This window comes from Alistipes indistinctus YIT 12060, assembly GCF_025144995.1.
GTDB classification, from domain to species: Bacteria; Bacteroidota; Bacteroidia; order Bacteroidales; family Rikenellaceae; genus Alistipes_A; species Alistipes_A indistinctus.
Genome location: NZ_CP102250.1, coordinates 918,711 through 976,381 on the forward strand (window position 1 = coordinate 918,711; position 57,671 = coordinate 976,381).

Sequence of the window (57,671 nt, forward strand, 5' to 3'; positions counted from 1 at the left end):
TATCGTTGATCTCGGGCGAGGAACCGAGCGGCAGCCTACGGCGGCCCTGCGCATCCTTCACCGACAGCTGCTCAAGGAAAGTCGCCGTCCCGGCGATCCACGGATAGGCGCGCTCCTCGAGGTAAGTACGGTCGCCGCTATAACGCCAGTGCAGGTAAAAATGGTGTCCGAGCCACGCCGAAACGGTCGGCGACATCGAATACTGGCACCATCCGCCCATCGGTTCGCCGTCGAGCGTCGTCACCCCCGGCACATTCAGTCCTCCACGCCCGAAAAATCCTTCCGTATAACGTCGGAAAGCGTCGCGGTGACTCCACAGCCAGTTCGTGAAACCGATCTCCTCGTCCAGGTGGTTAGCCCCGTATGCCGGCCAATAGCTCAATTGCGTATTCAGGTCGTGGTGAAAATCCCCTTTCCAGGGCGGCAACTTCCCGTTGTCGGCCGTCCAAACGGCCTGCAACGTAATCGGCGGCATATCGGCGCGTGCCGCCGAGCCGAATTTGTACTGCTCCAGATACCACTGCTTTTCCAGCACGCTGTCGGGCAACGAAACGACCGATTTGTCCCAGAACCGCTGCCACCAGGCGCGGTGCACCTTATAGGCGTCCGCATACCCTTCGCCGAGCGTTTCACGCACATCTGAGGCAATATTCTTCACACTGTTCCCGCCATAAGTGGACTGCACGCTCCAGACTCCTTCGATACCACCGCGCGTCTTTTTCCACGTCACGGCAATCGCATACTGGAACCCGTTCCATCCCGGTTGCACATAGGTGATCGTGCGGCCTTTCATGTGAACGACACCCTGCGGATAGCCGAGCGTATGGAGCTCCTGTCCCGAGTGGGCGTCGTCCTCGGCCGATGCTCCGGCCTGCGCATAGGCGGGCGCGACGATCTCCGGGCGCAGGCTGTCGATACCCGTAAAGCGGAACCAGCCGCACGGGCCGTCGGACTGAACAAAGGCCTCCAGCGTCCTGCCCGAAGGCCACCATACCTTGCAGACGGCATTTTGGACATAAAGCCGCACGGAGTCGGCCGCCCCCCAATCGGCCGTATGGAATTCGAGCGCCCCGGCGGGAATCTTGCTCGGCGCCGGAAGCCGGCCGTACGGTTCGTCCAACAACTCCTGCACGGTTCCGTAGGTATTGTTCTGCCACTGTTCGCAAATCCAATCGTAAACGGGCTTATCCCACGTCATCCCTTCGGTCGGGCGCAGGTCCCACAAATCGACCCGATCGAGCGAAAAGCGCAGCCGGTCGCCTTTCTGCCACACCAAAGCCCCGACCTGACCGTTGCCCAGCGGAACGGCTTCGTCCCATTTACCGGCCAACGAATCGAACACCAGATCATGCGGCGAAGGGGTATAACCCACCGGAGAACTTCCGCAACCCGAAAGTAACACCAGAAGGCTCAGCACCAACGTACTACCCGCCAATTGCCCCATCTTCCCGGAAGCGTTCTTGTACATATCCCCGTATTTGCTGCAAACGGCGATGAGGCCATGGATATAACCCGAAATTTTCATATTTGCTATCTTATAAATTTGTATATCTTTCATTTTCCGGAACGATAACCGACGCTATCATCAGACCGGTGCAATTGTTGGCACAGGCAATTGCGAAACTACGGACTTTCGCCGGAACAGACGCATCCTTCCCGTTTACCTATTTACCTATTCGGGCGGCGTTCAAACGCATGTATGCGTTGTAAAACGTTTTTCCTCAGGTTATCTCGATAAAGATCGAACTCCGCTACATGCAGATTTCCTTTAGGCAACAGCGCTTCGACACTGGGGATATAATATTTCTCCTCATCCACACCCTCCACAACGATCGCATGGACAACAGGATCGATAGCGGCGGTAAAACCCTGATAAGAGACGCCCGGAGTAGCATCCGTCTTCCAGTTCAAGGGATTTATGCACACGACATTCCCGTTGAACAATGGAGACACGGCTTCCCGTTTCGTTACGCTGTTAAATCCGATAACCACCCCTACATCCATCGAGTCTTTGGCGATCCGTAAATAAGGATAGTCATCGATCTCCTGCGGAGTGACCGTAAATCCGATGGCATAAACCGCAACCAGCCGCCGGTAGATCCCAGGCTCCATTTCACGTTTCAGCAATTCGATCACAGCCTTCGCCCCCTGACTATGTCCGGCCAGGATAAAAGGACGTCCTTCGTTACAATGCTTCAAATAATAACGGAAGGCATCCGCCACATCCCGGTAAGCCAACTGAAAACGCTTCCCGATAACCGCCGTATCCAAAGACAACCAGCTATCCATCGAGATCTGGCGATAATACGGGGAGAAAAAATTACAACTATCTGACAAGACACTCTCCGCCAACCGGACAGACGGATCTACCAACCCGCGTTGCCGGGGATCAAAAACATCCATATGGTGCTGTCTTCGCCCCGAACTATCCGTATAATCCCAAATACAGGTCGGCCCCACATAAAAAATGTCGACCTTCTTATCCCGTGGAGCCCGATTTCCCTCAAACCAACAGCTGCTATCGGAATAATCCAACCCTGCGCTCACAGGGTCCGAAGGACCCTTCCCGCAAGCGAAGACCAAAAAGAAGAAGCAAAGCGGATATATATACTTCGGGAGAACCTGAAACGGTTTCATACGTACACGCTGATTTAATGATTTTCCACATCCTGACTGTTCGCTGCGACAACCCGATACTCTTTCGGACGGCCCGGATACGACACATCCAACATAGCGGTTCCCCGGATAAAACAGGGAATCGTCCTTTTAAAATTAGCCGCCACGCTCCCGGTCACTTCAAAAATATCGTTTAAATATAGCGAAAATAGCGTAAATTTGTGAAAACCCTCAAAAGCGGAACGCTATGAAAATCGCATTGACCTGCATGTGTTCTTTATTGTTAACTTTTTGTGCCATGTCGCAAAATACCGAAATGAAACTGCCCGCTCCGCAGAAAACCGGCGGAATGCCGCTAATGGAAGCGCTTTCGAAACGGGCTACGAACCGTTCGCTCGATCCTGCCCGCTCGCTTTCCGACCAGCAACTGTCGAACCTGCTGTGGGCCGCATGGGGAATCAACCGCCCCGACGGACGGCGGACGGCCGCCTCGGCGATGAACCGCCAGGAGATCGACCTCTACCTCGTCGGCCGCAAAGCCGCCTACCTGTACGATGCCAAAGAACATTCGCTCAAATTGGTCGCCGAGGGTGACCACCGCAGCGAGGTAAGTTCGCAGGACTTCGCCAAGAACGGCGACTGGATCGTCATCTTCGCCGCCGATTACGACAAAATGGGCGGCGGGAACGAAGCCATTGCCGGCATCGACGCGGGCCTGATCGCACAGAACATATACCTCTATGGAGCATCGGAAGGATTGGGCGTCGTCGTACATGCCTCGGTCGACCGCGATACGATCTCAAAAGTGCTGAAACTGCGTCCCGCCCAGCACATCATGATCGCCCAAACCGTGGGTATTCCAACCAGATAGCATTCGCCCAAACAACCGGACTATGCCACATCCGCCGTTTACGGGCGACTACGCCGCAATCCTGAAAAAATACTGGGGACACGACACGTTCCGACCGTTGCAGCTCGAGACAATCGAATCGGTCGCCGCGGGGCGTGACACGCTCGTGCTGATGCCCACCGGCGGCGGCAAGTCGGTCATCTACCAGGTACCGGCGCTTGCGTCCGAAGGAGTATGCATCGTTATCACGCCGCTCATTTCGCTGATGAAAGACCAGGTCGACCGGTTGCGCAGCCGCAGGATCCTGGCCGAGGCGATCCATGGAGGACGCGGGAGGCAGGAGATCGACCGCGTCCTCGACAACTGCATTTACGGCGACGTGAAGTTTCTCTATATCTCCCCCGAACGGGTCGACAGCGAACTGTTTCGGATGCGCTTCGCGAAGATGAAAGTTTCGCTGATCGCCGTGGACGAGGCGCACTGCATTTCGCAGTGGGGGTACGACTTCCGGCCCGCCTACCTGCAAATCGCGCGGCTGCGCGACCTGCAGCCCGAAGCGGCGATCCTCGCGCTGACTGCTTCGGCGACGCCTAAAGTGGCGGCCGACATCATGCAACACCTGCGCTTTCGCGAGCCGAACCTCAAACAGATGAGCTTTGCGCGGGCGAACCTCTCCTACGTGGTACGCCGCACCGAAGACAAGCGCGAACACCTGCTGCGTATCGTGAACAACGTACCGGGTAGCGGAATCGTTTATGTCCGCACGCGGGAAAAGACCGAGACCGTCGCCAAATTCCTGCAGGAAAACGGGATCGAAGCCGACAGCTACCACGGTGGCATGGGTTACCTGACCCGCAGCCTCAAACAGGAGAACTGGACCGGCGGCAAGACGCGGGTGATCGTTGCGACCAATGCATTCGGCATGGGCATCGACAAAGCGGACGTACGCTTCGTGATTCATTACGACATCTGCGACTCGCTCGAAGCCTATTACCAGGAGGCCGGGCGCGCCGGACGCGATGGACGCCCGGCCTATGCCGTTATGCTGCTGTCGGGCGACGATCCGTCACGCGTGGCCAACCGGCTGAGGCTCGAATTCCCACCCGTCGACACGATCCGCACCATTTACGAAGGGCTGTTCAACTATCTGCAGGTGGCCATCGGCGAAGGCAAACACCGCGCTTTCGCATTCAACATCCACGAATTCGCGGCACGGATGAAACTCTTCCCCCCCACCGTAGTCAACGCACTGAAAATCCTGCAGCAAAACGGTTACCTGATCCTTACCGACGAGACCGACAACCCGCCGCGCATCCGGTTTATCGTGCAGCGCGACGACCTTTACCGCATGCGAGTCACGCGGCGCGAACTCGACCATATCCTCACCGTGCTGCTGCGCCAGTACACCGGTCTGTTCAGCGACTTCGTCCCGATCGACGAGCAGGAGCTGGCACAGCTCTCCGGCTACACGGTAAACCACATACACGAACTGCTCAGGCAATTGTGGCAACTGCACGTAATCCGCTACATCCCCGGCAACCGCAGCCCGATGCTGATCCTTTCCGAAGAGCGGCTGCCCGGAGCCGACGTGCGCATCTCGCCCGAAAGCTACAAACGCCGCCAGGAAGTGGCGCAGGAACGGATCGACGCCGTATTCCGCTATGCAGAAAATGAGACCGAGTGCCGCAGCCTGGTGATACAAAACTACTTCGGAGAACAGACCGACCTCCCCTGCGGACGCTGCGACATTTGCCGCGAACGTCGCAAACACACGGAACCGCAAAGCAGTGCGGCACGTCGCGACGAAATCCGCAGGCAAATCGCCGAACGGCTCGCGGCCGGCCCGCTCGACCTGAAAACGCTCGCCGGAGGCATCCGCTACGAAATAGACGCGTTGCTCGGCGAAGTGGCAGCCATGACCGCCGAAGGGAAAATAATCGAAGAGAAAAGCGGAAAACTGCGGATAAATCGGTAACTTTGGGGCGCAATGCCAAAATTCCAGGAGAGCATAACCAACGAGGAGGTCAACGGACTGCCGGTCGGCGCGTTCAGCGGCGAGATCGTCGTCGTCGACACCCCGGCGGCGTTCGAAGAGGCCTGCGCCTACCTGGCGACCCAGCCGCTGATCGGGTTCGACACCGAAACACGGCCCTCTTTTTCGAAAGGCGTTACCAACAAAGTCTCCCTGCTGCAGCTCTCCTCGGGCGAACGCGCATTCCTGTTCCGCCTCAACAAAATCGCCCTTGAAAAACCGCTGCTCCGGCTCATGGAATCACCGTCCGTGACCAAGATCGGCGCGGCGATCCGCGACGACCTGAAGGGTCTCCAAAAACTCCGCCATTTCACGCCGAAGGGCTTTATCGACCTGCAAAGCATCGTAGGACAATACGGCATCACCGACCTGAGCCTAAGAAAAATGGCAGCCATCACCCTGCAAATCAAAGTATCGAAAGCTCAGCGCCTGAGCAACTGGGAAGCGGCGAACCTCACTCCTGCCCAACAGCTTTACGCTGCCACGGACGCCTGGGTCAGCCGCGAGATCTATGTCCGGCTAATCCGGTAACCCGGTACACCCTTACCATCCATAATCCTTCACCCGTGACCGATTCCGTTTCAACACTCCCGACACCCCAGACACCCTCAACGCCCACAGCACGGCTGATCCTCAAACGCGGCAAAGAAGAGTCGCTGATGCGTTTCCACCCATGGGTTTTCTCCGGTGCCATCTACCGGATGGAAGGTTCGCCCGCCGAGGGCGACCTCGTAGACGTGTACACGTCCGAAAGACAATTCATCGCACGGGGCCATTACCAGATCGGCTCGATCACGGTACGGGTACTTTCGTTCGCCGAAGAGGCGATCGACCAACGGTGGTGGAATGCCCGGATCAGAGCGGCATACCGCATGCGTGAGGCGCTGGGCCTGGCCGAAAACCCGCAAACGACCTGTTACCGGCTCGTACACGGCGAAGGGGATTCGCTGCCGGGGCTGGTCGTGGACATTTACGGCCGTACGGCGGTCATCCAATGCCACAGCGTAGGGATGTACCGCAGCCGCAAGGCGATCGGCGAAGCGCTCCGGGAAGTGTTCAGCGACCGGCTGACCGCACTTTTCGACAAGAGCGGCGGCACACTACCCTACAACGCGGGGCTCGGTGCACAAGACGGCTACCTGTGGGGAGAACCGGCCAAGACAGAGAACCCGGTATTGGAGAATGGCTGCCTGTTCCGGGTAAACTGGGAGCAGGGACAAAAAACAGGTTTTTTCATCGACCAGCGCGAGAACCGCGAACTGGTCCGCCGCTATGCAAAAGGCAAGACAGTACTCAACACGTTCTGTTACACCGGGGGATTTTCGGTCTATGCCCTCTCCGGAGGAGCCGCGCAGGTCGATTCGGTAGACAGCTCGGAAAGGGCGGTACAACTGGCGGCAGAGAATATCGCACTCAACTTCGGAGAACAGGCGCCGCACCGCGCGATCGCGCAAGACGCGTTCGAGTACCTGCGCGGCATGGACGGCCGTTACGACCTGATCGTCCTCGACCCGCCCGCCTTCGCCAAACACCACAAGGTCCTCGGCAACGCCCTGCAAGGCTACAAGCGACTCAATACGCAAGCTTTCCGGCAGATTAAACCCGGCGGAATCCTCTTTACATTCAGCTGTTCGCAGGCCGTAAACCGCGAACAGTTCCGCATGGCGGTCTTCTCAGCCGCAGCCATCGCCGGTCGCCGTGTCCGGATCCTGCACCAGCTCACGCAGCCGGCTGACCACCCGGTCAACATCTACCATCCCGAGGGCGAATACCTCAAAGGGCTCGTGCTGTATGTGGAATAGCAGACGGGAAAGCTGATCCGGACAAGCTGTGTTTCGATACGAGAGAGAGTACGTCTGATCTCTTATACGACAAGTTGCTTTGCACCCATTCCGTTCGCGGCATCGAGGATTCCGCAATAAAAGGATAAGGACGAAAGGAAACCTGGGTTTCCTTTCGTCCTTATCCTTTTCTGCTTCTGAAATTATGTATCAAGTGGCCCGGTTATCCCGGTAACTAATACCGAAACGGTATCGATACAATATACCGCCAATAACCCCGGCACCAAGAAGATCCCGAAAGAATTACAACAACCCCTTCGCTTTTTTCTCCTTGATTTTTTCCAGCATATCGGCCGACATCGAAGTGAGATCCCATTTCGGAGCCCAGCCCCACTCCTCGCGCGCGCAGGTATCGTCCAGCGAGTTGGGCCAGCTGCGGGCAATGCTCTCTTTGACCGGATCCACGTTATAATCCATTGTAAAGCCCGGAACGAGCTTTTTGACCTCGGCGCAGATGATCTCCGGGGTAAAGCTCATCGAAGCGATATTGAAGCTGTTGCGGTGCACCAGTTTCGACGGGTCGGCTTCCATCAGTTCGACACAGGCGCGCAGCGCATCGGGCATATACATCATATCCATGTAGACATCCGACGGTACCGGACAGGTAAATTTACCGCTCTTGACCGCCTCGTAGAAAATCTCGACGGCATAATCCGTAGTGCCGCCACCGGGCAGCGTCAGGCTCGAAATCAGCCCCGGGAAACGCACGCTGCGCGTGTCCACCCCGAAACGGGTGTGGTAATAGTCACCCAGCAATTCGCCGGTTACCTTGCAGACGCCATAGATCGTCGTCGGGCGCATCAGCGTGTCCTGGGGAGTCTTGTCTTTCGGCGTCGACGGGCCGAACGCACCGATCGAACTGGGCGTAAACAGCGCGCAATTGTTCTCCCGGGCAATCTCGAGCGAGTTCATCAGCGCACCGATATTGATCTCCCACGCCTTCTGCGGGATCTTTTCGCCCGTGGCGCTGAGCAGTGCGACCAGGTTAAAAATCGAATCGATCTTGTACTTGCTGACAATCCCGGCATACGCTTTCGCATCGAGGGCGTCGAGCAATTCGAAAGGTCCCGCCTCGCCCAATGCTTTACTTTCACGCATATCGGACGCCACGACGTTGGCATCCCCGTAAATGCTCCTCAGATAAGTGGTCAGCTCCGATCCGATCTGGCCGCCGGCCCCAACGATCAATATCTTTTTCATAACTTTCGGTTATAATTTTGTTGTTTTTGCTCTTTCGGACTGCGATTTTTTCCTTCGCCGACGCAAAAATACCTTTTTTCGTCGAAAAACGGCTCTGTAAAGTGTTTTTTATTATCAAAAACACCATTGCCCGGAAAGCACATACATTGCCGGGCAGGGAACGACCAACACTGTCAGCATGAACAGTCTGAAACCGGACAACACAAAAATCAATAGAAGACTCTTTTTCACCAGTATTTTTCAACGATGTAAATAAAGATCGGAATAACAGGAAAGAGCAGGATTATCCACGATTAGAAATTGTTTCGAAACGAGCACGAAAAGGCCTTTGCCATGCAGAGCGTCCGCCCTGATCAAGATATACCATTCATATACAACTCAATATAACGAAATTCTATCTATCACATACCACCGCCTCCTTCGTTGCGGGCCGCTAAAACCACATGAAACTATGTAAGAAAACCGACATACATAGAAAATCAACACAATAATCTATCTATAAATATATTACACTATTAAAAACAGAACACAGCCTGCATATACGAATAAATAATTTCACTGAAATCGCCGTTAGTTTTGCAGAATTCAAAAATGATGTTTACTTTTGTCCCCGCTGAAAGGGTATTAGGCCTGCCGATGTAGCTCAGTTGGCCAGAGCAGCTGATTTGTAATCAGCTGGTCGGGGGTTCGAATCCCTCCATCGGCTCTGTTCTTTCTTTAATTATCCGGGCGGATACCAGAGTGGCCAAATGGGGCAGACTGTAAATCTGCTGTCTTCGACTTCGGTGGTTCGAATCCATCTCCGCCCACACTCAATTTTTGCGGAAGTAGCTCAGTTGGTAGAGCATTAGCCTTCCAAGCTAATGGTCGCGGGTTCGAATCTCGTCTTCCGCTCCAACCGCGCGGTAGGTTCGCGCAGATAATGCAACGTTGCTGTTGTAGCTCAGTGGTAGAGCACTTCCTTGGTAAGGAAGAGGTCACGAGTTCAATCCTCGTCAACAGCTCTTTGAATCAAGCGATTATGATTTGATCATAGTCGCTTTTTTCATACCCGTATCCTGGCTCCGTATCGTCGTTCCGGTCGTTTTTTCATGAACCGGGAAAACAAACCGACGGAAATTGCTATCTTCGCACTCCGGGCCGCCACGAGGTTTCCCGGCATTCGTTCATTCAAAACTACACACTGCTATGAAACGCATCTGCGTCCTGTTCACCGCACTCATCCTGTGCGGACATATCGAGGCGGCCGAACGGGTCGTCTGCGTCAATCCGCCCAAGGGCGGAGCTCCGCAAGGGGCCGTTCTCGCCTCCACACTGCAAAAGGGAATCGATCTGGCCGGAAAATACCGCCAGAAAGGTGACCAGGTCACACTGCTGATCGGCGAAGGCACCTACCGGCTCACGAAAACGTTGGAGATGACCGCTGCCCAATTGGGCGCTCAGGGAAACCAGTTGGTCGTGCGGCCGATGGACGGAGCATCGGTAACTTTCCTCGGCGGTATGGATGTTCCCCTGACCCTGCTGGAAAAAGCACCCGCTTCGGAAATCCGGGTCCGGGACGAAATACGCGACAAAATCTACAAGATCGACCTGCGCAAAGCAGGCGTAAAACAGATCGGCGACCTGCGCAACGTCGGTGCCGGGCGCCCCTCGCTGCCGGCATGGACGGAAGTATTCATCGACAATGAGCCCCGCCGCATCTGCCGCTGGCCGAACGATACGATGGAGCTGATGGGTAAAGTAATCGACAAGGGATCGATTCCACGCTACGGCGATTTTGCGAACAAAGGCGGCACGTTCGAATACTGCGGCAACCGGCCTTCAACGTGGAAAAGCAAACCCGAATGGCTCTCCGGCTACTTCGCATGGGGCTATGCCGACGATATGCTGAAGGTGGCTAAAATGGACACCGTAGCCAAGACGTTTACCTTTGCAGAAGCGGGCATGTACGGCCTGATTTCGGGCGAAGACTACAACCGCTGGTTCGTGATGAACATGCTCGAAGAGCTCGACACGCCGGGAGAATACTACCTCGATGTCCCGAACCAAACGGTTTGGGTCTACCTGGATAAAATTCCCGAGTCAATAAAGGTATCGTTGCTGGCGGAACCGATGCTTTCCATCGAAGGGGTCGAAAACGTAGAGGTGCGGGGAATCTCGTTCGAATGCACGCGCGGAGCGGGCATCTATATGGAGCGCACCGAACGAACCGTCGTGCGCGGCTGCCGTTTCCGCAATATCGGGACACAGGCCGTTCTCGTCGGCAAAGGGAATGCACCCTTCGACTATTACGGACAGCAGGTAGGCAAAGAGTGGCCGCAGGTATCCGGCATGCTGGGATCGATGCCGCTGGTGATGTGGCAGCATCCGTCGCTTGACCGGCAGGCGGGACACAACAACGGCGTGGTAGACTGCGTCATCTACAACGTGGGCGGCGGCGGCATCAACATGGGCGGCGGCAACCGGCTTACGCTCGAACTGGGCGGAAATTACGTTCAGAATTGCAGCATATCCCATTACAACCGCATTGAAAAATCATCGCGCCCGGCTATCTACATCTGCGGCGTAGGCAACCGTATCAGCAACTGCGAGATTTTCGATGCACCTTCGACGGCCATCCAGTTTAACGGCAACGACCACCTGATCGAATACTGCAACATCCACAACGTTTGCAGCGAAATCGACGACCTCGGCGCAATCTACAACGGACGGGACAAAACAGAACTGGGCAACAAACTCATGTACAATTATGTACACCACCTGAGCGCCAAACACCGTGTAGCCGGGTTCTACCACGACGACGGCGCCTGCAACATGACCGTAATCGGCAACATCCTCTACAAGGCGGGACTGCATCCCGTGTTGGTGGGAGGCGGTTCTGACCACTATTATGAAAACAATATCTTCATCGACTGTCCTTACGGACTCTATATCGACGACCGGATGACGCACTGGGGCGACAACGACGATACGAACAACACGTTCAAGAGCCGCTTCGCAGAGGTCAATGCCTCGCAACCTCCCTACTCCACGAAATATCCGTTCATCCTCGATTACATCAACAACGACTACCACAACCCCGTTCGGAACAATTTCACGCGCAACCTCTTCTACAACGTCACCACGCTGGTCCGTGCAGGGGAACGTCCCTACGAACGCGCCTATTACAACATGACCAACAGCTGGATTACCTGGAGCGGACACGGTTACCCGGCTCCCGGATTCGTAGATGAGGCGAACGAAAACTGGAACCTGAAACCCGATGCCGAAGTCTTCAAACAGATCCCGGGCTTCAAGGCCATTCCTTTCGACAAGATCGGGTTCACGATGCCGGCCAATACGTGGAAAGACTGACAAGCGGAAACTTTCCCCGAAAGAGGCGGCAAATTCATTACGGAAAACGCGGATACCATATGGTATCCGCGTTTTTAATTCAACCGGCATTTTCCGAAATCCGGCCTGCTCGGCACGTCCCGGCCGGACCTATTCGATCCCGAGGAAATGGAAAGGCGCCGTTGCGACGAACTCCGCGGCGGTATTGCCCGCATAAGTCTTACCGTGATTCAGGTCCAGCATTTTGACAGGCGCTCCAGGCGAAAAATCGACATCCTTGAAATCGACCCAAAAGATATTGGGATAAAACGTCGATTCATAAAAATAGATTTTGCTTTTCTGGTCGGAGAGCGTACGCCAACGGGTCGAGGAGATATTCGGTTCTCCGGGCGTGCTGATACCCAACGGCACCGAGCAATTGCGGATCACACTGAAAACAGCGGCCACCGCCTCGCGCGAATCTTTCACTTTGGGAATCGCGTCGATGTAAAACGATGCCCGGACAAAACGGTCGGCCGCACGGTTCGTCCCGGGAAGGAACGTTGTGCCTCCGATGGTGCGCCAATAGTCGTCGAGCGCCAGCTGCTGGTCGAACACCGGCGAGTTGGTCATCACTTGGTAGGCTTTGGAATGGTGGATATTCAGTTTCCCGCCGACGTATTCGAAAATGGCGTTGTCGCCCGTGGTATCCGAAATAGACAAATGCAACGTAGCCAGACGCGAACCGTCGGGCATCTGATCCGAAACCACCTCGAACCCACCCTTCGAAACTGCCGCTACCGCTTCGTCCACCGTCGCGAAATTATCGAGCATATACTGTACCCATGCGGCAATCGTGAGCCCCGGCTTTTGACCGTCCCATTTCGGGTATTCAGACTCGGCCAACCACAGCAGATTGGCCACCAGTCCTTTCTCATTCATGCCGTCGGTACTGCAAATCTCGTAAGCGGAAGCAACTACACTCCCGTATTTCGAGGTCCAATGTACCGAATTGTTCCCCGTTTCCCCGCTCCGGGACATGCCCCGCGGAAAAATCCACAAGTTCGTGTACGGGTCCTCCTTCCAGTCCATCGACCTGGCAGTCATCACCGTGCCATCCAAACCATTGTATACCACCCGCGTACAGGCGTCTGTCCGGGACAAAGCGGCAACCGACAAGATCAGCGACAAACCAAATGCAACTTTATTAGGTCTCATATTTCTTTTTTTTGCAATCTTGGGTTGTTATACCGCAAAGTCCGAACCAAAAAACGCCAGCAACTCCCCTATAAACGATTATATCGGACCGCATTCCCGGAAATCTGCATAAATATGCGTAAATTCGCAGTAGCAACCTGTTCCGCTTTCCGATGAATAGATATACGACCTTTCCGACCCGCACGCCGCTCCACGTCTGGACAATCGCGCTGCTTATCCTGCTCTGTACGGCCTGCAATGGACCGCAGCCCGAAGACCTTACCGCCCCGGGCGTAAGCCTCGAACTGGCCCGTTACCGCAAAACACGCTACCAGAATATCCGCTACGACCTGCACTTCAACCTTCCCGGCAACCGCGCCGACAAGGTGACCGGAAAAGCCCGTATCACGTTCACACTCGATAAACCCGACGCACTGATTGCAGATTTCCGCGGCGATACGTCCCAAATCCATAGCGTCGTACTAAACGGACAGCAAACGCCTTATTCGTTAACCGACGAACACATCGTCATCCCCCGGTCGGCCCTCCGCAAGGGAGAGAACACCCTCGACGTAAGTTTCACGGCCGACGACCAATCGCTCAACCGGCGTGACGATTTCCTCTACACCCTGCTGGTGCCGGACCGGGCCCGGACTCTTTTCCCCTGCTTCGACCAACCCGACCTGAAGGCCCGGTTCACACTAAGCCTCGAACTGCCGGCCGAGTGGAAAGCGATTGCCAACGGAGCCACAGCCCGGACCGACACGTTGAATACCGCATCCGGACCTACAGCCGGAACCGAGACCTCCGGTAGCGGTCCGGCTCGGACGGCTGCCCGAGCCGGCAGCCAAATGGCCGCCGGAGCCGAAACGACCGGAGCCCGCAAGCGAATCTCTTTCCACGAAACCGAACCGATCCCCACCTACCTGTTCTCATTCGTGGGCGGGCGGTTCGAACGGGTCACCGAAAACCGCAACGGCCGCAGTATATCGCTGTACCACCGCGAAACCGATCCGCAGAAAACGGCCCAATGCCCTGAAATCCTCGGACAGGTATTCCATGCGCTCGACTGGCTGGAAACATATACCGGAGTACCCTATCCGTTCGCCAAATACGACCTGATCGTCATCCCCGGTTTCCAGTACGGCGGTATGGAGCACATGGGGGCGACACTCTACGCCGACCGTTCGATGTTCCTCGAAAACAATGCGACGACCGAAAACCGCATGGCGCGAGGCAGCCTGATCGCGCACGAAACGGCGCACATGTGGTTCGGCGACTACGTGACGATGCAGTGGTTCGACGACGTCTGGACCAAAGAGGTTTTCGCGAATTTCTTCGCTGCGATGATCGTGCGCGAACAGTTCCCGCAGATCGACCACCGGCTCAACTTCATCCGCTCCAACGTACCGGGAGCCTACGGCGAAGACCGCACTGCGGGAAGCACGGCCATCCGGCAACAGTTACCGAACCTTTCCGATGCGGGATTGCTGTACAGCCAGATCATTTACAGCAAATCCCCGGTGGTCATGGAGATGCTTTTCACCAAACTGGGGCCTGAAAAATTCCGCGACGGCATCCGCGAGTATCTGGCCGACCACCGTTACGGCAATGCCACATGGGACGACCTGATCGCCGTTCTGGACTGCCGATGCGACGAAGACCTCGCCGCATGGAGCCGGGTATGGGTCGACGAAAAAGGAATGCCGACGATCGACATGACCCGGCATGAAAACAGGCTCCGCATCATGCAAAGCGATCCGTTCGGACGCCGTCTGGCGTGGAACCAACCGCTGCAGCTGCTCGCTTTCGGCGACGGGAACGCCACGGATACCCTGCAATGCCTGCTCGACGGACCGGAAACGGAACTCGTCCTCCCTGCCGGAACCCGCTGCGTGCTGCCCAATGCGGACGGACGCTCCTACGGCTACTTCCGGCTGGACAGCGTCACATCGGAATACCTGATGAAACGCCTGACCGGCTTGCCCGACGACGTGGCCCGGCTCTCTGCACTGATTACGCTGAACGAAAACCTGCTCGGGGGCACGATTGCCCCGCAACGGTTTCTCCGGGCGATGATCGCCTACCTTCCGCAGGAACGCAACCAACAACTGTTCACACAAGCGCTCACCTACATCCGGGGTTGTTTCGGCCTATACTACGACGAAACGGCCTCTCCCGAACTGGAAGGTGCTTTATGGGAGATCGCGCAAAACGATCCCGACCGCCAGCGGCGCATCATGGCAACCCAGGCTTGGTGCGGTATCGCCCGCAGCCCGCAGGCGATAAACACGCTTTACGAATTATGGGACGATGAACGGTTAGCGAACCGGATGCTGCTCGGCGAAAACGACCTGACAAACCTCTCATACACGCTCGCATTGCGTTTCCCGGACCGGGCTGCAGCGATCATCGCGCGTCAAGGGGCACGCATCACCAATCCCGACCGGCAAAAACAGTACGCTTACATCGCACCGGCCGTATCGCCTTCGGCTTCGGTCCGCGATTCGGTGTTCCGCAGCCTGCTCGACCCGGCGAACCGGAGCATCGAACCGTGGGCCTGCACGGCACTCTCCCTGCTGAACCATCCGGTACACGGCGCCCGTTCGGCCGCGTATATCCGTCCGGGACTCGAAGAGTTGCAGGAAATACAACGTACGGGGGATATTTTCTTTCCCCGTAAGTGGACGGCCGCCCTACTGGGCAGCCAACATTCGGAAGCAGCCGCTACGGCCGTAGATGCCTTCATCGCCGACCATCCCGGTTATCCGCCGCTGCTGGGCAGCAAAATCCTCCAACAGGCCGACCTGCTTTTCCGGTTATGGAACCGGAATGCACAGAACCGCCCAACTTCGGATCACACCTCCGAATAAGAGACTGAAACCCGAACTATACCATCCGAACTTATATCGGCAGGTTCAGCGTAAAAGCTGTTCACGGATCGATCCGGCCCCGGTACCGGGTCAGTTCCGGGTATCGCGTGTAAAAAGATAGCGTTCGGGCCCCGAGGCGGCCTCATTGAAACGAAATCCTTCCCATTCGAACCCCTTGAGGGCTTCAGGCGTCTCGATACGCTGCTGAAGAATATAGCGGGTCATTTCGCCCCGTGCCATTTTCGCATAAGTCCGCACCGTTTCGAACCGGCCGTCGCGCCGTTCCTGAAACTCCGGCGTCACTACGCGCACCTGCCCGCGGATACGGTCCATATCGAGCGCTCCCAACACATCGAGGCTCGCCAGATTGACCAGTACGCCGCCGGCACCGCGTACCGTACCGATCAACGGATCGGTAAGCAGCGGCCGCCAATAATCGTACAGGCTGCCCGGCATACCGGGCAGTTTCAGCCCGAAAGCGATACGATAGGCTTTGATCCGGTCGAACGGGCGGACCAACCCGTAAAGAGTCGAAATCATCCGTACGTGCGACTGGGCATATTCGAGATCCGGAACGGAGAGCGTCGCAGGATCTATATGTTGGAAAACGCTGCCGACATAAGCGAGAATCGCCTGCTTGGCCGGCGTGGAAGGGTCGTCGAAATTTTGATAACGCAGATAATTCTCCTGCGCAAGCTTAGGACTTACCTTCAATAACGTCGCGAGGTCTGCAGCCGAATAGCGGCGCATCTTGGCCGCGAGCAATTCGGCATCGTTACGGAATTCGGGGTCCGTAACAGGTAGTCCTGCCGGGGCCGGCGACATATCCATCATTTTGGCGGGAGAAAGAATAATTAACATAATCGGGTGTTTTATTGCATAAAAATATTCTATAACTTCGATACAAAGTCTGTTTTTCAAAAAGATACAAATATGATACCCGATTGGTATTTTCACTGCAAATCCACTGCCGAACCGATCGGGAGCATCTCGGTGACAGTCATTTCCCTTTTTCCGCCCCCGGCTTGGCAGGCTATTTGATACGATTGTACATACAAATCATCCGCAATCGTATGTAAAATTATATAAAAGAACCGAATCAATTATGAAAGCTATCGTTCACAAAGCAAACACCCGCGGCTATTTCGACCACGGCTGGCTCCAAACCGCACATACCTTCAGTTTTGCGGATTATTACGATCCCGAGCGGGTCCATTTCGGCGCGCTGAGGGTTCTCAATGACGACCGCATCGCACCGGGAACGGGTTTCGGCATGCACGCCCACCGCAACATGGAGATCGTCAGCATTCCGCTCCGGGGCGGGCTCGAACACCGCGACAGCATGGGCCATGTGTCGGTTCTGCACAAAGGCGAGGTCCAGGTCATGAGCGCCGGTACCGGCGTCCACCACAGCGAATCGAACCTATCGAAGGATGAAACCACCGAATTCCTGCAAATCTGGGTAGTCCCGGCCGTGGAAAACGTCGAACCGCGCTACGTCAACGCGCCGATAGAGAAATTGATCGTACCGAACCAGATCAGCACCATCGTTTATCCCTATTCGGCCCACCACCCCGAAGAGAATGAAAAACGCCTGTGGATCTACCAACGGGCATGGTTCTCGATCGCCAAACTCGACAAAGGTAAGAAGGTACATTACCGGCTTTACAATGCGGACAGCTTCGGCGTATATCTTTTTGTCATAAACGGCGCCATAGACGCTGAAAGTTATGCGCTCGAAAAACGCGACGGAATCGGAATCGGAGACGCCGAAGAGTTCGACATTACCGCCCGCGAGGATTCGACCGTACTGCTGATCGAAGTTCCGCCGGTCGAATAACATCGCCCCGCACAACCACACCTCAGCCCTTCCGCCATACGGAAGGGCTTTTTTACGGATTATCGGTTTTGTTTCTTACATTTGCTCCGGACCGTTACCCATCGCTCCGACCAGCGGCGAGCGGGCGATATTCAATCATTCAACTCATTCCGGATCCATGCCTCAGCTCACAGGAAATATCGTCGATCTGATCAGACGGGAGATCTACCCCGGCACCGTCACGATTGCCGACGGGCGAATCGCCCGCATCGACAGGTTCGGCAATACCCCGGCAGACGACTCTCGGCACAACGGAAGCCTGCCGTTCCTGCTTCCGGGTTTTATCGACTCACACGTCCACATCGAAAGTTCGATGCTCTCCCCGGCCTTATACGGACACACCGCGCTGGGACACGGCACTGTCGCCATTGTGGCCGATCCTCACGAAATCGCGAACGTCTGCGGGACCGATGGAATCCGGTACATGGTCGAACAAGCCCGGCGTACGCCGCTGAAGATCCACTACACCGTCCCGTCGTGCGTTCCGGCCACGCCGTTCGAGACGTCCGGCGCAACCCTCGACAGTCGTACGGTCGAAGAGCTGTTGGAGTCGGGCGTTTTTGTCGCACTGGGCGAAATGATGAACTATCCCGGCGTCCTCGGTGGCGATGACCAGTGCATACGCAAAATCGAAGCGGCCCGGCGCCGGGGAATACCCGTGGACGGCCATGCACCGTTACTGGAAGGAGCGGATTTACGCCGGTATATCGGCACGGGCATCTCGACCGACCACGAGTCCTGCTCGCTGCGGGAGGCCCGGGAGAAGATCGACGCCGGAATGATGATCCAGATCCGGGAGGGCAGCCAAAGCCGGGAATTCGACACGTTGATCCCCCTGCTGGGTTACCGTCCGGACCGGGTGATGCTGTGTACCGACGACCTGAAAGCCTCCGGACTGAGCCGCGGGCATATCAACCGGCTGGTGAGCCGGGCCGTCGCGCTGGGGTACGACCTGTTCGACGTACTGGCCGCTGCGACATTGAATCCCATTCGCCATTACAGGCTGAAAGTCGGATTGCTGCAACCGGGCGATCCGGCCGATCTGATCTGCTGCCCCGACCTGATTCATTTCACTCCTTCGCAGGTATGGATCGAGGGCAAACGGGTCGATACGCTCCCCGCTCCCGGAACCGACCGCACCGTCAATCACTTCCTGGCCGAACCGATCACGACCGGCATAATCGCGACATCCTCCGCCGGCAATGAATTGTTACGGGTCATTCGTCCCGAAGAGGGAACGCTGATTACCGGTGAAGAACTGATCCCGGCCGGGGAAAAAGGGCGCTACCAAAAGATGATCGTCCTGAACCGCTACGCCCCGCACGCTCCGGCGGCCATCGGCTACGTCTCCGGATTCAACCTGCAGGACGGAGCCTTCGGATCGACCATCGCGCACGACAGCCACAACCTGATCGTCACGGGCAGCAGCGACGAATTGATCGTGCAAGCCGCAAACCGGCTGATCGCCATGCAGGGCGGTATCGTCTGCTGCGACCGAGATACCATGACCGAAATGCCGCTGCCGGTCGGCGGCCTGATGTCGGATGCGGATCTCGGGACGGTCATCCGGCAATACGACCGGATCGAACGGCATATCCACGCACTGGGTTGTCCCTTCTCCACTCCGGTCATGCAGCTCGCCTTCCTGGCTCTTCCGGTGATCCCGTCGCTCAGGCTCACCGACCGGGGACTCTTCGACGCGACCCGGTTCGAATTTGTCTGAATAAAAGCCGTCTGATTCCGGGATTTTAACCGGTTTTCACTACTTTTGCGTATAGCTGTCGGCCCCCCGGCTGTGGAACCTTCAGTGAAATTTTCGCATAACCCCGATCACGTATGAATTTCGGATTCGTCAGAATAGCGGCCGCCACACCTGTCGTTCAAGTGGCCGATTGCCAGCACAACGTTTCACACATCGCCACGCTCGTCCGGCAAGCTGCCTCACAAGGAGCGGCCATCGTCGCCTTCCCCGAACTTTCGATCACAGGCTACACCTGTGGCGACCTGTTCACACAGCCCTTCCTGTTGCAGCAGGCCGAAGCCGCCCTGACCCAATTGCTGGAAGAAACGGCCCCACTGCCGCTGCTTTGCATAGCAGGACTGCCGGTAGCGCTCGACAACCGGCTTTACAATACCGCCGTCGTATTCAGCCGGGGACAAATCCTCGGCGCAGTACCGAAAAGCTACCTGCCCAACTACAACGAATTTTATGAAAACCGCTGGTTCGCTCCGGGAACCGAATCTCACGCAGAACGAATATCGCTCTGCGGGCAGGAAACTCCCTTTTCGACCCGCTTGCTGTTCGAATGCGGCGATGTATGCCTCGGCGTAGAGATATGCGAAGACCTTTGGGTACCCGTGCCTCCCTCATCGATGCAGGCCCTTGCCGGAGCAAACCTGTTAGTCAATATTTCGGCCAGCAACGAGATGGTCGGCAAACATGCCTACCTGCGTTCGCTTATCGAACAACAGTCGGCCCGCACGATGGCGGCCTACCTGTACAGCTCGGCCGGTTGCGGCGAATCGACCACCGACATCGTATTTGCCGGAAACGGCATAATCGCCGAAAACGGAGCGATCCTGCGTGAAAGCGAACGTTTCACATTCGGCGAACAGCTGACCCTGTGCGACGTGGACATCGAACGACTGATGGCACTGCGGCGCAAAACCAATACCTTCACATCGGAAAGTCCACAAAAGGAATACCGCCGCATCCGTGCCGGACTACCGGTTCAGGACTACACCCGGACTCCCCTGCTGCGGGAAATCAGCCCCTATCCTTTCATTCCAGGAAAAGACGCACACATCGACGAACGCTGTGAAGAGATTTTCAACATTCAGATCAGCGGTCTGGCCCAACGTATCCGCCATACGAACTGCCGCTCAGCCGTCATCGGCATTTCGGGAGGCCTCGACTCGACGCTGGCTCTGTTGGTTGCCGTCCGCACATTCGACAAACTCGGGCTGCCGCGCACATGTGTCACAGGGATAACCATGCCCGGTTTCGGGACAACGGGACGCACCTACAATAACGCACTCAGGCTGATGGAGACCCTCGGTATTACGATCCGCGAAGTAAATATCCGCGCAGCCTGCGAACAGCACTTTTCAGACATCGGACTGGACCCCGGCGACCGGAGTGTCACGTACGAAAATGCGCAGGCTCGCGAACGCACCCAAATCCTGATGGACATCGCCAACCAAACGGGCGGCCTGGTCATCGGCACGGGAGACCTTTCCGAACTGGCACTCGGCTGGGCAACCTACAACGGCGACCACATGTCCATGTACGGAGTCAACTGCGGAATTCCGAAAACGCTCGTCCGTCATCTGGTAGGATGGGTGGCCGCTAAAGGTCCTGATGAGGCAGCCCGACCGTGGCTGTTGGATATTCTCGACACCCCGATCAGCCCCGAACTGTTACCGGCCGACGGCAACGGGCAAATCGCCCAATGCACCGAAGAGTTGGTAGGTCCCTATGACCTTCACGATTTTTTCCTCTATTATTTCGTTCGGTTCGGCTTCCGCCCGGCCAAACTCTACCTGATGGCCCGGCAAGCATTCGCAGGCAAATATGAAGATCGAACGATCAAACGGTGGCTCATTACCTTTTTGCGCCGCTTTTTCTCCCAACAATTCAAACGCTCGGCACTACCCGACGGACCAAAAGTGGGTTCGGTAAGCCTCTCTCCGCGCGGCGATTGGCGTATGCCCAGCGATGCAAGCTGCACAATGTGGTTACACGAGGCCGAAAATCTGTAATTGCAAGCATATAACATCGCTATTGCAAACGTAAAGGAAGAGAAAACAGTACCATAACCTAACCGGAGCCGCTATTATGTCTACTCGCCCGAATACATACTCCGCCGGATTCTTGAATTAGGCCGTATCCGGCGCCGGCATTCAGAAAAATGCAAAAAAATCGCATGGAAATTTGGATTTTCAAATTTTCGTCGTACATTTGCATCACCGAAAACGATACAGGCTGCTAGCAGTCGGCATAGTTTGAGGAGTTCATAACATAATTGCGGAAATAGCTCAGTTGGTAGAGCACAACCTTGCCAAGGTTGGGGTCGCGAGTTCGAGTCTCGTTTTCCGCTCCAGAGGCTAAGACAGCGAAAGACGCTGTCGCGCCAAAATCAGACAAAAACCCTTTGAAACGATGTTTCAGAGGGTTTTTTTATGCCCTCTCCCAAGACATCGCAGGACATCGAAAAGCCATTTCCGGACAACTTGGTGTCCCCAAAGTGTCCCACTCGCGTGGTGCAACCTAAAAGTGGGACACTTTAGACGTAAGAGGTGGGACACTTTAGCGTGCTATAATCTGACGGACAAATCATTACCAAGACTAAACTGTTTGACTCCGGTTTATCTAATCTTAATTAAATGACAGGTAAACGGTATGAAAAGTACATTCAGAATCCTATTCCTTGCGAGGTGGGAATTGAAGAAAGAAAACGGTAAAGTGCCCCTATGCGCACGGATTACCATTGACGGCGAAAAGGTAAAGTTCAGCCTCAAAGCTGAGATATTCGGAAACCACTGGGATCCAAAATCAGGTAGAGCCAAGGGGCAAACAAAAGAAGCCCTGCAATTAAACCGCTACCTTGATAGCATCAAGGGGCAAATGATCATGCATTATCATAACCTCTCGGAGGCTAATGAGATCGTGACTGCCGCGATGGTGCGGGATGCTTTTCTCGGCACGAATATCAAAAGCAATACGCTGCTGACCGTGTTCGAAGAATTCAACGACCGGCAGGAAAAATTGATCGGTATTGACATCGCCCAATCCACCTTTAACAAATATGATCTGACCTATCGACGGCTGAAGGAATTCCTGAAAGTCAAGATGCGGAAAAACGATATCCTGCTTTGCCAGGTTGATCGCAATTTCGTAATGGACTTTGAAACGTGGTTGAAAACCGAATATAAACTCGACACCAACTCCTCGGAGAAACTGATGCGGATATTCAAACGCATTACTACCATGTGCTTCAAGAATGGCCAGATGCCGCGAGATCCATTTTGTGACCATAAACTCAAAAAAGTAAAGAAAGATCGCGGCTATCTGACCAGAACCGAACTGGAAAAGATTATCGATTTCAAACCCGATAGTAAGCGGCTCGAAAAGGTGCGCGACATCTTTCTGTTCTGCTGCTTTACCGGCTACGATTATTCGACAACTGCTGCCCTTACTGACAAGGAATTGGTCATGGACGATGATGGGCACGAATGGATCGACACCCATCGCATCAAAACAGGTACACCTTCAAAGGTCAAGCTTCTCGACATTCCTCTAACCATTTTGAAGAAGTACGAACTCAAGCGTGATGGCAATTACCTCCTCCCGGTAATGAGTAACGCCAAGTACAATCTATATCTGAAAGAAATTGCGGCAGCCTGCGGAATTGAAAAGCGTGTGACCTCGCATCTCGCTAGGCACACGTTCGCCACTACCGTTACTTACGCCAACGGGGTCTCTATCGAATCCATCAGCAAGATGCTCGGCCATACTAAAATCAGCACCACCCAGATCTACGCCCGGATCGTCGACAAGACCATCAACGACGAGATGGACAAGCTGGCGCAAAAACTCGGAAACACGAAGTTCAGTCTTCAGGGAAACCGGTAAAACGATGCTGTGGAAATGTGTCCGTATAAATCGACTGCAATCGACCGCCGATCAAAGAATATTAAAAAAATCGATTCTTTTCAACCTTTTTCTTTTAAGGTGACCTATTCGCTATTGTAACCTTTCCCGTGAAAGGCGAAAGGAGTATTTATCGAAAAAAGATCGATTATGAATGAAAATGTATCGCAAGCTTTCGAGCAGATGATCGAACGGCAGTCACAAAAGAAATGCATCCGCAACGGCATTGTCGTATACGGTGCGTCGAGCGCCCGTAAATTCCGCTACCTCAGGGATTCCCTGAAACGGTTCTCGGAAACGGTCCTCTGCCGGGACTTCGAAACCTTGACTTTCACCGATATCGACAGCGGATTCCTGCAACGGTATGTGAGCCATTTACAAGGCCGCAACGTCGCAGAAAAAATCCGAAAGCTGAAACAAATCTTCCGTTCTGCACATGCCGGTACCGAGGTTTTCGATCCGGTCGAGGCCATCCCTGCGGTTCGGAAAACAACAGACCCGTTCATTCCCTATTCAGAGATTGTCCGGATCAGGGAAATGGAGCGGAGCGGCCTTACGAACAAAGAGTCGTTCTGCCTGGATCTATTCCTGTTCGGATTCTATTCCGGCGGCTCGTCGGTCGCGGAGATGGCCGCACTCCGGGAAGAAAACGTACATGGTGATTATCTCTGTTGCGAACGGACAGGCTGCTCGGGGACAGCCCGGATTCCGCTGAACAAATATGCCAAAGCGATCCTTCGGAAATACCGGAAAGACGGCTTTGGGGATTACCTGCTGCCTGTATTTACTCATAAACACCTTTCTTCAGAACAGCAGCAGGGCCGGATCAAACGGATAACCGAGCAGACGAACGGGTTGATGAAAGAGATCGCCCGCAAACTACAGTTGGAATGCGAACTTACTTTGGGTATGACAAGGCGCATTTTTATCGAACACATGCTCGCCTGTCGGATGCCGCTCGAAACGATCGCAGAAGTTACCGGATGTACCCTCGATACCATCATCCGTTATCTTGAAAAACATAAGTAAGATAAAGCCCATGGATATACCGTATTTTCTGCCGGGGGTGCACTTACAGTAAAACGGGTCGAAAAGCAGGACGTTTACTGTATATCTGAAAATGAAGAAATTCAAAATAAAAAAGGTGAGCCACGGAAAGGGTCACCTTTTTCATTTGTATGTTCCTGACTCCCTAGATATATCGGGAATGTGTCATATTCCATTAAAAATCAATCCATTATATAATCTGGGGTTGTTTCAGTCTTGTATATTTACATCGTTCGTATCTTCAAAAAGACATTTAGTATTCACATTCAGCACACAACTAATAAATAATCAACACATTAAATCATAATATTACTAACGGCCGATCCAAAAGCAAAATTACCCGCAGGAACCGGTCTTCGAAACTGTAACGGATATATTTTTGCCTCGTCTTTCAGATAGCCGAGAGTAAACGACAAACGGTATTTTAAGCCGAAATTACTTAAAATACCAATTATGTTTACAGTCAACATCAAAGGGCGGAGGGATTCGAAGAACATCGAACTGGTCAAACTCGACCTGATTTTTTACAAGCGCGGATATGCCCGCGTTTCAAAAGTGCTCCGCATCACGGGACTCTACCGGGAATGGGATCGAAAGAGCCAGTCGTTCATCGGAACGGATGCGGCCGAAAAGAACAAACTGCTCCGGCAGGAAAAACTCAGATACCTGAAGATCGCGGAGAAATGGGAGTATCAGGGCAAAGATTGGATTCCTGTCGAGTTATCCCATTATTACGATGACGATCCCCGGGTCAGAAACCGGTATATTACCGTCTCAGAGACGATCGACACCATGGCGGAAAGAACGGCTGCCCGGAAACGATACAAGAACGGACTGATACTGACAAGCGAGCCGACAGCCCGAAAATATCGCTATCTGAAAACTTCGCTCGAACGGTTTACCCGTAGCAAATATCACAGGGACTTCTCGAAATACCGATTCCGGGACATCACGGAGCAGTTCTTGCTCGATTATACGCTTTGGACACAGGTTTACGGCGGAAAGAAAGGAAACAACGGCGGCATCCGGGAAAAGCTCCGGAAACTGCGGGCGGTCTGCCTGTATGCCAAAGAAACCGGTGTCTACAATGTCAATCCGAATGCGTTTCGTCCTCTGCAGGAGAAACTAAAACCACGCCTTGTCACTCCTAAAGGCGTTTCCCCTGAAATCATCCGCAGGATCGAAACGTTCGATCGGTCAGGTCTCGATAAAAAGGAACCGTTTTATCTCGATCTGTTCCTGTTCAGCTACTATGCCGGCGGAATGTCGGCCATCGATGTTTGCTTGCTGACAAGGGATCGGATAAAGGACGATATGATCGTCTACGACCGTACGAAATTCGATAAGCAGGCACGGGTAATCCTGACCGACAAAGCGATCGGGATCATCGACCGTTACCGTGATGCCGCGTATATGAATTATGTTTTTCCGACGATCAAACGGTGCAATCCGACACAAGCGAAACTTTATGGCCGGGTCAAGCGGATCAACGAGAAAGTTAACCGGACGCTGAAGAAAATCTGCGACCTTTCCGGCATCGGCCAACGGGTCACATGGAGCACTGCCCGCAGCAGTTACATCTCCCGCATGATCGACGAGGGATTCCATCCGCTTCAGGTCGCCGAGCTCGCAGGAAACTCTCCACAAACCATCTACAGGCATTATTACACCATCTCGGACAAAGAAAAAATGAAAGAAAAGATGAACCGAATATTTGAATAAAATTTCTATTTACATTATTTTTATTTTTGAAAATACTACATGAAATATATATATTCTTATCGCACTACTTATCTTATTGAAACCAATGTTTCTAAATATCTTATATTTTCCGCTCTTGTTTTAGATTTGTAATTGAGACGCAGGCAGACATCTTCTATTTTCTGGCAAAAGATATCTGCAGAAAGCATAGACATTCTGAGTTCGTTATCTTCTCGGAAAGTCGTATGCCATTGCGCATTATCATCTAACGGATGTTCTGGCCTGAAGGGATTTATATTAAATATCTTATGGTCGATTTGTGTAATCCAAGAGGCTCCTACTTCTGTAATTGCACCCCATGATGCTTTTGTATTTTCACTTGTAACAAAAAGAACAAATATTTTTTGGGCCGAATAACTTTCAACAAAAAAATCTTTTAAATAGTCATAAACCGAACTACCTTCAGGGACTCTGCAAACTTCATCATCACAGTTCGTGTACAAAATATCTTCTGCCGGTACATTATTGAACAATAGTAATTGGAAAATAATATCGGCGAGAGGTTTATCTTGATAGGTTTGGCTAATTAGAATCTTCTTTTTTTGTGAATTGACAATAGCTTTTAGACCTAAATCTGGAGCATTACTATTAATTGAGTCGGACACTGCTTTTTCAATCGTTTCGCGGGAAACATCGGCGCCTGCCTTTCGAATATTTTCCGCCGCACCTTTACTTGCATTATTACGAAAATCATCAATCTCTTTCTTCAGTTCTTCTTCTTTTTGCTTCAGATTCGCTTCTGCTGCTTTTTTCTTTTCTGCATTATTTAGATCTGTAAATATTTCCCTTTTCCTTAATATAGCCGGCAATAAATCTTTTCGAACATATTCCACTACCGCCTCATATCTCGGATCGTCCGATTTATACCCTTGACGATTACTCAAAGCCATATCGGGAAGTTCAGATAATTCGAATAAATCGACATGTAATTGTCCAACGACGTAAACTTCATTCAGTTTGTTTTGTCCAACTATTGGTAATATATTAAATTCCCCCATTTTCTTATTAGCATACAGGGAAATAAAATTGTCAGGAAAATCTGTCATCTCGGCTTTCCGACCTCGTGTCGATCTATATGTACCGATCCAACCGACAATCTCAAGCGGGTATTCCCGGATCGTTCCTTCATTGTTTTTTACAGATACCGATGTCCTAAACGGGGGACGAGACTCTATCAAATCATATCTTCTATCGGGAAATTCTGTCGGGACTAAATCGCATAAACTAGAATATTCATCACCCAAAGATATAAGAGTATTCAGTTCATTCATAATATTTTCATCGAAACGATCGACAACCTCGTATTCTTGCCCTCTAATTATATGTATCTTAAAATCGCTACCGACTAAAGGAAAAATTTTCAATAGATTTCTCTTAACAGCATATAGTCCCTTGTGCAATCTATATTGTGGATTTTTCATAACGATAGCCGTTCCATGATTTTCAATCCGGCTAAATATAACATCGTTATCGTCTATCGCTTGTAGTTTATTGCCATCTATAGGCCTTCGGGCAAGAACGAATCCAGATTTTTCTCCATTCTCAATAGTCAAAACATTGACACATTCAGAAACAGATAGTGCGGCAAGTTTACCGACTCCTTTTCGCCCCATTTTTTTGCGAGTTCCCGCCTTAGTGTATGAGTCGTCTTCTCCGATACGAGAAATCCCGGCAACATTCAAGAATTTATTTATGTCGCCTTTTTCATAAGACATTCCATGTCCGTCGTCTTCAACGCGAATATCGTCTTGATTGGAGATAATATATACATTTTCAGCATCTGCGTCGTATGCATTAGCGATAAGTTCGGCTAATACATAATATATATTCGAATATAAATTCGGACCCAATAATTCCAAGATACGAGGATCTACATTTAAGCTATATTCTTTCATAAGAAGTTGTAAACGAAAAGAAAACTCTATTTATTTTTTGTTTAAATTTAAATGTTATTAGCCGAATCCCCAATTATTTATTGCTTTATTTCTTCGACCAACCTCTCCAATCGCTGTTTTCGACTTTCAATATTTTTTATCTCACATTGCCAGACGATCAATACTTTCCATTCGAGAGCTTCAATTTGCTCGATCTTTTTTCTATCTCGTATGATATTTCCTTCTAATTTTTCATTCCAGTATGCTTCGTTCGATTGCGGTCTTCGTCCGGCACGACAATCGTGTCCATGCCAGAAGCAACCGTTTACGAATACTACTGTCTTATATTTAGGTAAAACAATATCTGGAGACCCGGGAAGCCTTCTGTCATTTTTACGATACCTGAACCCGGCTGCAAATAAATATTTCCGTACAACTAACTCTGGTTTCGTGTCTTTTTGATTTACCAGAGACATTATCTTAGAACGCGAGCTCTTATTCCAGATATCCATATTTTCAATACTTTAAATCGCATCTAAGTTAAGAATTTTACTCGTCACTGTCAATTTATACTCGAATCTTTTATTAACTTTGTGAAAAAGATTGGATAGAGTTTTATATAAAGTATTGTATGATACGGCGTAACGACATAGGTGTGGTCGATTTGTTTTGTGGGGTAGGTGGACTCAGCTTCGGAATGAAGAAACGAGGATTCAATATTATAGCAGGTTTCGATACGGATACGACATGTAAATATGCATACGAGACGAATAACGAATCGCAGTTTATTTCCCAGGATGTTCGTGAAGTAACAGGAGAGCAAATAAAAGCATTATTCGGCGATCATAAAATTAAGATATTAGCGGGGTGTGCACCCTGTCAACCTTTTTCTTCCTATGCATTTAAAGTCAAGAAAAAAGATCAGACGAAATATACACTATTATATCATTTCGGAAGGCTTATAAAAGAGGTCCAACCGGATATCGTTACGATGGAGAACGTTTCACAGATTTTATCTTTTAAACAAAAGCCGGTATTTAATGATTTTGTTGCAAAATTAGAAAGATTAGGATATAAAGTAAAGTACCAAGTCGTATACTGTCCTGATTATGGAATACCTCAAACTCGAAAAAGATTAGTCTTACTCGCTTCGAGATTTGGAGAAATCGAACTTATAAAACCGACGCATACTCCTGATCAATATGTAACAGTGGAACAAACTATAGGCAATCTTCCTCCATTAGTCGCCGGAGAAACCGATAAAAAGGATTCTTTGCACAGGGCTAGAGCTCTATCGCCATTAAATATGGAGCGTATGAGAGCCACACCTTATGGAGGAAGCTGGAAAGATTGGCCGATTCATTTACAGCTCGAATGTCATAAACGAGAATCGGGACAATCGTTCGGAAGCGTTTATGGAAGAATGAAATGGGACGCGCCGGCACCGACTATGACAACGTTATGCACAGGCATCGGAAACGGCAGATTCGGACATCCTACTCAGGATCGAGCGATATCTTTACGCGAAGCCGCACTCTTCCAAACATTTCCTAAAGGATATAGCTTTTTCGCCCCAGACGAGAATATCTCTATCTCGAAAGCATCTCGTTATATCGGAAATGCAGTACCGCCAACCTTGGGCAAGATTACAGCAGATAGTATTATTCGTCATTTAAAACGATTTAAACTTATCGATAAGTAAACGAGTCTACTAATTGCGATAAGAGTTTATCATTAAAGTTAATACATGATGCAAGATGCAGGAGCTGAATTAGTTGATATCATAAAATCGGAGAAGAACTTTATTGACAAAAAAATTGCGGTCAACAATACCCCATTTCTTTTTATAGATCTTATTAAAGCCATTGATTACTATTGGCTTTGTCCATATGAAAATAAGGATAATTTTGAAGGTTTTATTCAATATGGATTTCCTGTTTTTTTAAAACAGTTCTATTTGACTAGCAATTTTAAAGCGGATTCCCTCCCGATCCATCATTCTTCTTCCGATTCTTTGTCTTTTTGCCATTATTATTTATGGATGTATGGAAAATGCAAATTATTGGAGCGATATGTAAGACTAGCCTCTCAAAAGGAGGTTTCGATTGCGCGAAATACCCCTACCGAATTCACTATAGAGGCAGATTCATGTCATTTAGAATATGTAGAGAATAGATCTCTTGATGAGTACTTTAAAGTAATCAGAGAGTCTGTTTTAAAAAATAAGATTGCGGATTTAGATAAAATTAATAACCTAATCCTCAAGTCTTTAGATAGCAGAGTAGAGGCCTGGAAAAAGGATTATATCAGATATGATAGCAGTCCGGATATTGACGATTATTATTATCAGACCGGATATGTCGCACTGGCTACTTCTCAACTATATGACGACTTTAATGATGATTTCACATTCGGAAATATAACATACAAACACATATTAGATGTAATCCAATCCGTAATGGGAGTAGCTCTTAAACACATTGATGCATGTATGTTGTTATTAGATAAGTCTCCTCAAACGAAGATATACAATATTTTATCAATACCATTTTTGCCCGAGGAACTTTATTCCTCATATTCAAATTATTTGGGCATAGATAAGGATGAAGTAAAACAAATTTTTGATTTACTGATCGTTTCACCAGAAAATATCGACGACCATTTGAGTTCCGAGAAGGATTTCTCTCCTCCGTTCATTAAGATTGGTAATAAATTTATATACAGATCGATTAAGGGGTGTTTGAGATCGCCTGTATTATTTGTTCAAAATGAATTAAAACGAAAATATCCAAAGGACTATTTTCGATGGATTAATGAAAGAGAAAAGATTTTTAGAGACCAATTATACAACCTCTTTAGTTCGGATCGATTTATAAAAGTAAATAGAAATATCGAAATTAACTCGAATGGAATCAGAACCGATATAGATGCGGCGATATTCGACACACAAACAAAATCTTTGAGTATATTCCAATTAAAATGGCAAGATAAATTTGCATCGGACATGCAGGCTAGAAAAAGCCGAATTGCAAATTTTTACCCCAAAGCTAAAGAATGGATTGATAAAATCGATTCTTGGAAATCAGAAAATACTTCCAAGAACATACTCAGTGCCCTAAATATAAAAGGCAATGATATCTCTGTAATTTATTTATTTGTTATAGGGCGATATAACACTCATTTCAGCAATCAAGAAATTGACAAACGTGCTGCGTGGGGGTCATGGTATCATGTTGTAGAACTAATGCATAAGATCAGGACTAATTTCGACAATCCCGTTCAAGAGCTACATTTTAAATTGCAATTAGACTCTCCAATGAATAAAAAATTGGATGTTACTACGGAAAAGCTTGAATTCTCAAACTATTTGATAACATGGAACTATAAATGATTTTGAGTTAAAATAAAATCATTGTTCGAAAAACTTAATACCTTAACTCAAAGGGTTGTGAATGATGCAGAATTGCATCGGATTATGGATATGCTGCAGGCAAAATGATATCAAACTTCTTTTTGAAGAAAAGAAATAGTCAGCCCTCCCTTGTGTAGTAGCGCTTTAGTTAACCACAATAAAAAGGGAATAATAAATTTGTCCGAATTTTAAAATTCGGACAAATAATACGGTGTACTTTAGTATATGCGACAAACATTTTCACTTTATTCTCCTATTTCTTTATGTAACGATTGACTGAAGAATGGTTGTAAAGTGATTTGCATTAGATTTTCCGGTAAGCAATTTTGCAAAATGGAGGTAATAACTATTGAGTCGAAGGCTTTTAGGCAGCTGATGGAGAAACTGGATGCATTGTCCGATTATGTAAGTTCGTTGAAACCTCCGGTGGAGAATGAGGATGAAAGTTGGGTGGATAGTCACGATATCTGCGATTTCCTGAAGATAAGCGAACGGACACTGCAACGACTGAGGACGAATGGAAAGATTTCGTATACCAATCTCGGCGGGAAGTATTACTATCGGATCAGTCAGGTTAAAAAACTGCTGAAGGAGAACATAATTAAAAGTACCGAAGAACACTTCCATGAATTAGCTGAGCACCATAAGCGCCATAGTTTCGACCGGGATCCCGAGAAAAACACCGCACTTAAGTAATTTGTAAAACAATTATTGAAAAGCAATAATCAAAAGATTATAATCGTAAAACAATAATTAACGACATAGGCCATCCCTCATGACTCATTTCCCCTATTTGTGATATCGGGAATAACCGTTATCTTTGCATTGTAAACCGAAGAAAAACAGTCTTGGCGAGGTTAACCACCGTCAGAAATAGGTTTCGGTAAATGTCCCCACTGGTGTCTCATTATGCAAGTTGAACCCAGTGAAGTCAAAGGGAAGTCATTGATGAGCAATACATAAGGAAGGCGGAGGTCAGACTCCCGTTTTCCGCTCCAGAGGCTAAGACAGCGAAAGACGCTGTCGCGCCAAAATCAGACAAAAACCCTTTGAAACGATGTTTCAGAGGGTTTTTTCATGCCTTCTCCGAAGACTTCGCAAGACATCCGAAAGCCGTTTTCAGACACCTTGGCATCCCAAAAGTGTCCCCACCGGTTCGATATGAACCTAAAATGGGACACTTTGAGAAAAAAGGTGGGACACTTAGGCTTTTTTCAAACTGTTCTTCAACGATTTACCTAATCTGAATAACAGGTAAACAGTTATGAAAAGCACATTCAGAATCTTATTCCTCGCGAGGTGGGAATTGAAGAAAAAAATGGCAAGGTGCCCCTCTGCGCACGGATTACCATCGACGGCGAAAGAGTGAAGTTCAGCCTCAAAAGCGAGGTAACCGCAAAAATCTGGGACCCGAAGTCCGGCAGAGCAACAGTACAGACAAAAGAGGCACTTCAGCTCAACCGCTATCTCGACAGCATCAAGGGGCAAATGATATGCACTATCATAGCCTCTCGGAAGCTAACGAAGTCGTGACTGCCTCGATGATGCGGGGTGCTTTCCTCGGCACGAATATCAAAAGCAATACGCTGCTGACCGTGTTCGAGGAATTCAACGACCGACAGGAAAAACTAATCGGCATCGACCTCGCTCAGTCCACTTTCAATAAGTATGACCTGACCTACCGTCGGCTCAAGGAATTCTTGAAAGTCAAAATGCAGAAGAACGATATTTTGCTCTACCAATTAGATCGGAATTTCGTTATAGATTTTGAGACATACCTGAAAACCGAGTATAAGCTGGATACAAACTCTTCCGAAAAGCTGATGCGGATTTTCAAGCGCATCACGACTATGTGCTTCAAGAACGGCCAGATGTCTAAAGATCTCTTCTGTGACCACAAACTCAAAAAAGTCAAGAAAGATCGCGGGTATCTCACCAAAGCAGAACTTGAAAGTATCATCGACTATAAGCCGGATAACAAGCGTCTCGAAAAAGTTCGCGACATTTTCCTGTTTTGCTGCTTTACCGGCTACGATTATTCCACTACCGCCGCCCTGACCGACAAAGATTTGGTCGCCGACGATGACGGCGCCCTCTGGATCGATACCCACCGGATAAAGACCAAAACTGCGGCAAAGGTCAAACTCCTCGATATTCCGCTATCCATCATCAAAAAGTACGAGCGTAAACGGGACAGCATTTTTTTACTGCCGGTTATGAGTAACGCCAAGTATAATTTCTACCTGAAAGAGATTGCAAGTATCTGTGGAATAGAGAAAAACGTCACCTCGCATCTTGGCCGGCACACTAACTACTTAACAGAGTTAAGAGTTCTGTAGAATATTATCAACGGTATATCCAGTGACAATCGAATGTCCTCTCCATTTTATCCCTTCTTATTCCGCCTTGACGCACCGTAAACTCATAGCGGAAGCTTTCGAACTCTCAAGTTGCTGAGCATTAGCTGTACCTATCAGATACCACATATTCCCAGTGTCGGAAGCCGAGGCCGTCAACAGGGCCGCGCACTGTCCAGCTTCTATAAGTTCTCCGTCGAAAGAATATTTGTATCCGGCGCCCGGCACAAAAATGGACGCATTCCGGCGGGGACTGTTCGTTGACGGGTTGAAGAACAGCGTGCCTATGTAGGCTATGTCTTTGGTGCCCCATGCCACGGCCGTATTGCCTTCCCTGACATCATACCCATTTACGCCTGGCCCTACATAGGGGTTATTGTGAGCTCTCCGGTCAAAAAAACCGTCCGCATAAAAGCCCCATCTCATATTGCCGTTTGATTGATTCCCCCCAATGGGAGGGTTGGCGTACAAAGACTGCCTGATCTCCGAATTGGATATATTTGATGCCGAGTTATTCAACGCGACTGCAGAAGTCGAACCGTCGTTCGGCCGGCGGTACCCCGGGGGGCAAGTTTCGTATGTATTTTTTATACTCTCCCAAAAGTTTGGGTTTGTTTGAGACAACCACCCTGTCGGTACCGTCGTAATGTCGACATTATAAGCACGTCGCGGGTAGATAAGAGGTGCCCATTGATAGAGCGCTCCGGCCTGTGAAGGATAATCCGTGAACGCGGCATTCGACAGATTTCCCAGGATATCGGTATAAATACTGGAATTGGCCATATCTGATGCCGTGGCATTGTAGGCGGAAAAACGCACAGCCGATAGACCGCGACTGTTATCGTTAGGATGCATCAGGTAGTCGGCCTCTTCCCCCTGCCGTATAAATATTACATGATATTTTTGGGGAGACCCGTAACGCAGCAACACCAAAGCATAGCGGACAGGGACGGCAGTGGTAGGCGTATAGGTGGAGGTCAGGCCTATGCGGAAAGAAATATAGTTGCCGGTTCCGCTGACAACGCTTCCTGAGGCCGAAGACAAATGCCCGGAAACGATGAAAGTGGCGTCATTGGCCGGCAAAAGCATATCGGCCGGAGTTTCAGTGCTGCGGTTATAGGTTATGCCCGCATCGTCGGAATCCTCCGTACTGAATACGATATCACCCGCGCTCCATCCGTCGCCCAGCCAGAATACCGATGCATCCCAGCTTCCCGCGAGCAATGATGAACTGACAGGTATGCGTATGATACGCTCCCCTTTCTGATTGTTTTTCCAGTATGCTCCGACGTATTGATCGTGGATATAGCTGGCGTGTATCACTGATGACGCATAGTCGGGCAGTTGCACAAGGTTGATTTTTATGTCCGTATCGTCCGTATTGACAATGGTCCCGGTTATTTCGTTCGTCGTACTGTTGTTAGAGGTGGGTTTCCATGCATAGAGCGTCGTCGTTCCCGATCCGCTGTAAGAGCCAATGACCGGAATGGTTCCGTCCAGGTTTTTCACATTGGCGGCAGTAAGCGTTCCGGCCGCCCAGCCCTGCAGGTCGGCGAGGTTGTCGCAAATATAGAAATTGGTGCCCGCTATGGTCCAGGCCTTGGGAGACTCGTTTTGCACGATCACGTTGAACTGCGAGAACCCTCCCATAGGCGGAAGAACAATTTTTTCCGGGGTAAGCATAATGATGGCATCGGGGGATACGGATAAACTGTAATTGATACGCTGCCCGGGCGACCATGTAATTCCGCTCAGGTCGAACTCAACATCCGGACGCCCGTCATCGACACCCACGATCAGCCTGGCGCCGGTCGGGAGAGTCTGCGGAATCATCATCAAGTAACCGCCGCCGGTATTGACCAGCTGCGACGAAGGATCCAGGTATACATCCGTATCCACCGTGGCTTCAAAATTTCCTGTGGAGGAGGAAGCGATATTCCATGAGAATGTTCCGTCAGCATTGGTTGTCAAGATGCCGTCGATCTTAACTCCCTGTATTTCAAGCTTAATTATTTGCTGTCCGTTGCCAGAAGCCTTGAATCCGATGCATGTCAGGGCGTGCCTCATCTGAAAATTGACAGGTGCAGAGCCGTTATTGGTTTTGTTGCGGTCTGCCACAAGAGCCGAAACCATTAGATCAGGCTGGTCGGAGCAGTTCGTGGGAACGGTATAGCTGATAGTCGGAATGCCTGTAGTAACATTTGGAGTTATCCCGTTAGCAGCGGCAGCGTGGGGCGAATAGGCGAAAAAGCTAATATTCGCATCCGCGGCCTGAGGCCAGTAGGCCGGATTGTCGTAGGTCCAGGAGCCGCTGTTGTGGGAAACCTTCACGTTATTCATAAAATCAGGGGTCGCTGTCGCTCCGTTCGCCCCCCAGTTATTGGAGGTTCCGTTGCCGGTATAATATGCAAATACTCCCATATCCGGGATGTCCGCTACCGATTCCACCGGCATTCCGCGGGTGAAGGCATCACCCGGGTTACCAATGAAACCGATCCTGCCGTCACCGTACCCGTAGCCTTCCATTTCGTTTTTAGTACAGGACACAGCTGCAACAGCTGCGGTCAAGCTTATTATTATAAATCGGATAGTATTCATAACCGTGTCTATTTTTAAATCTTTAGTGACCGGAAGAGGTATCACCCTCTTCCGGCCTGTGTTACCAAAACGTCTCCTTTATTTATGGCTGGGGAAGTTCGGGATCGGGCGTCACAGCAGTCCAATCTTCAGCAATGGAAGACTCGAATTCGATTATATTGAAGATCGGATCCGTTCCGCCGCCGTGCGAATCGGCGTCAATAATCATCTTCAACAAATAATGCTTGCCTTTTTCGAACTCATCGGCGGGGATATTGCCAGTCGCAATCGTATACTGCTGCAGATCGCCACTGTAGATTGTGGTTCCGTTTTTCGTTATCGTTATGCCGGCTGTAATCTTCACTTTACATCCTACCGAACTTTGCGGCATAATCATGTAAGAAGCTGCTCCTGCATAGGTTGCAGACGTTGAATTAGGAGAGGCCCATGCGGGAGTAGTGGCCGTCGGATCGATTGTTCCTCCTGTCGATTGAACATCCAGACTGGCAGTAAGCCCTGTTGTGCTGAGTTGGTAGCCAGCATCTGACAAGTCATCATGCAATTGGGCTGTAACGGTGATCTTGGCCAACATATGGGAAAAAGCCAAACCTACAGTGCCGGAAGTCAGGCCCAGTTGAGGAGCGGCAATGGTAAAATCCTTGTTGGCATTTGCTGGAACTTCATAGGCGATTGAGAGAGCCGGATACGCTCCGGTCGCCGCAACGTCTGCCGGAGCCCATGCGTAAAAATCCACACTGCCGGAAGCGGGCCAGTAGTAAGGGCCACCGCTGGGGACATCGCTTGCGCTTACCTGATCGTTGATAAACCAGCCTGTCCCACCACTCCAGGCTGCATAAACCCGGTAAGGATCGTTCCCATCGTTTGCGGCACGGGTCAATTTGTCGTTAAGGTTGGTAAATTTGATCTGCTTCGGAGTGAATCCGTCAACGTTTTCCTGTTCGTTTTTCGAACAGCCTGCTAATATGGCTGCCGCGGCCAAAGCCATTAAGATTTTTTTCATTTTGATTCGAATTATGTGTTGTTCGCTAATCTTTTAAAATTTCGTTTTCTTTATTTTCACTTTCGCCTTGCAAAGGTGAAAATTAGGAGTATTCCCCTGTCCGGTCGGTAATCGCTTTTTTCTACTTTATCACGTTTAAACAATATTATTTATTGATAACCACTATCTTATTTCGATGTTAAGGGTACATCTATCACATCCCAATCGATAAGCTCCGAGTCAAAACCGGAACCTCCTCCCTCGGGCTCCACATCGGGCAGCCGCTCGGGCAAGTCCACCTCCACTTCGAGAGCCGTCGCCCCATGCTGCCCCGGCAGATACCGGATCAGCCCGGTAACATTCGCCTGCTGGTGCACAACGGTCCGGTCCCTGTCCTTCAAGATGAAGAAAAAGTCCATTGCGATCTGACGGTCGGGCTGGGGAGTAAGCGACGAGGGCTGTTGGCCCGGGATCCCGAACGTGCGGACAGTGGTTGAAATCGTACCTGCCGTGGTCGAGCCGGGGTTATAGGTTCTGTTGTTTATGGTGAACTGCTGGCTAACGGCCTGCAGTGTACTCCTGTCCCCGCTGAAATTATAGGCCCCCGCCATCCCGTTCAAATCGATCAGTGCCGGCATACGAGCATTATTCAAACCCTCCACATGGACAGTGACATTCAATTCGTGCACCTTACGTTCGGGTATCAATCCTACCAGGGCTTCGATGGATTCCTGCATCCCCGGAGAAGGCGTCTGCCCTTCTGGATTCTGGGTATACCTGACCATTGCACAACTCACTTCGAAATCACGTACCGTAACCGAAGCCAGGATATCCGGTTCGTAAACGTACGGAACATCGCCCGACCTTAACGGTACGGTGGGGTTGGAATTGATCGTGGCGTACGCTTCGAGTGTCGACAGATTCTCATATCCGCGTATACCGACCCCATATAGCTGTCCCCGGATCTCATTGAAAACGACAACCGTGTAGGCCCCTTCGGGCACATAGGCATAGGTCTGTATCCGGTTGGCGCTGTTTTCAAACCGGTGTTCCAGAACCAATTTGCCGTCATTTTTGCTGTAAAACAATGCGGTTACGTTTTGCGGGGCTATACCGGCTTTCTCCCACAGCGTTCCCATGGGGATAACGGCACGCAGACCCACCACTTCTTCAATAGGGCGGCGGCAACTGCAGAAGAGCAGTGCGACGGCCAGCATCAATACTGTATATTCATTGTATATGCGTTTCATTATTCGCTTTCTTACTTGCGGTAACCGCGGTTAATCATCCATACCAGGGATACCTTCAATTGGGTCGGACCAACCCAGTGGAAGTTCCCCCGGTTCTTGAGAATAAGGTGCCACTGATCGTCCTCTCCGCATTTTTTGGCAGTGTATTCCCTGTACTTGCTTCCCATATATCCTAAACCGAGCGAATACTCCATCCGCCAGTTTTTGCTGATGCTGTGGGCAAAACCTCCGGTAATACCCGCTGAAACAAACTCGCCCTGATATCCTTTTGTCTTCCATTCCACATCATAATAACCACCGCCCGCATATAGACCCGTAAACCATCCCGTCATTTGACTGCGTCCTGTACGCTCACCCCACCAGTAACGCAATTCCAGGTTCCCGTTCAGCACTTCCAGGGCGTGTTGTTTTTTTTCCCAAAGCCACCACGGGAACACCCATTCCGTAGCCAATGACCAGCGCTGCCCCATAGGTATTTCGATACCGGCATTGACCGCAGCTCCTAAATCGTACAGAAGGTTGGTTTTTATCGCAAAAAGCGGCTTGCGTGCCATTGTCGTCAACGATGGGATTGACAAGGTGTCGCTCGGATCGTTTACCGGATCAGTGCCAGCTTCCGGCACCACCACCTGCCCGGGAAAATCAATAGTCGTTTCTATCGCGGTACTGTCTGGCGGGACGGGTACTGTGACAAACTCTTCCTGTTGCTGTGCTTTTTCGGGATTTTCTTCCTTTAAGTAGAATACAACGCTTGTTCCCGACCGCATAAGCCTTGCAAAGTTGCGTGTCAGGTAATTCTCTGTTGCGCCGCCGCCCAGACGCTTTATCTGAATGAACTTCGATTCTTCATCAAGCGGCATCGAAAGTATGCGCAGAAGATCATCCCTGTATGGAACCATCCTGTCAAGTCGGACCTGTTCGAAAAGGTAGCCCCAATTGATAACCGACGGTTTTATAAATATTTTCTGTTCATTCAACTCCACATCGGGGAATTTCCATCGGATATGACTTCTTACCGCCATGGCACGTTCGTACGATAAGCGTGAATTGGTCCGGAACGATCCGATAAGGGACGAGCTTCCTTCGATGACAATGGAATCCAGTGCGGAGCTAACCGTTATATCCCGGAGTATTTCTTCCAGTTTATTCAATTCGGCCTGGTTGGTGCGGTACTCCCGCATCAGAAGCGAACTGTTGTTGGCAAAATAAAATACCGCAGTCAATGTATCCTGCCGGTGCCCAGGAGACGCGGCATAGCTGTAGTTTGTCGCCCCAAAAAACAGCGTCATCGAGGCAAACATGAGCGTGCGCCATAATATATATCTGTTCAATCTGTTCATTTTTTTATTAATGTGGTGCTGATAATTATAAAGAGTACAATATATTCGTGTTCAATCGGTTTCAGGAGTACAGAGAATACCATAACTGGTTGCGGATAAACTCTTTAAATTTGATTATCTGTGATTAGCTGAAGTTTAGTGAAAAACGCTGCAAAATTAGACTTTGTTATGCTTGATTTTGTGGTAATTAGCTGTAATATTAGTGTTTTGGTTAAGTGCCGCGAATCAGAAAAACGATTAATTATCAGCAACATACACATGATTGACAATTATATAATGTTAGGTATATGTTATGTAGTATAGTAGGTCTCTAATTCGATTGATTGGAGGTAGATGCAGATTGAGAAAGGATATGGGGCTTAGTTGCACGGAAAATGCATACTTTTGGTATACAATTCGAATCCATATAGCCGCGTGTAACTTTCACGAATGAACGGCAATTGTCAACATGTTTAAGGGATTGTTGTTTTTGTGACGGAAATTATGAAACAGACTATAATTTTGACATTATGTCTCTTGGGGTGCTGTGTGGCGTCCGGAGAATCATTGGCGCCAGACTCGCTTTTCATCAGGTTGGATGCGTCTATCGCTAACCGTTCGTTTTACATAGAGCAAAAGAACGATACATTGATCGAGCTCAAGAACCGGTTGCTCAATGCTGCTTCGCTGGAACAGAAATATGAGCTTTCCAAAGAATTGGTCTCTCAATACAGCAATTATGAAAACGCCCCCACGTTATATTATGCCGACCAATGTCTGGAAATAGCCAGGCAATTGGGCGACCGGAACCTCATTACGGAATCTCTCCTGCGCCGGGCAAACTACCTGCGCTTTTCAGGGCTTACACACGAGTCCCTCTCCATTCTGGAATCAATTGATCCCGATAAGCTGCCCGTTGAATTACGGAAAACGTATTATAAAGTGTATATGCACGTATGCCACAGTTACACCAAGCTTCAGAATGATTCTCACTACAGGGATAAATACATAGAGCTGGCACTTCGGAATGCGGATTCATACCTGGCCTTGGAAAGAGGCGATGAATCGGAATATTTAAGTGTCCAGGCTTACAAATTTTATTTGGAAAAAAATTACCAACAAGCCATCAATACCATTAAAACCCTGCAGAAAAGGGATGACGTCAAGCCTTATCTGAGTGCCGAATATCTGTATTATCTGGGGTTGGTTTATCTCGAACTGGGAGATAACTATAAGCGTGTGTCTCTCGAAGCATTCACAAGAAGCGCGATAATTTCCAATGAGTTGGCTATGACAAATTTGCTGTCACTTTTATATGTAGGCAGATTGCTGATCAATTCTGACAATCCTTACGCACACATGGCCGATGAATACATAAATGTTGCCGTCGAAGATGCGGTTATCTTCGGAGACAGTTATAGAGCGGACCTTATCAAATCCACCTATTATTACACATTGCAGATCAATCTGGAGAGAGCTGAAGCGCGCAAAAAAACGTTAGAAATAGTCGCTGTTGTCGTTTCCATCTTTTTAGTGACGCTGGGGTTTTGTCTGTTTTTGTTGCTGCGCAGCAACAAGGAGAACAAAAACAACCGTAAAAAATTGTCGGTAACGAATGCCCGCCTGCAGGATTCCGCACTGAGGATGGAGGCATATCTTAAATTATTCATCAACCGAAATTTAGTACAGATAGAAAAGGCAGAAAAATACAAAAAGCAGCTATTGAAAATGCTAAACGGCAGTACGTCCTGCGAAAAAATAAAGCAGGATATATCCTCTATGTTCGATATGAACGAGGATTATAATAGCCTATTGGCCGATTTCGACAAATCGATCACCGACCTTTTCCCCCATTTTGCCGACGAGGTCAATAAACTGCTCAAGCCGGATCAGTTATATACGTACGATCAGAATTCGGCCAATAAATTGAATACCGAGTTACGTATATTGGCGCTGGTAAGACTGGGAGTTGCCGATAACAAGCAGATCGCCTCCTTTTTCCGTATTACGCTCCAATCGGTGTATAACTACAGGAGCAAGGCCCGGGGCCGGGCCGTAAACGAAGATACCTTCGATGACGATATAATGAAGATTTTATAGACTGAATTTTGGTAATGGGGGATTACGGGTAGACGAAACTGCTTAGCCGGCTTAAACCTCGCCTAAATTCGCATTCGAAGGGTATTTGCTGTTAATTCCGGAGGTATTAAAGATCCCCAGGCGGATCACATAAGGCTCCTGCCGGATTACATTTTAAAATATTAAAAATAAGCCTCTTGCACACGACATTATCAGTTTTCATAACAGATACGATACGGGATCTATACAGAGTCTCGTAATGACTATATTAATGATGTCCTGTGATCTCTGGCAGAATCACATTAGTCGTTCCTTCGTAAACTTCATGCTGCTTATAGTAACCGCCGCGCACTGGGCATTGCTTTTCGCCATTTCATGTATTTCCCGCAAGGATGATCTTTCCTCTGTTCTGTCGAAAAATTTCTTTGGCTTATATTTGATCTTGAAATAATCGAGCTGCGCTTTGTAGTTGTCCTGTGACGTGAGACAAGTATCGAGCAGATATTCTTTGATTTGCGGCCACTACTGAAGTCCCCCGACAGTAAAACATCTTCAGTTCATCGGTGATGATGAACGGAACGAAACCGTTTGCCAGACACTCTTTGAACATAAGCAGGCGTCCTACGCGCCCGTTGCCGTCCTGGAACGGGTGTATCACCTCAAAACGCTGATGCAGGTCGATCACATCCTCAAATGTTTTTATCTTCTTTGCATTGTATTCTTTCAATAAGATTTTCATTTTTTATGTACCTCCGCAGGTGTGGTTTGAAAAGCCCTCACATACAATGACGGACGATATATGATTGCAACCGTACAGCAGAAAACATCCACCCCACCTACACCACATTTTCGCAAAATGCTGTCAAGCGGTTACCGGAGCGAAAATCCGAGATAGAAGTGAGGGTAAATACTTCCATTGCTCTCATCCACGGAAAACAGGATGAAAAGACTAACGAAACTCATTATCTAACCCGCCTATTTTCATTCACCATTTTCATCCGATCCAAACCGCCAAAACAAAGCCGCCCTTTTTCGTATCCGGAAAGAGCCGGATACGAAAAAGGATGGCTCCGACAGCGTCGAAGGTCGGTTAGTCTCTTATCATTGTCAGCAACATCTTGAAGCGGGTGACCGCACGCAGGGAGTGTTTCACTCCGGCCGGCATAATAACCGACTCCCCTCTCTTCAAACGCAACGGCTGCCCAGCGAGCACAATTTCCACCTCGCCTTCCAGATTCTGCACCAATGCATCGAAGGGGGCAGTGTGTTCGCTCAAGCCCTGCCCTTCATCGAACGAGAAAAGCGTAATATTACCCGCGTCGTTTTTCAACACCTGTTTGCTGACGACACCTCCGTCCGCATAACCGACCATATCAGCCATAATCATAACGGAGGATTTCGGGAAAGTCTCTTTCATAACGTCTTATTTTATTGAATCCAGTTTTTCATATCGTTTTCCACATCGGAGATTCCGCCGATTCCGAATTTTTCGACCAACACCTTGGTTACGTTCGGAGAGAGGAAAGCAGGGAGCGTCGGGCCGAGGTGAATGTTCGTGATGCCCAGGCTGAGCAGGGCAAGCAGTACGATCACCGCCTTCTGCTCGTACCAGGCAATGTTGTAAACGATCGGCAGGTCATTGACACTCTTCAGCCCAAAGGCCTTTTGCAGGGCCAGTGCGATCATCACCAGCGAGTAACTGTCGTTGCACTGTCCGGCATCGAGTACGCGCGGAATGCCCCCGATATCCCCAAGCGGCAGCTTGTTGTAACGGTACTTGGCGCAGCCGGCCGTTAGGATTACCGTATCTTTTGGCAGCGCTTCAGCGAAATCGGTATAATACTGGCGGGATTTGAAGCGTCCATCACATCCGGCCATCACGACGAATTTACGGATCGCTCCCGATTTCACGGCCTCCACCACTTTGTCGGCCAATGCGATCACCTGGTTGTGGGCGAATCCTCCGACGATCTCACCCTGTTCGATCTCGGTCGGCGGAGCGCACCGTTTGGCATGTGCGATCAGCGCGGAGAAATCTTTCGGCTTGCCCTCCTGCCGGTCGGGAATGTGGGTTGCGCCGGAAAGCCCCGACGAGCCGGTCGTATAAATCCGGCCGGCATAGGTCGCATTTTTGAGCGGAGGCACGATGCAGTTGGTCGTGAAAAGGATCGGGCCGTTGAATGTCGCGAACTCCTCGCGTTGGCGCCACCAGGCGTTGCCGTAGTTGCCGACGAAATGCGGGTATTTCTTAAATGCCGGATAGTAATGGGCCGGCAGCATTTCGCTGTGGGTATAGACGTCCACGCCGGTTCCGGCCGTCTGTTCGAGCAATTCTTCAAAATCCTTCAAATCATGTCCGCTGACGAGAATACCCGGATTTTTGCCCACCCCGATATTGACTTTAGTGATTTCGGGATTGCCGTAGGTAGTCGTATTGGCTTTGTCGAGCAGTGCCATGGCTTTGACTCCGCATTCGCCAACGTTCAGAACCAGCGCCGTAAGCGCGTCTGCATCGATATCCGGGCGGCAGACTTCGGCAAGCGCATTTTCGATCATCGCAAAAATATCGGGATCGGCAAATCCGAGGTTCAGGGCGTGCTCGGTATAGGCTGCCGCACCTTTTACCCCGTAAATAACCATCTGTTTGAGCGAACGGATATCTTCGTTTTCCATGCTCAATACGCCGACCCTCTCTGCTGCCGATTCATACCGGTCCGGGGCAGGATGGAACGCTACCTCCGGCAGCGAAGGCAACCCGATGCTGCGTTTTTTCGCCGTCCCGATCAATTCGTTTTTCATCGAAAGAGCTTTGTCGATACGCATTTTAAGCGCCTCATCGTCGAAATTAGCGTTGGTAATCGTACTGAACAGCGCGTCGATTATCTGGCGGCTGGCCTTCTCTTCGGCTGCGCCTTTATCGCGCAGGGCTCGGTTGACAATCGCCTCCCCGCGAACGGCATACAGCAGTACATCCATCAATTCGGCCGTCCGGGGCAGCTTGCCGCAAACTCCCTGTATCGTGCAACCTTTTCCTCCGGCCGCTTCCTGACACTGAAAACAGAACATTTCCATAATTGTTTTGTATTTAGTGAGTAATTAGATCCATTGGTCGTCGATTACCTCGCCGCCGGCCGAGAGGACGACCGTTTTGACTGGAATGTGCCTGCGGGCCTTTTCCCGCGCCTGTCGGGCGATCTGCACCAATCCCCGGCAGCAGGGGACTTCCATGACGAGCACGGTCAGCGTATTGATTTTCGCTCCATCGATCATTTCCGTCAGTTTGCCGACGTAGGTCTGCGTGTTGCTGTCGAGCTTCGGACATGCGATTGCCAGCGATTTCCCGCGCAGGAAACGATTGTGGAAATCCCCGCAGGCAAAAGCGGTGCAATCGGCCGCCAACAGCAGGTCGGCATCCCGGAGGAACCCGGCCTGCGGATTGAGCAGATGAAGCTGAACCGGGAATTGCCGCAGTTCAGAACATCGTAACTCCCCGTACGGAGCGGCGTTTGGTGCCGGGGCCGCTGCGAATCCGGCTTGCGGCCACCTGATCTCCCGCGCCATCGTTCCCGGACAGCCGCAGGCGAGCGGTTCGTTCCGTCCGGCGGTATCCGGCCGGAATGAACCGGACACGCAATTTCCACTCGACTCCGAAGTAATCCCGATTTTTTTCGGATCAACATGTATGCCGCGTTTTTTCAGGCAATCCAATCCCTGCGCAACCCACTTGTGTTCATTGTGTTCGTGCAGGTGCCTGAGGTGCGCGATGAGAACGGCTTCACCTTTCGGGGCGAGGCGCTCCATGACGGCCTCCTCATCGTAGGGGGCCGCCTCACGCTCTTCGAACGCGATCGCCCCCACCGGGCACTCCCCGATACAGGTGCCGAGGCCATCACAGTAAAGGTCGCTGATCATGACCGCTTTACCGTCAATCAGTTGCAGGGCTCCTTCGTGGCAACCGTCGATGCAGTTTCCACAGCCGTTGCAAAAGGCTTCGTCTATTCTGATAACCGTGCGTTTCATTTTTTCGTGCTTTTTGTTTCAGGCAAAATTATGGCAACAGACAGCCAACAAGTGTCACTATTGTTACACTCGAAAAAATTATTCTACCTTCGCATACGCACCGACAAGAGACTGCTATGGACTATTCGGCATTGACCCACATCCCCCTGTTTGGGCAGATAACGCCCGATGAGCTCGAAGGAATCTTCAATGAATTGAACATTCATGAAAACAGCTTCAAGAAAGGCGAGATTCTCGCTTTGCAGGACGAACCGGCAAACCGGCTTATCATCCTGCTCAAAGGGAGTGTCAAGGCCGAAATGACCGATCCGTCGGGGAAAGTGGTCAAGGTGGAGGATATCGAAGCCCCCAACCCGTTGGCGGTCCTGTTCCTGTTCGGGCGGGACAACCGTTTCCCGGTACAGGCCACCGCGCGGGAGCACGTCGAAGCGGTCGTAATCCCTAAGCAGTCAATCCTGAAAATGCTCTCCATGAACGAAACGATCCTGAAAAACTACCTCGATATTTCGGCCGATTTTGCCTCCCGGCTGAGCCGGAAACTGCACTTCATGTCATTCCGCACGATCCGGCAGAAGACCGCCATGTACCTGCTGCACCTCGCTAAAGTATCCGGCACGGAGACGGTCGAACTGGACAAAACGAAAGCCGCTTTGGCCGAATATTTCGGGGTGTCGCGCCCTTCGCTCGAACGGGAGATGACCCGTATGCAGCAGGAGGGGCTCATCGTCGCCGAACGCCGCAGGATAACGATCTCCGACAAACGAAAATTAGCTCAACTTCTTCATTGTATATTCACTTTAGTCATTATACATTTAAATACCTAAGAGATCAGAGTATGGAATAAGTCCGATTTTTCATTAGTCTGCGAGACCGGAAAAATATTCCGACCCCATACTCTTTACACCAGAATCCGGATAGTTCGTTGCATGGACAGCCGAAAACATCTTGCATCCGAAGGTTTTATTCCGTATTTTTGTCATAAGGAACACCCTTTGAAGGTATTGTCTGCAAGAGCCATCATCCCAAACTGCTCGCAATATATTAAGCTAAAATTTTCGATCCCATGAGAATCTCCCGCCTCTTTCCTCTTTTGAGCGCCATGTTATTGCTCACCGCTCCGGCCTCAAAAGCCGGGAAAACCGCACAAACCGGACGGTCGGCACTGGCTTGTCCAACGTGCTGCAAGACATGTTGCACGCCTGAGTTGTCGAAATTGCCCCGGGAGGTTTTCTCAGGCGTCCGGGGACCGTTCCATGTGCAGGGTATCACAGTAGACCTCAAAAACGGCTACATGTATTTTTCGTTCACCACCGAACTGCTCAAAACGGACCTGCAAGGCAAGCTGATCGGCAGCGTGAAGGGCATGACAGGCCATCTGGGCTGCCTGACGGTCAATCCTGAAGACGGCCGGGTGTACGGTTCACTGGAGTACAAGAACGATGAAATCGGTCGCGGCATCCTGCGCCAACTCAACAAAGAAGGCAATGGGGAAAATCCATCGGACGCCTTTTACGTGGCGATCTTCGATGTCGATAAGATTACGCGGCCCGATATGGATGCGGAAACAGACGGCGTGATGACGGCCGTTTACCTTAAAGAGGTCGTGGACGATTATTATGGAACGGCCGTCAACGGCGGCCGCGAGGTGAAACACCGTCTGGGCTGCTCGGGCATCGACGGCATCTCGTTCGGACCCGCATTCGGCGCACCGAAAGGGAGCAAACCCTACCTCAATGTCGCCTACGGCATTTACGGCGACACGACCCGTAGCGACAACGACTACCAGGTGATCCTGAATTACGATCCCGAGACCTGGAAACAATACGAACAGACGCTCACGCAACAGGCTCCGCACCGGAGCGGCCCGGCGGCTCCCGACCATAAATATTTCGTTCGCACGGGCAATACCTCTTACGGCATCCAAAACCTCGCTTACGACTGTGCGTCCGGAAACTGGTACGCCGCCGTATACCGGGGCAAAAAAAGCCAATATCCGAACTATTCGCTCTTCGTGATCGACGGTTCGAAAGCCCCCCGGAAAGAGACGCTCGCCGGATTCGACACCCCGGTCGAGGGCGAAGTGCTTTCATTGGTGCAGGAAGGTGAAAACGACCCCGCCAGCGGCATCCGGGGCTGGCAGTTCGAATGGGGGACCACGGGCCTGTGTCCGATCGGAGGCGGCTATTTCTACATTTCACACCAGGACGGCGGCCCCGGCGGCAAACTGCAGAGCAGCACGGTGCACCTCTACCAATGGACGGGCGACTCCAAAGAACCGTTCCGGCTGGTGGAATAATCCAGCGCCCCCCTATATACGAGCTACCATCCATCACACCGGACTGTAAAGAGACAACCGAAAGCATGACAATCGAGGAAAAAGGGAAGCCGGTCAGCGATGCAGACCGGCAAATGTTAAACGCCCGGGTCGAACAGGCAGGCGAACTGTTCGGCAGCGGCTACAACTGTTCGCAATCGGTAGTCGCCGCTTTTGCCGACCTGTACGGCGTGGAACGCGAGTTGGCGCTGAGAATGTCCGCCCCGTTCGGCGGAGGTATCGGTCGTATGCGCGAAACCTGCGGTGCTGCATGCGGACTTTTCATGCTGGCCGGACTCGAAAACGGATCGACCGAGGCGGGCGACAGAAAAGGTAAGGGCAACAATTACAAACTGGTACAGGAACTGGCCGCCGAATTCCGGCGGCGCAACGGTTCCTGCGTCTGCCGCGAACTGCTGGGCATCACGACAGGCGCTCCGCTCTCCCCTACTCCCGAAGCACGAACGGAAAACTACTATAAAAAACGTCCCTGTCCGGAAATCGTCCGCGAAGCGGCGGCCATCTACTGCGACCACCTTTGCGGGGTATCGTTCCGAGGTGACGACGGAGACGAAAACGCAAGCGGGAGCGGAAAAGGGAATCGGGACGAGAACGGATAACAGGACCTGAATACCGGCAACCGGTTATACGGCAAGGGGCATTCCCGTCAAAGGAATTCGAGCGCCGCACCCTCGGGCGTGACGACGACCGACACCCGGCGCCCCATATAGAGGCTCATATTCGGACTGGCGTGCCCGGCGGGAAAGCCGAAAATTACAGGTACCCCCAAAGATGCCGTATAGGCGTTGATCAATGCCTCGGCATCCGCACCCCACTCCTTCTCGAACTTCATTTTGTTGAAATATCCCACCACGACGGCTTTGGCTCGCGCAAGCTGGCCGCTGCGCTTCAGGTTCTGCATCATCCGGTCTATATGGTAGATATTTTCCCCTACATCCTCGATAAAAAGCACCGAGGGTTCGTCCATATCGTTATCCAGGTCGGTACCGTTCAGCGCATAAATCAGCGACAGATTGCCGCCGACCAGCCGTCCTTCGGCCCGGCCCGGCCGGTTATAAGCATGCGGCGGCGTACGGTAACCGCCGATCTCCCCGAACAGGGCGTCCCGCAACGAAAGTGCGGAGGTATCGGTCTTCAGGGTATCGGTTCGGAACAGGACGGGCATTGTGCCGTGGATCGATTCCACACCGATCTTCCGCAGCGCCTGATGCAAGACCGTCACATCGCTGAACCCGGCCAGCCATTTCGGATGTTTCCGGAGCACTTTCAGGTCGAGATGGTCCAGCGTGCGTATCGCACCGTAGCCCCCTTTGTAGAAAATCACTGCCCGGACGGAGGGATCATCGAGTGCCCGCTGCAAATCACCGGCACGCTCCCGGTCGGTTCCGGCAAACCAACCGCTGTCCCGGCTGAAAAGGTGTTCGCCCAATTTGACCGTCAATCCCCACGAAGCGATCGTACGGATAAACGACGTATCGACCTTTTTCGGCAATTTGGACGACACGGCTACGACGGACACCGTATCACCGGGCCGCAGGAACGGCGGGCGCAGGTAGGAGTGATGCTCCGGTTGTCGGGACACATCGGCGCCGGCACGCGGCGTTCCCTGGAAAAAAAGCAGAAAAAGGCCGGAAAGCAGCAACCCTCCGGCATATCGGCGGCAATTCATATCGTTTGGCTGTAATTTAGTATAATCGGGTTGCAAAGGTACGAATAATCCGGCACAAGGATATACGGTATCACAGAGACGGGCAGAATTTGGAAAAGTGTCGAAAAAATGTCAATTTTATCTTCCGATTCGGGAAAACCCGGTATCTCCCGCAAAATTCACCTGACATGAAAAAGATTCCAGCCCTTTCCATATCGCTGGCCGCAGTATTATTAACACTCTCCGCACTCCCGGGGTTCCGCACGCCGGTCGGTGCTGCACCACCCGCAACACCGGGCGCCCCATCGCAACCTGCCGCAGGCAAGACGGTCGTGCTGACTTTCGACGATGCCGCCGCCAGCCACCGGACCGTAGTCGCACCGCTCCTGAAAAAGTACGGTCTCGGGGGTACATTCTTCGTCTGCGAATTCCGCGGATTCGAAAACAAGGAACACTACATGAGCTGGGAACAAATCCGGGAATTGTCGGAAATGGGTTTCGAAATCGGCAACCATACCCGCTCCCATCCGGCCATGAGCAAGCTCGACCGTGAACAAATAGAGGAACAAATCCGCTACATCGAGGATAAATGCGCGCAATACGGCATTCCCCATCCGACGACGTTCGCCTATCCGGGCTACGACACCAGCGCGGAAGGCATTGCCCTACTCCGGGAACGGGGTTACCGCTATGCGCGTCACGGCGGCGACCGGCCTTACCTGCGGGACATATCCGACCCGATGATGGTCCCGAGCTACTCGATCAACCACAAAACCGGGCACACGCTGGCCTATGTCCGCCAAGCAGTCGAAGCTTGTCCGGAGGGGGGCGCAGTAGTTCTCTGCCTGCACGGGGTACCCGATCTCGCACACGATTTCGTCAGCACGTCGCCCAAAGAGTTCCGGAAGATCCTGAAATACCTGAAAAAGCAACATTGCCGGGTTATTCCGCTCCGGGACCTGCAATGAACGGCAAAAATCACAAAACGGAGGAACAGATACGCAAAAAATGGGCGACACAATCCTGACAACCTGACAATTATCCTCTGTCGCACGGATTTATTCCGTGAAGTTCTTGAAAATTCCGATTTTATTTCCCAAATTTGCACCCGGAATTCAAACAGGAATCTCCGCCTCAATAGCTCAGTTGGTAGAGCATTTCATTCGTAATGAAAAGGTCGCCGGTCCGAGTCCGGCTTGAGGCTCAGGGAAAAGCACCTGCAAAAGCAGGTGCTTTTTTCATATCCGCGCCTTTCCCACCGCCGGTCAACGAACGGTACTTCCCGGAATATTTTAACGGCTTAACGGCTCTTTACTACCTGCCCTTTTCCGCCCCCCGACGGAGAGCCGCGGAAACAGTTTCCTGAACCGGATCAGGTACAGGGTAATATTGCTGCCTGCGATCACAAAAGTGACAGCCGTCACGATCATGACCAACCCTATGCTCTCACGGAGGGTCAGCATCTCCCCGAATACGGTCACCCCAAAGAATATGGCCGTCACAGGTTCCAGTGCTCCCAGAATGGCCGTGGGTGTGGAACCGATATACTGGATGGCACTGGTCGTACACAGGAACGACACGGCAGTCGGGAAAACGGCCAGGGCCAGTAAATTTCCCCACAAATACCATTGGTCCGGCACGCATAAATTACCAGACATACCCAGACGGACGACAAACAGCGACAATCCGAACAACAGCACGTAGAAAGTTACCTGAAGAGTCGCCATATCTTTCAGTGCCGACTGGTTAATGCCGACGAGGTAGATGGCATACGAAAGCGCCGAAACCATGACCAGCATCGTCCCGACAAGGCTGAGCGCAGCCCCGTCCCCGCCTTTATACAGCAAACCGATCCCGCCCAACGCCAGCACAATGCACAAGAGGGTCTGCGGGGTCAATTTTTCCTTGAAAACAACCGCCATAATCAGTGCGACCATAATCGGATAAACGAACAGCAACGTCGATGCGATACCGGCCTCCATATAATTGTAACTCTGGAACAAGGTCAGGGAAGAGAGGGCCACCAACAGGCCCATCACAACCAGCGGCAGCACTTCCCTTCGCCGGAGGGTAAAGTGCCGTCCCCTCGCCCTGATCATAACGCCGAGAATGGGAATGGCGAACAAATACCTGAAAAAGAGCACGGAATCGGGATTCATCCCCGCTTTGTAAAGCGGCAGGGCAAACAAGGGATTCATCCCGTAGGTCGCAGCTGCGACAGCTCCCAGAATATAGCCTTTGGCTTTCATGTTCATGACCCGGAATTTTCCCGCAAAGATAGCATCTTAAGGCCCGAATCGCTCCGGCATTCACACGAAAAGGGGGGGCGCCCGATATGCGTACGACGAGGATGCATACAGCAAAACCAATCCGCCCCTGTCCGGCCGGACGACATCCGGAATGCCGGGAACGAAACGCCCGTGCCTTTATCCCCGCGATTATTTGGCCGCCACCTGCAATCGGGTACATTTCTTGCATTATCCTTACATAAAACAACCCGTTAAATCCCAACACCATGAGCAAATCTGTTTCCCGACTCACTAACCTGCTCCTGTCGAGCAACGGTTCGGACATCGCATTGTTGTTGCTGCGTATCTTCGTGGGCATTATGATGCTGACGCACGGCGTAGCCAAAATAGAAAATTTCAGCGCGCTGAAAGCGAATTTTCCCGATCCGGTCGGGTTGGGCGCGGGCTTTTCACTATTGCTGATCACCTGCGCCGAAGTGGGCTGTTCCCTGCTGGTGATCGTAGGCCTGGTTACCCGGCTGGCGGTTATCCCGCTGATTGTCGGGATGTGCGTGGCCGCCTTCCTCACCTTTCCCGGCTTCACGATGGCTGCCTCGGAACTCGCGCTGCTGTACCTGAGTATCTACATCACGCTGCTGATCGCCGGACCGGGCGAATATTCGCTCGACGAATTGCTTCGCATGACGTTACGCCGCAAAAACAGTAATTAAAATCTTTTATTATATTTGCGGGGTAACCTTATCGTGTAAAAGCAAACATCTATGTGTGGAATCGTCGGGATGTTTGACATCTCTTCCGACGCGGAGAGTTTCAGACCCCAGGTACTGAAAATGGCCCGGAAAATCCGCCACCGGGGCCCCGACTGGTCGGGCATTTATTGCGGAACAAACACAATCCTCGCCCACGAACGACTCTCGATCGTAGATCCCGAATCGGGAGGACAACCCCTCAAAAGCAAAGACGGAAAACTGATTCTGGCCGTCAACGGAGAGATTTACAACCACCGGCAATTGCGCGAGCAGCTTGCAGGCGAGTATGAATTCCTGACCGGCTCGGACTGCGAGGTAATCCTTGCATTGTACCGCAAAAAGGGGATCAATTTTCTGGAAGAGCTGAACGGTATCTTCGCATTCGCACTGTATGACAGCGAAAAGGATCTTTATCTGGTGGCCCGTGACCACATGGGGATCATCCCGCTCTACATGGGCTGGGACGAACGGAACCATTTTTACGTCGCTTCGGAACTCAAAGCGCTCGAAGGGATATGCAAAGTGATCGATCCGTTCCTGCCGGGGCACTATCTCTGCAGTACGGACAAGAAAATGACCCGGTGGTATACGCGCGACTGGATGCAGTACGATGCAGTGAAAAACAACGGCGCCGACATCGAACAGCTACGCGAGGGGCTGGAAGAGGCCGTACGCCGCCAATTGATGTCGGACGTTCCGTACGGAGTGCTCCTTTCGGGCGGACTCGATTCGTCGGTCATTTCGGCCATAGCGAAGAAATTCGCCGCCAAGCGTATCGAAACGGACGGACGCAGCGATGCGTGGTGGCCGCAGCTACACTCGTTCGCCGTAGGGCTCAAAGATGCACCCGACCTGGCCGCAGCTCGTAAAGTAGCCGACCACATCGGCACCGTGCACCACGAAATCCACTACACGATCCAGGAGGGCCTGGATGCGCTGCGGGATGTCATCTATTACCTCGAGACCTACGATGTGACCACCGTGCGGGCTTCTACGCCGATGTACCTGCTCTCCCGCGTAATCAAGTCGATGGGTATCAAAATGGTCCTTTCCGGCGAAGGAGCCGACGAGCTTTTCGGCGGTTACCTCTATTTCCACAAAGCGCCCGATGCACGCGCCTTCCACGAAGAGACCGTGCGCAAATTGGGCAAACTGCACCTGTACGACTGCCTGCGGGCGAACAAGGCACTGGCGGCCTGGGGCGTGGAAGGGCGCGTACCGTTCCTCGACAAAGAGTTCATGGATATCGCCATGCGTATCAATCCCGAAGCGAAAATGGCCAAGGACGGCCGCATGGAAAAATGGATCGTCCGCAAAGCGTTCGAGGACCTGCTGCCCGAAAGCGTGGTATGGCGCCAGAAGGAGCAGTTCTCCGACGGAGTGGGCTACGGTTGGATCGACTCGCTGAAAAAAGTCACCTCGGAGGCTGTCTCGGACGAACAGATGAGCCATGCCGCCGAGCGCTTCCCGATCAACCCGCCGATGAACAAGGAAGAGTATTATTACCGTTCGATCTACGAGGAGCACTTCCCCTCGCAATCGGCCGCCCGCTGCGTGCCGTCGGTGCCTTCCGTCGCCTGCAGCACCGCCGAGGCACTGGCCTGGGACGCTTCGTTCCGGAACCTGAACGATCCCTCGGGCCGGGCGGTTAAACATGTACATAACCAAAGTTTGTAAAACAACCGGCAATGAGAACAACAGGATTTCTGCTCGGCATGCTCTTATGCGGCACCACTTTGTTCGGGCAGCAGAAAGATTGGGCGGGTTTCGATCGTTACCGCGAAGCGAACCGCACCGCGAAGCAAGGCGCTGAAGCCGTCTTCATGGGCAATTCGATCACCGAAGGATGGGCGAGGATGCGCCCCGGTTTTTTCGCGGACAACGGCTACATCGGCCGGGGCATCAGCGGCCAAACCTCGGCGGAAATGCTCGCGCGCTTTCGTCCGGACGTCATCGAACTGGCCCCGAAGGCGGTCGTGATTCTGGCCGGAACGAACGATATCGCACAGAACAACGGCCCGATCGAACTCGAAAACGTGATGGACAATATCGCCTCGATGTGTGAACTGGCCCGGTTGCACAACATCCGGGTACTCCTCTGTTCGGTACTCCCCGCCGCCGCATTCCCGTGGCGCGAAGGAATCGAACCTGCCGATTCGATCATCCGGCTCAATGCGATGATCGAAGCTTATGCCCGCGAAAACGGCATCGAATACGTCGATTACCACTCCCGGATGAAGGACGGCCGAAACGGATTGCCGCCCGAATACTCGAAAGACGGCGTCCACCCCAATCCGGAAGGATACCGGGTCATGGAAGGAATTATCGCTTCGTACCTCAAATGATTATCCCTAAAAAGCCGCTGCAAAACAGCGGCTTTTTTAATATTTTTAGGTATCTTTGGTTAAACCCGGCAAGGAGCGGCAACGACGGATCCGCCCGGCCGGGGAAATCGGCTTTATTCTTAATTCCTACTGTCATGAAACCCGCACGCTTGTTCGGAATGCTCCTGGCAGGAGTATTCGCCGCATTCACCTTTTCCCCTGCTTCAGCCCTGGAACTGACCGGCACACGCCGCATCTGGGACCAAGCTCCGCACTCGGCGTTCACCGGACTGATCGACTACGAGGGCAAACTCTACTGCTGTTTCCGCGAAGCGAAAAGCCATGTCCCGCAACTCACGGGCGAAGATGGCAAGATCCGCATCCTGGTCTCCGACACCGGAGAAGCATGGGAACCGTTCGCACTGGTCGAATCGCAGGGCACCGACCTGCGCGACCCGCAACTGAGCAGGACGCCCGACGGGCGGCTGATGCTGCTGATGGGCGGCAGCCGTTACGAGAACGGACAATTCCTCGGGGGAATTTCGCATGTATCGTTCCTCAATTCGAGGAGCAGAACTTTTTCCGCCCCGATACCGATCGAGGTGGACAAAACGCTCTTCCCGAATAAAATCTGGCTTTGGAAAATCACCTGGCACGGCCCGGAAGGTTACGCGACGATCTACGAAAACGACCGTCTGTCATTGGTAAAAACGTCGGACGGATTGCATTACGATCTCGTTACCAGGCTGCGCTGCGACAGCATGCCGAACGAAACGGCGCTGCTGTTCGGCCCCAACGACGAACTCTACCTGCTCGTCCGGCGAGAAATAGGCGGTGCCACGGGCGTGTGGGGAGAAAGCCGTCCTCCATATACGGAATGGGAATGGAACGACCTGGGCATCCGCCTCGGCGGCCCTAACCTGTGCGCACTGCCCGACGGAAGCATCCTGATCGGCTCACGGGAGGTGCAAAAGGAACCCCATTGCGGCCTGTACGGGCTGGATGGATCGAAACGCGCCGAACTGCTCCTGCGGCTGCCCAGCGGCGGCGACTGCAGTTATCCGGGTTTTGTTGTCCGCGGTAACACGCTTTGGATCTCTTACTACTCGTCGCACGAAGGACACGCTGCGATCTACCTCGCTACAGTGCGGCTGGACCGGTAACTGCCGGTATACTTTTCCAAAACAAAATAAGGCAAAACCGAACTTCCCGGCCCCGCACCCGAGAGAGACGCCAAAAAGACACCTGGGAAATACCCGAAACAACATACCCGAGACACAACATCAAACTGTACACACAGCACCATAGAATATCAGGAAACACCCGGAAGGGACTTCCGGAAGAATCTATACGTCTGCGGGACGGATTATCGCCCGGTTTTTGCGGCCGTCTACAAAGATGTAAAGCGGCTCCGGAAAACGCACATGGCGGACATACGCACTTTCGTACAGGGCGGGCTGCGTATCGAGCTGTGCGATATCGAAGCGGCCGTCCCCCTGGAACGGATTGATCGTCAGGTAGCCGACCCCGAACGAGGTGAGATTCTGAAAAAAGTGCGTGCCTTGGCTCGGTTCGACACGGAAATTATCCAGCCCGCACTCGACGATCACTTTCGCCTCTGAAATATGCGGCCACTTGACCGGTACGCCGAGCCACGGATCGCTCGATCCCCAACGGCCCGGACCGACCAGCACATAGGAGCGTTTCTGGTCGCGCAACTCCGTATTGAGCCGGTTCACCTCGTCGGCCATTTGTTGCGTATGGGCGGTATCGAACCTGTCGGGGCGGATGTAGACCACGTCGGTAACCCCTTCGATCGCACCTAACCCCAGCGCGCTCTCGGCATAGATGAGCGCACCGGAGGTATCCACCTGATCCCAGTCGAGCGAACGGTTCGACGGACTGTCCACGATCGGACGGATCTGGAGCATATCGAACACCTTGTCCTCCCCGTACGGCACATCCATATTGACGGCAAATTCGATCTCGACCGGACAGCGCAACTCCCGTTCGCCGAGGGCGAGCATATCGCTCAGAATCCCGGCCAGCGGCATCGTATCGTATTTCAGGATTTGCGAAAAAGTGACGATCTTGCGCCCCTCTTCGAAATTGCTGTCCGAAATACGCTGGTTTTGCATGTCCCAGGTCGAAGCCACATAGCGCATGTTGCGGAAATGTTTGGCTTTGTTGATTTCGAAACGCTGCAGGTTCACCGCA

43 protein-coding genes, 6 tRNA genes and 1 pseudogene (2 of these 50 cut by a window edge) are annotated in these 57,671 nt (G+C 51.6%); 32 read left to right on the forward strand and 18 right to left on the reverse strand.

Annotation, left to right across the window (positions count from 1 at the left end; genetic code table 11):
- Both NQ495_RS04070 and NQ495_RS04075 read right to left on the reverse strand, forming a co-directional pair.
- Positions 1-1,525: the 5' portion of a glycosyl hydrolase family 95 catalytic domain-containing protein gene (locus NQ495_RS04070; RefSeq protein WP_009134226.1), read on the reverse strand. 833 nt of this gene lie to the left of the window's left edge; the window shows 1,525 of its 2,358 coding nt (coding positions 1-1,525); its start codon is at positions 1,523-1,525; its stop codon lies off the left edge, out of view.
- 143 nt (positions 1,526-1,668) lie between these two features.
- Positions 1,669-2,637 (reverse strand): DUF3089 domain-containing protein, encoded by a 969-nt coding sequence (locus NQ495_RS04075; protein ID WP_009134225.1) that lies wholly within the window; start codon positions 2,635-2,637, stop codon positions 1,669-1,671.
- 277 nt (positions 2,638-2,914) lie between these two features.
- Between NQ495_RS04075 and NQ495_RS04080 the strand changes: the two genes are divergently transcribed.
- The 4 genes from NQ495_RS04080 to NQ495_RS04095 all read left to right on the forward strand — a co-directional run bounded on the left by NQ495_RS04080 (position 2,915) and on the right by NQ495_RS04095 (position 7,300).
- A complete protein-coding gene (locus NQ495_RS04080; RefSeq protein ID WP_118060780.1) occupies positions 2,915-3,487 on the forward strand; it encodes a SagB/ThcOx family dehydrogenase in 573 nt (190 codons plus the stop codon).
- 22 nt (positions 3,488-3,509) lie between these two features.
- Entirely contained in the window at positions 3,510-5,441 is a 1,932-nt protein-coding gene (locus NQ495_RS04085) for a RecQ family ATP-dependent DNA helicase (protein WP_009134223.1), read from the forward strand.
- A 12-nt stretch (positions 5,442-5,453) separates the two neighbouring features.
- Positions 5,454-6,029: a 3'-5' exonuclease gene (locus NQ495_RS04090; protein ID WP_009134222.1), complete on the forward strand. Its 576-nt coding sequence runs from the start codon at positions 5,454-5,456 to the stop codon at positions 6,027-6,029.
- 128 nt (positions 6,030-6,157) lie between these two features.
- Positions 6,158-7,300 (forward strand): class I SAM-dependent rRNA methyltransferase, encoded by a 1,143-nt coding sequence (locus tag NQ495_RS04095; RefSeq protein WP_009134221.1) that lies wholly within the window; start codon positions 6,158-6,160, stop codon positions 7,298-7,300.
- Between the two features lie 282 nt (positions 7,301-7,582).
- Here the strand turns inward: NQ495_RS04095 and NQ495_RS04100 are convergent, their stop codons facing one another.
- A complete protein-coding gene (locus NQ495_RS04100; protein ID WP_009134220.1) occupies positions 7,583-8,539 on the reverse strand; it encodes an NAD-dependent epimerase/dehydratase family protein in 957 nt (318 codons plus the stop codon).
- A 632-nt stretch (positions 8,540-9,171) separates the two neighbouring features.
- On the opposite strand from NQ495_RS04100, the gene NQ495_RS04105 reads away from it, so the two are divergent.
- From NQ495_RS04105 to NQ495_RS04125, 5 genes are all read left to right on the forward strand, one after another.
- A tRNA-Thr gene (locus tag NQ495_RS04105) sits at positions 9,172-9,245 on the forward strand.
- A 21-nt stretch (positions 9,246-9,266) separates the two neighbouring features.
- Positions 9,267-9,348 (forward strand) — tRNA-Tyr (locus NQ495_RS04110).
- A 12-nt stretch (positions 9,349-9,360) separates the two neighbouring features.
- Positions 9,361-9,436 (forward strand) — tRNA-Gly (locus tag NQ495_RS04115).
- A 35-nt stretch (positions 9,437-9,471) separates the two neighbouring features.
- Positions 9,472-9,543: transfer RNA gene (locus NQ495_RS04120), tRNA-Thr, on the forward strand.
- Between the two features lie 184 nt (positions 9,544-9,727).
- Positions 9,728-11,893 carry a right-handed parallel beta-helix repeat-containing protein gene (locus NQ495_RS04125; RefSeq protein ID WP_009134219.1) on the forward strand — a complete coding sequence of 722 codons (2,166 nt, stop codon included), beginning with the start codon at positions 9,728-9,730 and terminating at the stop codon, positions 11,891-11,893.
- Between the two features lie 129 nt (positions 11,894-12,022).
- On the opposite strand, the gene NQ495_RS04130 is transcribed toward NQ495_RS04125, so the two are convergent.
- Complete coding sequence (locus tag NQ495_RS04130; RefSeq protein ID WP_040294524.1) at positions 12,023-13,069, reverse strand: linear amide C-N hydrolase; 1,047 nt, start codon at positions 13,067-13,069, stop codon at positions 12,023-12,025.
- Between the two features lie 152 nt (positions 13,070-13,221).
- Here NQ495_RS04130 and NQ495_RS04135 point away from each other — a divergent pair, with 152 nt between their 5' ends.
- A complete protein-coding gene (locus tag NQ495_RS04135) occupies positions 13,222-15,921 on the forward strand; it encodes a M1 family metallopeptidase (RefSeq protein WP_009134217.1) in 2,700 nt (899 codons plus the stop codon).
- Positions 15,922-16,011: 90 nt separating this feature from the next.
- Here NQ495_RS04135 and NQ495_RS04140 read toward each other — a convergent pair whose 3' ends face one another.
- Positions 16,012-16,782, reverse strand: a complete 771-nt coding sequence (locus NQ495_RS04140; RefSeq protein WP_009134216.1) for a YaaA family protein — start codon at positions 16,780-16,782, stop codon at positions 16,012-16,014.
- Between the two features lie 244 nt (positions 16,783-17,026).
- Here NQ495_RS04140 and NQ495_RS04145 point away from each other — a divergent pair, with 244 nt between their 5' ends.
- The 7 genes from NQ495_RS04145 (at position 17,027) to NQ495_RS04175 (ending at position 26,222) form a co-directional block, all read left to right on the forward strand.
- On the forward strand, positions 17,027-17,761 hold the full coding sequence (locus tag NQ495_RS04145) for a pirin family protein (protein ID WP_009134215.1): 735 nt from the start codon (positions 17,027-17,029) through the stop codon (positions 17,759-17,761).
- Positions 17,762-17,918: 157 nt separating this feature from the next.
- Positions 17,919-19,523: an adenine deaminase gene (ade, locus tag NQ495_RS04150; RefSeq protein WP_009134214.1), complete on the forward strand. Its 1,605-nt coding sequence runs from the start codon at positions 17,919-17,921 to the stop codon at positions 19,521-19,523.
- A 113-nt stretch (positions 19,524-19,636) separates the two neighbouring features.
- A complete protein-coding gene (locus NQ495_RS04155) occupies positions 19,637-21,562 on the forward strand; it encodes an NAD(+) synthase (RefSeq protein WP_009134213.1) in 1,926 nt (641 codons plus the stop codon).
- A gap of 265 nt (positions 21,563-21,827) precedes the next feature.
- A tRNA-Gly gene (locus tag NQ495_RS04160) sits at positions 21,828-21,903 on the forward strand.
- Between the two features lie 299 nt (positions 21,904-22,202).
- The gene (locus NQ495_RS04165) at positions 22,203-23,435 is read left to right on the forward strand and encodes a site-specific integrase (RefSeq protein ID WP_009134212.1); all 1,233 of its coding nucleotides are present in this window, start codon (positions 22,203-22,205) and stop codon (positions 23,433-23,435) included.
- A gap of 168 nt (positions 23,436-23,603) precedes the next feature.
- A complete protein-coding gene (locus NQ495_RS04170; protein WP_009134211.1) occupies positions 23,604-24,482 on the forward strand; it encodes a site-specific integrase in 879 nt (292 codons plus the stop codon).
- Between the two features lie 471 nt (positions 24,483-24,953).
- A complete protein-coding gene (locus tag NQ495_RS04175) occupies positions 24,954-26,222 on the forward strand; it encodes a tyrosine-type recombinase/integrase (RefSeq protein WP_009134210.1) in 1,269 nt (422 codons plus the stop codon).
- Between the two features lie 68 nt (positions 26,223-26,290).
- Here NQ495_RS04175 and NQ495_RS04180 read toward each other — a convergent pair whose 3' ends face one another.
- Both NQ495_RS04180 and NQ495_RS04185 read right to left on the reverse strand, forming a co-directional pair.
- Positions 26,291-28,156 carry an ATP-binding protein gene (locus tag NQ495_RS04180; RefSeq protein ID WP_009134209.1) on the reverse strand — a complete coding sequence of 622 codons (1,866 nt, stop codon included), beginning with the start codon at positions 28,154-28,156 and terminating at the stop codon, positions 26,291-26,293.
- A gap of 77 nt (positions 28,157-28,233) precedes the next feature.
- The gene (locus tag NQ495_RS04185) at positions 28,234-28,647 is read right to left on the reverse strand and encodes a very short patch repair endonuclease (protein ID WP_040294523.1); all 414 of its coding nucleotides are present in this window, start codon (positions 28,645-28,647) and stop codon (positions 28,234-28,236) included.
- 119 nt (positions 28,648-28,766) lie between these two features.
- Between NQ495_RS04185 and NQ495_RS04190 the strand changes: the two genes are divergently transcribed.
- From NQ495_RS04190 to NQ495_RS04205, 5 genes are all read left to right on the forward strand, one after another.
- Positions 28,767-29,837, forward strand: coding sequence for a DNA cytosine methyltransferase (locus tag NQ495_RS04190; RefSeq protein WP_009134208.1), 1,071 nt, complete (start codon positions 28,767-28,769; stop codon positions 29,835-29,837).
- 45 nt (positions 29,838-29,882) lie between these two features.
- Complete coding sequence (locus tag NQ495_RS04195; protein WP_050808000.1) at positions 29,883-31,526, forward strand: hypothetical protein; 1,644 nt, start codon at positions 29,883-29,885, stop codon at positions 31,524-31,526.
- 396 nt (positions 31,527-31,922) lie between these two features.
- On the forward strand, positions 31,923-32,243 hold the full coding sequence (locus tag NQ495_RS04200; RefSeq protein ID WP_198004412.1) for a helix-turn-helix domain-containing protein: 321 nt from the start codon (positions 31,923-31,925) through the stop codon (positions 32,241-32,243).
- A 669-nt stretch (positions 32,244-32,912) separates the two neighbouring features.
- Complete coding sequence (locus NQ495_RS11805; RefSeq protein ID WP_407650871.1) at positions 32,913-33,080, forward strand: hypothetical protein; 168 nt, start codon at positions 32,913-32,915, stop codon at positions 33,078-33,080.
- Positions 33,041-33,886 (forward strand): site-specific integrase, encoded by an 846-nt coding sequence (locus NQ495_RS04205; RefSeq protein WP_009134205.1) that lies wholly within the window; start codon positions 33,041-33,043, stop codon positions 33,884-33,886. The genes NQ495_RS11805 and NQ495_RS04205 overlap by 40 nt, the downstream gene beginning before the upstream one ends.
- A 57-nt stretch (positions 33,887-33,943) precedes the next feature.
- On the opposite strand, the gene NQ495_RS04210 is transcribed toward NQ495_RS04205, so the two are convergent.
- The 4 genes from NQ495_RS04210 to NQ495_RS04225 form a co-directional block, all read right to left on the reverse strand.
- Entirely contained in the window at positions 33,944-36,430 is a 2,487-nt protein-coding gene (locus NQ495_RS04210) for a fimbrillin family protein (protein ID WP_040294522.1), read from the reverse strand.
- Positions 36,431-36,584: 154 nt separating this feature from the next.
- On the reverse strand, positions 36,585-37,502 hold the full coding sequence (locus NQ495_RS04215; RefSeq protein ID WP_040294521.1) for a fimbrillin family protein: 918 nt from the start codon (positions 37,500-37,502) through the stop codon (positions 36,585-36,587).
- Between the two features lie 167 nt (positions 37,503-37,669).
- A complete protein-coding gene (locus tag NQ495_RS04220; RefSeq protein ID WP_009134202.1) occupies positions 37,670-38,731 on the reverse strand; it encodes a DUF5119 domain-containing protein in 1,062 nt (353 codons plus the stop codon).
- An 11-nt stretch (positions 38,732-38,742) separates the two neighbouring features.
- A complete protein-coding gene (locus NQ495_RS04225) occupies positions 38,743-40,071 on the reverse strand; it encodes a DUF3575 domain-containing protein (RefSeq protein WP_009134201.1) in 1,329 nt (442 codons plus the stop codon).
- A gap of 483 nt (positions 40,072-40,554) precedes the next feature.
- Between NQ495_RS04225 and NQ495_RS04230 the strand changes: the two genes are divergently transcribed.
- Positions 40,555-42,150: a DUF6377 domain-containing protein gene (locus NQ495_RS04230; RefSeq protein ID WP_009134200.1), complete on the forward strand. Its 1,596-nt coding sequence runs from the start codon at positions 40,555-40,557 to the stop codon at positions 42,148-42,150.
- A 411-nt stretch (positions 42,151-42,561) separates the two neighbouring features.
- Here the strand turns inward: NQ495_RS04230 and NQ495_RS04235 are convergent.
- The 4 genes and pseudogenes from NQ495_RS04235 to NQ495_RS04250 all read right to left on the reverse strand — a co-directional run.
- Positions 42,562-42,868 (reverse strand): annotated as a pseudogene (locus tag NQ495_RS04235) (Fic family protein); the annotation flags it as partial.
- Positions 42,869-43,219: 351 nt separating this feature from the next.
- Positions 43,220-43,546: a cupin domain-containing protein gene (locus NQ495_RS04240; protein ID WP_009134198.1), complete on the reverse strand. Its 327-nt coding sequence runs from the start codon at positions 43,544-43,546 to the stop codon at positions 43,220-43,222.
- Positions 43,547-43,557: 11 nt separating this feature from the next.
- On the reverse strand, positions 43,558-45,201 hold the full coding sequence (hcp, locus tag NQ495_RS04245) for a hydroxylamine reductase (protein WP_040294520.1): 1,644 nt from the start codon (positions 45,199-45,201) through the stop codon (positions 43,558-43,560).
- A 24-nt stretch (positions 45,202-45,225) separates the two neighbouring features.
- On the reverse strand, positions 45,226-46,149 hold the full coding sequence (locus NQ495_RS04250; protein WP_009134196.1) for an ATP-binding protein: 924 nt from the start codon (positions 46,147-46,149) through the stop codon (positions 45,226-45,228).
- A 116-nt stretch (positions 46,150-46,265) separates the two neighbouring features.
- Between NQ495_RS04250 and NQ495_RS04255 the strand changes: the two genes are divergently transcribed.
- From NQ495_RS04255 to NQ495_RS04265, 3 genes are all read left to right on the forward strand, one after another.
- Positions 46,266-46,973, forward strand: a complete 708-nt coding sequence (locus NQ495_RS04255; protein WP_009134195.1) for a Crp/Fnr family transcriptional regulator — start codon at positions 46,266-46,268, stop codon at positions 46,971-46,973.
- Between the two features lie 467 nt (positions 46,974-47,440).
- On the forward strand, positions 47,441-48,445 hold the full coding sequence (locus tag NQ495_RS04260) for a hypothetical protein (protein WP_232208912.1): 1,005 nt from the start codon (positions 47,441-47,443) through the stop codon (positions 48,443-48,445).
- A 65-nt stretch (positions 48,446-48,510) separates the two neighbouring features.
- The gene (locus NQ495_RS04265) at positions 48,511-49,083 is read left to right on the forward strand and encodes a C-GCAxxG-C-C family protein (protein ID WP_009134193.1); all 573 of its coding nucleotides are present in this window, start codon (positions 48,511-48,513) and stop codon (positions 49,081-49,083) included.
- Between the two features lie 47 nt (positions 49,084-49,130).
- Here the strand turns inward: NQ495_RS04265 and NQ495_RS04270 are convergent, their stop codons facing one another.
- Positions 49,131-50,153 carry a S66 peptidase family protein gene (locus tag NQ495_RS04270; RefSeq protein ID WP_009134192.1) on the reverse strand — a complete coding sequence of 341 codons (1,023 nt, stop codon included), beginning with the start codon at positions 50,151-50,153 and terminating at the stop codon, positions 49,131-49,133.
- A gap of 167 nt (positions 50,154-50,320) precedes the next feature.
- Here NQ495_RS04270 and NQ495_RS04275 point away from each other — a divergent pair, with 167 nt between their 5' ends.
- Both NQ495_RS04275 and NQ495_RS04280 read left to right on the forward strand, forming a co-directional pair.
- Positions 50,321-51,100 (forward strand): polysaccharide deacetylase family protein, encoded by a 780-nt coding sequence (locus tag NQ495_RS04275; protein ID WP_009134191.1) that lies wholly within the window; start codon positions 50,321-50,323, stop codon positions 51,098-51,100.
- A 163-nt stretch (positions 51,101-51,263) separates the two neighbouring features.
- Positions 51,264-51,336: transfer RNA gene (locus NQ495_RS04280), tRNA-Thr, on the forward strand.
- Positions 51,337-51,424: 88 nt separating this feature from the next.
- Here NQ495_RS04280 and NQ495_RS04285 read toward each other — a convergent pair.
- Entirely contained in the window at positions 51,425-52,387 is a 963-nt protein-coding gene (locus tag NQ495_RS04285) for a DMT family transporter (RefSeq protein ID WP_009134190.1), read from the reverse strand.
- 260 nt (positions 52,388-52,647) lie between these two features.
- Between NQ495_RS04285 and NQ495_RS04290 the strand changes: the two genes are divergently transcribed.
- The 4 genes from NQ495_RS04290 to NQ495_RS04305 all read left to right on the forward strand — a co-directional run bounded on the left by NQ495_RS04290 (position 52,648) and on the right by NQ495_RS04305 (position 56,617).
- On the forward strand, positions 52,648-53,091 hold the full coding sequence (locus tag NQ495_RS04290; RefSeq protein WP_009134189.1) for a DoxX family protein: 444 nt from the start codon (positions 52,648-52,650) through the stop codon (positions 53,089-53,091).
- 51 nt (positions 53,092-53,142) lie between these two features.
- Entirely contained in the window at positions 53,143-54,807 is a 1,665-nt protein-coding gene (asnB, locus tag NQ495_RS04295) for an asparagine synthase B (RefSeq protein ID WP_009134188.1), read from the forward strand.
- An 11-nt stretch (positions 54,808-54,818) separates the two neighbouring features.
- On the forward strand, positions 54,819-55,475 hold the full coding sequence (locus tag NQ495_RS04300) for an SGNH/GDSL hydrolase family protein (protein WP_009134187.1): 657 nt from the start codon (positions 54,819-54,821) through the stop codon (positions 55,473-55,475).
- 134 nt (positions 55,476-55,609) lie between these two features.
- Positions 55,610-56,617, forward strand: a complete 1,008-nt coding sequence (locus tag NQ495_RS04305) for a hypothetical protein (protein ID WP_050807994.1) — start codon at positions 55,610-55,612, stop codon at positions 56,615-56,617.
- A 183-nt stretch (positions 56,618-56,800) separates the two neighbouring features.
- Here the strand turns inward: NQ495_RS04305 and NQ495_RS04310 are convergent, their stop codons facing one another.
- Positions 56,801-57,671: the final stretch of a PEP/pyruvate-binding domain-containing protein gene (locus NQ495_RS04310; protein WP_009134185.1), read on the reverse strand. It continues 2,114 nt past the right edge of the window; 871 of the gene's 2,985 nt are visible here — the last part of the coding sequence; the start codon falls outside the window, past its right edge; the stop codon is at positions 56,801-56,803.

Excerpts from the sequence above, each read along its gene's own strand:
- NQ495_RS04075 (WP_009134225.1), bottom strand. The coding sequence starts at position 2,637 with ATGAAACCGTTTCAGGTTCTCCCGAAGTATATATATCCGCTTTGCTTC.
- NQ495_RS04080 (WP_118060780.1), top strand. The coding sequence starts at position 2,915 with ATGTCGCAAAATACCGAAATGAAACTGCCCGCTCCGCAGAAAACCGGC.
- NQ495_RS04085 (WP_009134223.1), top strand. The coding sequence starts at position 3,510 with ATGCCACATCCGCCGTTTACGGGCGACTACGCCGCAATCCTGAAAAAA.
- NQ495_RS04090 (WP_009134222.1), top strand. The coding sequence starts at position 5,454 with ATGCCAAAATTCCAGGAGAGCATAACCAACGAGGAGGTCAACGGACTG.
- NQ495_RS04095 (WP_009134221.1), top strand. The coding sequence starts at position 6,158 with ATGCGTTTCCACCCATGGGTTTTCTCCGGTGCCATCTACCGGATGGAA.
- NQ495_RS04100 (WP_009134220.1), bottom strand. The coding sequence starts at position 8,539 with ATGAAAAAGATATTGATCGTTGGGGCCGGCGGCCAGATCGGATCGGAG.
- NQ495_RS04125 (WP_009134219.1), top strand. The coding sequence starts at position 9,728 with ATGAAACGCATCTGCGTCCTGTTCACCGCACTCATCCTGTGCGGACAT.
- NQ495_RS04130 (WP_040294524.1), bottom strand. The coding sequence starts at position 13,069 with ATGAGACCTAATAAAGTTGCATTTGGTTTGTCGCTGATCTTGTCGGTT.
- NQ495_RS04135 (WP_009134217.1), top strand. The coding sequence starts at position 13,222 with ATGAATAGATATACGACCTTTCCGACCCGCACGCCGCTCCACGTCTGG.
- NQ495_RS04140 (WP_009134216.1), bottom strand. The coding sequence starts at position 16,782 with ATGTTAATTATTCTTTCTCCCGCCAAAATGATGGATATGTCGCCGGCC.
- NQ495_RS04145 (WP_009134215.1), top strand. The coding sequence starts at position 17,027 with ATGAAAGCTATCGTTCACAAAGCAAACACCCGCGGCTATTTCGACCAC.
- ade (WP_009134214.1), top strand. The coding sequence starts at position 17,919 with ATGCCTCAGCTCACAGGAAATATCGTCGATCTGATCAGACGGGAGATC.
- NQ495_RS04155 (WP_009134213.1), top strand. The coding sequence starts at position 19,637 with ATGAATTTCGGATTCGTCAGAATAGCGGCCGCCACACCTGTCGTTCAA.
- NQ495_RS04165 (WP_009134212.1), top strand. The coding sequence starts at position 22,203 with ATGAAAAGTACATTCAGAATCCTATTCCTTGCGAGGTGGGAATTGAAG.
- NQ495_RS04170 (WP_009134211.1), top strand. The coding sequence starts at position 23,604 with ATGAATGAAAATGTATCGCAAGCTTTCGAGCAGATGATCGAACGGCAG.
- NQ495_RS04175 (WP_009134210.1), top strand. The coding sequence starts at position 24,954 with ATGTTTACAGTCAACATCAAAGGGCGGAGGGATTCGAAGAACATCGAA.
- NQ495_RS04180 (WP_009134209.1), bottom strand. The coding sequence starts at position 28,156 with ATGAAAGAATATAGCTTAAATGTAGATCCTCGTATCTTGGAATTATTG.
- NQ495_RS04185 (WP_040294523.1), bottom strand. The coding sequence starts at position 28,647 with ATGGATATCTGGAATAAGAGCTCGCGTTCTAAGATAATGTCTCTGGTA.
- NQ495_RS04190 (WP_009134208.1), top strand. The coding sequence starts at position 28,767 with ATGATACGGCGTAACGACATAGGTGTGGTCGATTTGTTTTGTGGGGTA.
- NQ495_RS04195 (WP_050808000.1), top strand. The coding sequence starts at position 29,883 with ATGATGCAAGATGCAGGAGCTGAATTAGTTGATATCATAAAATCGGAG.
- NQ495_RS04200 (WP_198004412.1), top strand. The coding sequence starts at position 31,923 with ATGGAGAAACTGGATGCATTGTCCGATTATGTAAGTTCGTTGAAACCT.
- NQ495_RS04205 (WP_009134205.1), top strand. The coding sequence starts at position 33,041 with ATGCACTATCATAGCCTCTCGGAAGCTAACGAAGTCGTGACTGCCTCG.
- NQ495_RS04210 (WP_040294522.1), bottom strand. The coding sequence starts at position 36,430 with ATGGAAGGCTACGGGTACGGTGACGGCAGGATCGGTTTCATTGGTAAC.
- NQ495_RS04215 (WP_040294521.1), bottom strand. The coding sequence starts at position 37,502 with ATGAAAAAAATCTTAATGGCTTTGGCCGCGGCAGCCATATTAGCAGGC.
- NQ495_RS04220 (WP_009134202.1), bottom strand. The coding sequence starts at position 38,731 with ATGAAACGCATATACAATGAATATACAGTATTGATGCTGGCCGTCGCA.
- NQ495_RS04225 (WP_009134201.1), bottom strand. The coding sequence starts at position 40,071 with ATGAACAGATTGAACAGATATATATTATGGCGCACGCTCATGTTTGCC.
- NQ495_RS04230 (WP_009134200.1), top strand. The coding sequence starts at position 40,555 with ATGAAACAGACTATAATTTTGACATTATGTCTCTTGGGGTGCTGTGTG.
- NQ495_RS04240 (WP_009134198.1), bottom strand. The coding sequence starts at position 43,546 with ATGAAAGAGACTTTCCCGAAATCCTCCGTTATGATTATGGCTGATATG.
- hcp (WP_040294520.1), bottom strand. The coding sequence starts at position 45,201 with ATGGAAATGTTCTGTTTTCAGTGTCAGGAAGCGGCCGGAGGAAAAGGT.
- NQ495_RS04250 (WP_009134196.1), bottom strand. The coding sequence starts at position 46,149 with ATGAAACGCACGGTTATCAGAATAGACGAAGCCTTTTGCAACGGCTGT.
- NQ495_RS04255 (WP_009134195.1), top strand. The coding sequence starts at position 46,266 with ATGGACTATTCGGCATTGACCCACATCCCCCTGTTTGGGCAGATAACG.
- NQ495_RS04260 (WP_232208912.1), top strand. The coding sequence starts at position 47,441 with ATGTATTTTTCGTTCACCACCGAACTGCTCAAAACGGACCTGCAAGGC.
- NQ495_RS04265 (WP_009134193.1), top strand. The coding sequence starts at position 48,511 with ATGACAATCGAGGAAAAAGGGAAGCCGGTCAGCGATGCAGACCGGCAA.
- NQ495_RS04270 (WP_009134192.1), bottom strand. The coding sequence starts at position 50,153 with ATGAATTGCCGCCGATATGCCGGAGGGTTGCTGCTTTCCGGCCTTTTT.
- NQ495_RS04275 (WP_009134191.1), top strand. The coding sequence starts at position 50,321 with ATGAAAAAGATTCCAGCCCTTTCCATATCGCTGGCCGCAGTATTATTA.
- NQ495_RS04285 (WP_009134190.1), bottom strand. The coding sequence starts at position 52,387 with ATGAACATGAAAGCCAAAGGCTATATTCTGGGAGCTGTCGCAGCTGCG.
- NQ495_RS04290 (WP_009134189.1), top strand. The coding sequence starts at position 52,648 with ATGAGCAAATCTGTTTCCCGACTCACTAACCTGCTCCTGTCGAGCAAC.
- asnB (WP_009134188.1), top strand. The coding sequence starts at position 53,143 with ATGTGTGGAATCGTCGGGATGTTTGACATCTCTTCCGACGCGGAGAGT.
- NQ495_RS04300 (WP_009134187.1), top strand. The coding sequence starts at position 54,819 with ATGAGAACAACAGGATTTCTGCTCGGCATGCTCTTATGCGGCACCACT.
- NQ495_RS04305 (WP_050807994.1), top strand. The coding sequence starts at position 55,610 with ATGAAACCCGCACGCTTGTTCGGAATGCTCCTGGCAGGAGTATTCGCC.